Source organism: Geodermatophilus sp. SYSU D01105, from assembly GCF_054050095.1.
Window position 1 is genome coordinate 57,394 of the sequence record NZ_JBJGYR010000006.1, and the last position, 55,447, is coordinate 112,840.

58 protein-coding genes, 1 tRNA gene and 1 pseudogene (2 of these 60 running past the window's edge) are annotated in these 55,447 nt (G+C 74.8%); 37 read left to right on the forward strand and 23 right to left on the reverse strand.

The features are described 5' to 3' along the window. Window positions 1–1,452, reverse strand: partial view of a diaminopimelate decarboxylase gene (gene lysA, locus ACI79I_RS07110; RefSeq protein WP_456991599.1) — the 5' portion only. Its footprint begins 42 nt before the window's first position; only the first 1,452 of its 1,494 coding nucleotides appear in the window; its start codon is at window positions 1,450–1,452; its stop codon lies beyond the left edge, outside the window. After that, window positions 1,449–3,110, reverse strand: coding sequence for an arginine--tRNA ligase (argS, locus tag ACI79I_RS07115; RefSeq protein WP_456991600.1), 1,662 nt, complete (start codon window positions 3,108–3,110; stop codon window positions 1,449–1,451). Before argS ends, lysA begins: the two co-directional genes overlap by 4 nt. Before the next feature lie 171 nt (window positions 3,111–3,281). Here argS and ACI79I_RS07120 point away from each other — a divergent pair, with 171 nt between their 5' ends. The 3 genes from ACI79I_RS07120 to ACI79I_RS07130 all read left to right on the forward strand — a co-directional run bounded on the left by ACI79I_RS07120 (window position 3,282) and on the right by ACI79I_RS07130 (window position 4,907). Further along, window positions 3,282–4,088 (forward strand): DUF3105 domain-containing protein, encoded by an 807-nt coding sequence (locus ACI79I_RS07120; protein WP_456991601.1) that lies wholly within the window; start codon window positions 3,282–3,284, stop codon window positions 4,086–4,088. Further along, on the forward strand, window positions 4,085–4,762 hold the full coding sequence (locus ACI79I_RS07125) for a DUF305 domain-containing protein (protein WP_456991602.1): 678 nt from the start codon (window positions 4,085–4,087) through the stop codon (window positions 4,760–4,762). The genes ACI79I_RS07120 and ACI79I_RS07125 overlap by 4 nt, the downstream gene beginning before the upstream one ends. Window positions 4,763–4,835: 73 nt before the next feature. After that, a tRNA-Arg gene (locus ACI79I_RS07130) sits at window positions 4,836–4,907 on the forward strand. A gap of 106 nt (window positions 4,908–5,013) precedes the next feature. Here the strand turns inward: ACI79I_RS07130 and ACI79I_RS07135 are convergent. Beyond that, entirely contained in the window at window positions 5,014–5,775 is a 762-nt protein-coding gene (locus ACI79I_RS07135; protein WP_456991603.1) for a glycoside hydrolase family 16 protein, read from the reverse strand. A gap of 33 nt (window positions 5,776–5,808) precedes the next feature. After that, window positions 5,809–6,579 carry an SDR family NAD(P)-dependent oxidoreductase gene (locus tag ACI79I_RS07140; RefSeq protein WP_456945629.1) on the reverse strand — a complete coding sequence of 257 codons (771 nt, stop codon included), beginning with the start codon at window positions 6,577–6,579 and terminating at the stop codon, window positions 5,809–5,811. Between the two features lie 142 nt (window positions 6,580–6,721). Between ACI79I_RS07140 and ACI79I_RS07145 the strand changes: the two genes are divergently transcribed. The 7 genes from ACI79I_RS07145 (at window position 6,722) to ACI79I_RS07175 (ending at window position 13,579) form a co-directional block, all read left to right on the forward strand. Beyond that, window positions 6,722–8,221 carry a long-chain-fatty-acid--CoA ligase gene (locus ACI79I_RS07145; RefSeq protein ID WP_456991604.1) on the forward strand — a complete coding sequence of 500 codons (1,500 nt, stop codon included), beginning with the start codon at window positions 6,722–6,724 and terminating at the stop codon, window positions 8,219–8,221. Continuing rightward, a complete protein-coding gene (locus ACI79I_RS07150; protein ID WP_456991605.1) occupies window positions 8,218–9,546 on the forward strand; it encodes an acyl-CoA dehydrogenase family protein in 1,329 nt (442 codons plus the stop codon). Before ACI79I_RS07145 ends, ACI79I_RS07150 begins: the two co-directional genes overlap by 4 nt. Window positions 9,547–9,589: 43 nt before the next feature. Further along, on the forward strand, window positions 9,590–9,976 hold the full coding sequence (locus tag ACI79I_RS07155) for a hypothetical protein (RefSeq protein WP_456991606.1): 387 nt from the start codon (window positions 9,590–9,592) through the stop codon (window positions 9,974–9,976). Further along, window positions 9,897–11,006, forward strand: coding sequence for an alpha/beta fold hydrolase (locus ACI79I_RS07160; protein WP_456991607.1), 1,110 nt, complete (start codon window positions 9,897–9,899; stop codon window positions 11,004–11,006). The genes ACI79I_RS07155 and ACI79I_RS07160 overlap by 80 nt, the downstream gene beginning before the upstream one ends. After that, a complete protein-coding gene (locus ACI79I_RS07165; RefSeq protein ID WP_456991608.1) occupies window positions 11,003–11,566 on the forward strand; it encodes an N-acetyltransferase family protein in 564 nt (187 codons plus the stop codon). The genes ACI79I_RS07160 and ACI79I_RS07165 overlap by 4 nt, the downstream gene beginning before the upstream one ends. Window positions 11,567–11,598: 32 nt before the next feature. After that, window positions 11,599–12,786, forward strand: coding sequence for an MFS transporter (locus ACI79I_RS07170; RefSeq protein WP_456991609.1), 1,188 nt, complete (start codon window positions 11,599–11,601; stop codon window positions 12,784–12,786). A gap of 79 nt (window positions 12,787–12,865) precedes the next feature. Next, complete coding sequence (locus tag ACI79I_RS07175; protein ID WP_456991610.1) at window positions 12,866–13,579, forward strand: hypothetical protein; 714 nt, start codon at window positions 12,866–12,868, stop codon at window positions 13,577–13,579. Between the two features lie 7 nt (window positions 13,580–13,586). On the opposite strand, the gene ACI79I_RS07180 is transcribed toward ACI79I_RS07175, so the two are convergent. The 4 genes from ACI79I_RS07180 to ACI79I_RS07195 all read right to left on the reverse strand — a co-directional run bounded on the left by ACI79I_RS07180 (window position 13,587) and on the right by ACI79I_RS07195 (window position 17,090). Beyond that, complete coding sequence (locus ACI79I_RS07180) at window positions 13,587–13,742, reverse strand: hypothetical protein (RefSeq protein WP_456991612.1); 156 nt, start codon at window positions 13,740–13,742, stop codon at window positions 13,587–13,589. 95 nt (window positions 13,743–13,837) lie between these two features. Next, complete coding sequence (locus ACI79I_RS07185; protein WP_456991613.1) at window positions 13,838–15,472, reverse strand: ABC-F family ATP-binding cassette domain-containing protein; 1,635 nt, start codon at window positions 15,470–15,472, stop codon at window positions 13,838–13,840. Between the two features lie 4 nt (window positions 15,473–15,476). Beyond that, the gene (locus ACI79I_RS07190) at window positions 15,477–16,517 is read right to left on the reverse strand and encodes an adenylate/guanylate cyclase domain-containing protein (RefSeq protein WP_456991614.1); all 1,041 of its coding nucleotides are present in this window, start codon (window positions 16,515–16,517) and stop codon (window positions 15,477–15,479) included. 114 nt (window positions 16,518–16,631) lie between these two features. Continuing rightward, window positions 16,632–17,090, reverse strand: coding sequence for a universal stress protein (locus ACI79I_RS07195; protein ID WP_456991615.1), 459 nt, complete (start codon window positions 17,088–17,090; stop codon window positions 16,632–16,634). 186 nt (window positions 17,091–17,276) lie between these two features. Between ACI79I_RS07195 and ACI79I_RS07200 the strand changes: the two genes are divergently transcribed. The 7 genes from ACI79I_RS07200 (at window position 17,277) to ACI79I_RS07230 (ending at window position 25,510) form a co-directional block, all read left to right on the forward strand. Then, window positions 17,277–18,218 carry an ABC transporter ATP-binding protein gene (locus ACI79I_RS07200; protein ID WP_456991616.1) on the forward strand — a complete coding sequence of 314 codons (942 nt, stop codon included), beginning with the start codon at window positions 17,277–17,279 and terminating at the stop codon, window positions 18,216–18,218. Continuing rightward, complete coding sequence (locus ACI79I_RS07205) at window positions 18,215–18,970, forward strand: ABC transporter permease (protein WP_456991617.1); 756 nt, start codon at window positions 18,215–18,217, stop codon at window positions 18,968–18,970. Before ACI79I_RS07200 ends, ACI79I_RS07205 begins: the two co-directional genes overlap by 4 nt. A gap of 43 nt (window positions 18,971–19,013) precedes the next feature. Further along, window positions 19,014–19,823: an ankyrin repeat domain-containing protein gene (locus tag ACI79I_RS07210; protein ID WP_456991618.1), complete on the forward strand. Its 810-nt coding sequence runs from the start codon at window positions 19,014–19,016 to the stop codon at window positions 19,821–19,823. A gap of 148 nt (window positions 19,824–19,971) precedes the next feature. Next, complete coding sequence (locus ACI79I_RS07215) at window positions 19,972–23,832, forward strand: multifunctional oxoglutarate decarboxylase/oxoglutarate dehydrogenase thiamine pyrophosphate-binding subunit/dihydrolipoyllysine-residue succinyltransferase subunit (protein ID WP_456991620.1); 3,861 nt, start codon at window positions 19,972–19,974, stop codon at window positions 23,830–23,832. 66 nt (window positions 23,833–23,898) lie between these two features. Further along, entirely contained in the window at window positions 23,899–24,081 is a 183-nt protein-coding gene (locus ACI79I_RS07220; protein WP_456991621.1) for a DUF6104 family protein, read from the forward strand. A gap of 241 nt (window positions 24,082–24,322) precedes the next feature. Then, a complete protein-coding gene (locus ACI79I_RS07225) occupies window positions 24,323–24,748 on the forward strand; it encodes a DUF2269 family protein (protein ID WP_456991622.1) in 426 nt (141 codons plus the stop codon). A gap of 60 nt (window positions 24,749–24,808) precedes the next feature. Further along, window positions 24,809–25,510 (forward strand): metal-dependent hydrolase, encoded by a 702-nt coding sequence (locus ACI79I_RS07230; RefSeq protein ID WP_456991624.1) that lies wholly within the window; start codon window positions 24,809–24,811, stop codon window positions 25,508–25,510. A gap of 48 nt (window positions 25,511–25,558) precedes the next feature. Here the strand turns inward: ACI79I_RS07230 and ACI79I_RS07235 are convergent, their stop codons facing one another. Further along, complete coding sequence (locus ACI79I_RS07235; RefSeq protein WP_456991626.1) at window positions 25,559–26,767, reverse strand: NAD(P)-dependent malic enzyme; 1,209 nt, start codon at window positions 26,765–26,767, stop codon at window positions 25,559–25,561. A 54-nt stretch (window positions 26,768–26,821) separates the two neighbouring features. On the opposite strand from ACI79I_RS07235, the gene ACI79I_RS07240 reads away from it, so the two are divergent. Further along, complete coding sequence (locus tag ACI79I_RS07240) at window positions 26,822–27,427, forward strand: dTDP-4-dehydrorhamnose 3,5-epimerase family protein (RefSeq protein ID WP_456991628.1); 606 nt, start codon at window positions 26,822–26,824, stop codon at window positions 27,425–27,427. Here the strand turns inward: ACI79I_RS07240 and ACI79I_RS07245 are convergent. Beyond that, a complete protein-coding gene (locus ACI79I_RS07245) occupies window positions 27,410–27,799 on the reverse strand; it encodes a S26 family signal peptidase (RefSeq protein WP_456991630.1) in 390 nt (129 codons plus the stop codon). The genes ACI79I_RS07240 and ACI79I_RS07245 overlap by 18 nt on opposite strands. 50 nt (window positions 27,800–27,849) lie before the next feature. Between ACI79I_RS07245 and sodN the strand changes: the two genes are divergently transcribed. The 9 genes and pseudogenes from sodN (at window position 27,850) to ACI79I_RS07290 (ending at window position 36,302) form a co-directional block, all read left to right on the forward strand. After that, window positions 27,850–28,251: a superoxide dismutase, Ni gene (gene sodN, locus ACI79I_RS07250; RefSeq protein WP_456948408.1), complete on the forward strand. Its 402-nt coding sequence runs from the start codon at window positions 27,850–27,852 to the stop codon at window positions 28,249–28,251. A 192-nt stretch (window positions 28,252–28,443) separates the two neighbouring features. Further along, window positions 28,444–28,755 (forward strand): annotated as a pseudogene (locus ACI79I_RS07255) (ATP-binding protein); the annotation flags it as partial. Between the two features lie 19 nt (window positions 28,756–28,774). After that, entirely contained in the window at window positions 28,775–31,222 is a 2,448-nt protein-coding gene (locus tag ACI79I_RS07260; RefSeq protein WP_456991632.1) for an ATP-binding protein, read from the forward strand. 223 nt (window positions 31,223–31,445) lie between these two features. Then, complete coding sequence (locus ACI79I_RS07265) at window positions 31,446–32,846, forward strand: FAD-binding oxidoreductase (protein ID WP_456991633.1); 1,401 nt, start codon at window positions 31,446–31,448, stop codon at window positions 32,844–32,846. Between the two features lie 175 nt (window positions 32,847–33,021). Then, complete coding sequence (locus tag ACI79I_RS07270; RefSeq protein ID WP_456991634.1) at window positions 33,022–33,435, forward strand: VOC family protein; 414 nt, start codon at window positions 33,022–33,024, stop codon at window positions 33,433–33,435. Window positions 33,436–33,522: 87 nt separating this feature from the next. Continuing rightward, window positions 33,523–34,200: a phosphatidylserine decarboxylase gene (locus tag ACI79I_RS07275; RefSeq protein ID WP_456991635.1), complete on the forward strand. Its 678-nt coding sequence runs from the start codon at window positions 33,523–33,525 to the stop codon at window positions 34,198–34,200. A gap of 10 nt (window positions 34,201–34,210) precedes the next feature. After that, window positions 34,211–35,038, forward strand: coding sequence for a CDP-diacylglycerol--serine O-phosphatidyltransferase (gene pssA / locus ACI79I_RS07280; protein ID WP_456991636.1), 828 nt, complete (start codon window positions 34,211–34,213; stop codon window positions 35,036–35,038). Beyond that, window positions 35,035–35,523 carry an N-acetyltransferase family protein gene (locus ACI79I_RS07285; protein WP_456991638.1) on the forward strand — a complete coding sequence of 163 codons (489 nt, stop codon included), beginning with the start codon at window positions 35,035–35,037 and terminating at the stop codon, window positions 35,521–35,523. The genes pssA and ACI79I_RS07285 overlap by 4 nt, the downstream gene beginning before the upstream one ends. After that, the gene (locus ACI79I_RS07290) at window positions 35,520–36,302 is read left to right on the forward strand and encodes an HAD-IIA family hydrolase (RefSeq protein WP_456991639.1); all 783 of its coding nucleotides are present in this window, start codon (window positions 35,520–35,522) and stop codon (window positions 36,300–36,302) included. Before ACI79I_RS07285 ends, ACI79I_RS07290 begins: the two co-directional genes overlap by 4 nt. A 40-nt stretch (window positions 36,303–36,342) precedes the next feature. Here the strand turns inward: ACI79I_RS07290 and ACI79I_RS07295 are convergent, their stop codons facing one another. Beyond that, window positions 36,343–36,828 carry a hypothetical protein gene (locus ACI79I_RS07295; RefSeq protein WP_456991640.1) on the reverse strand — a complete coding sequence of 162 codons (486 nt, stop codon included), beginning with the start codon at window positions 36,826–36,828 and terminating at the stop codon, window positions 36,343–36,345. A gap of 88 nt (window positions 36,829–36,916) precedes the next feature. Between ACI79I_RS07295 and ACI79I_RS07300 the strand changes: the two genes are divergently transcribed. After that, window positions 36,917–37,939, forward strand: coding sequence for a diacylglycerol/lipid kinase family protein (locus ACI79I_RS07300; protein ID WP_456991641.1), 1,023 nt, complete (start codon window positions 36,917–36,919; stop codon window positions 37,937–37,939). A 483-nt stretch (window positions 37,940–38,422) separates the two neighbouring features. After that, complete coding sequence (locus ACI79I_RS07305) at window positions 38,423–38,713, forward strand: WhiB family transcriptional regulator (protein WP_456947409.1); 291 nt, start codon at window positions 38,423–38,425, stop codon at window positions 38,711–38,713. 117 nt (window positions 38,714–38,830) lie between these two features. Here the strand turns inward: ACI79I_RS07305 and ACI79I_RS07310 are convergent, their stop codons facing one another. Beyond that, a complete protein-coding gene (locus tag ACI79I_RS07310; RefSeq protein WP_456991642.1) occupies window positions 38,831–40,315 on the reverse strand; it encodes a sensor histidine kinase in 1,485 nt (494 codons plus the stop codon). An 83-nt stretch (window positions 40,316–40,398) separates the two neighbouring features. Between ACI79I_RS07310 and ACI79I_RS07315 the strand changes: the two genes are divergently transcribed. Beyond that, window positions 40,399–40,905: a GNAT family N-acetyltransferase gene (locus ACI79I_RS07315; protein WP_456991643.1), complete on the forward strand. Its 507-nt coding sequence runs from the start codon at window positions 40,399–40,401 to the stop codon at window positions 40,903–40,905. 108 nt (window positions 40,906–41,013) lie between these two features. On the opposite strand, the gene ACI79I_RS07320 is transcribed toward ACI79I_RS07315, so the two are convergent. Then, a complete protein-coding gene (locus ACI79I_RS07320; protein WP_456991644.1) occupies window positions 41,014–41,265 on the reverse strand; it encodes a biotin/lipoyl-binding carrier protein in 252 nt (83 codons plus the stop codon). A gap of 66 nt (window positions 41,266–41,331) precedes the next feature. Then, on the reverse strand, window positions 41,332–42,366 hold the full coding sequence (locus ACI79I_RS07325) for a biotin carboxylase N-terminal domain-containing protein (protein ID WP_456991645.1): 1,035 nt from the start codon (window positions 42,364–42,366) through the stop codon (window positions 41,332–41,334). 223 nt (window positions 42,367–42,589) lie between these two features. Here ACI79I_RS07325 and ACI79I_RS07330 point away from each other — a divergent pair, with 223 nt between their 5' ends. Beyond that, the gene (locus ACI79I_RS07330; protein WP_014377707.1) at window positions 42,590–42,664 is read left to right on the forward strand and encodes a 50S ribosomal protein bL37; all 75 of its coding nucleotides are present in this window, start codon (window positions 42,590–42,592) and stop codon (window positions 42,662–42,664) included. Window positions 42,665–42,823: 159 nt separating this feature from the next. On the opposite strand, the gene rsrA is transcribed toward ACI79I_RS07330, so the two are convergent. Both rsrA and ACI79I_RS07340 read right to left on the reverse strand, forming a co-directional pair. Continuing rightward, entirely contained in the window at window positions 42,824–43,165 is a 342-nt protein-coding gene (rsrA, locus tag ACI79I_RS07335; protein WP_456991646.1) for a mycothiol system anti-sigma-R factor, read from the reverse strand. Further along, window positions 43,165–43,869, reverse strand: coding sequence for a sigma-70 family RNA polymerase sigma factor (locus tag ACI79I_RS07340; RefSeq protein ID WP_456991647.1), 705 nt, complete (start codon window positions 43,867–43,869; stop codon window positions 43,165–43,167). The genes rsrA and ACI79I_RS07340 overlap by 1 nt, the downstream gene beginning before the upstream one ends. A gap of 212 nt (window positions 43,870–44,081) precedes the next feature. Between ACI79I_RS07340 and ybaK the strand changes: the two genes are divergently transcribed. Further along, on the forward strand, window positions 44,082–44,555 hold the full coding sequence (gene ybaK / locus ACI79I_RS07345) for a Cys-tRNA(Pro) deacylase (protein WP_456991649.1): 474 nt from the start codon (window positions 44,082–44,084) through the stop codon (window positions 44,553–44,555). A gap of 210 nt (window positions 44,556–44,765) precedes the next feature. On the opposite strand, the gene ACI79I_RS07350 is transcribed toward ybaK, so the two are convergent. Continuing rightward, window positions 44,766–46,319: a fused MFS/spermidine synthase gene (locus tag ACI79I_RS07350; protein WP_456991650.1), complete on the reverse strand. Its 1,554-nt coding sequence runs from the start codon at window positions 46,317–46,319 to the stop codon at window positions 44,766–44,768. Window position 46,320: 1 nt separating this feature from the next. Then, window positions 46,321–47,067, reverse strand: coding sequence for an SOS response-associated peptidase (locus tag ACI79I_RS07355; protein WP_456991651.1), 747 nt, complete (start codon window positions 47,065–47,067; stop codon window positions 46,321–46,323). Between the two features lie 167 nt (window positions 47,068–47,234). Between ACI79I_RS07355 and ACI79I_RS07360 the strand changes: the two genes are divergently transcribed. Genes ACI79I_RS07360 through rsgA form a run of 3 tightly spaced genes read left to right on the forward strand, consistent with a single transcriptional unit; the run spans window position 47,235 to window position 51,080 of the window. Further along, on the forward strand, window positions 47,235–48,695 hold the full coding sequence (locus tag ACI79I_RS07360) for an NAD-dependent succinate-semialdehyde dehydrogenase (RefSeq protein ID WP_456991652.1): 1,461 nt from the start codon (window positions 47,235–47,237) through the stop codon (window positions 48,693–48,695). Window positions 48,696–48,754: 59 nt separating this feature from the next. Further along, entirely contained in the window at window positions 48,755–50,023 is a 1,269-nt protein-coding gene (gene aroA / locus ACI79I_RS07365) for a 3-phosphoshikimate 1-carboxyvinyltransferase (RefSeq protein WP_456991653.1), read from the forward strand. Window positions 50,024–50,063: 40 nt separating this feature from the next. Further along, a complete protein-coding gene (rsgA, locus tag ACI79I_RS07370) occupies window positions 50,064–51,080 on the forward strand; it encodes a ribosome small subunit-dependent GTPase A (RefSeq protein WP_456947397.1) in 1,017 nt (338 codons plus the stop codon). A 56-nt stretch (window positions 51,081–51,136) separates the two neighbouring features. Here rsgA and ACI79I_RS07375 read toward each other — a convergent pair whose 3' ends face one another. Beyond that, window positions 51,137–51,871: a hypothetical protein gene (locus ACI79I_RS07375; protein ID WP_456991654.1), complete on the reverse strand. Its 735-nt coding sequence runs from the start codon at window positions 51,869–51,871 to the stop codon at window positions 51,137–51,139. Window positions 51,872–52,023: 152 nt separating this feature from the next. Further along, on the reverse strand, window positions 52,024–52,560 hold the full coding sequence (locus ACI79I_RS07380) for a DUF2087 domain-containing protein (protein WP_456991655.1): 537 nt from the start codon (window positions 52,558–52,560) through the stop codon (window positions 52,024–52,026). 45 nt (window positions 52,561–52,605) lie between these two features. On the opposite strand from ACI79I_RS07380, the gene ACI79I_RS07385 reads away from it, so the two are divergent. Both ACI79I_RS07385 and ACI79I_RS07390 read left to right on the forward strand, forming a co-directional pair. Beyond that, a complete protein-coding gene (locus ACI79I_RS07385; RefSeq protein WP_456991656.1) occupies window positions 52,606–52,782 on the forward strand; it encodes a DUF2795 domain-containing protein in 177 nt (58 codons plus the stop codon). Window positions 52,783–52,804: 22 nt separating this feature from the next. Then, window positions 52,805–53,602 carry an inositol monophosphatase family protein gene (locus ACI79I_RS07390; RefSeq protein WP_456991657.1) on the forward strand — a complete coding sequence of 266 codons (798 nt, stop codon included), beginning with the start codon at window positions 52,805–52,807 and terminating at the stop codon, window positions 53,600–53,602. A gap of 39 nt (window positions 53,603–53,641) precedes the next feature. Here ACI79I_RS07390 and ACI79I_RS07395 read toward each other — a convergent pair whose 3' ends face one another. From ACI79I_RS07395 to ACI79I_RS07405, 3 genes are all read right to left on the reverse strand, one after another. Continuing rightward, on the reverse strand, window positions 53,642–53,839 hold the full coding sequence (locus tag ACI79I_RS07395) for a hypothetical protein (RefSeq protein ID WP_456947392.1): 198 nt from the start codon (window positions 53,837–53,839) through the stop codon (window positions 53,642–53,644). Between the two features lie 127 nt (window positions 53,840–53,966). Beyond that, the gene (locus ACI79I_RS07400; RefSeq protein ID WP_456991658.1) at window positions 53,967–54,473 is read right to left on the reverse strand and encodes an XdhC family protein; all 507 of its coding nucleotides are present in this window, start codon (window positions 54,471–54,473) and stop codon (window positions 53,967–53,969) included. Further along, window positions 54,470–55,447, reverse strand: partial view of an aldo/keto reductase gene (locus tag ACI79I_RS07405; RefSeq protein WP_456991660.1) — the 3' portion only. It continues 63 nt past the right edge of the window; the window shows 978 of its 1,041 coding nt (coding positions 64–1,041); its start codon lies beyond the right edge, outside the window; its stop codon occupies window positions 54,470–54,472. Before ACI79I_RS07405 ends, ACI79I_RS07400 begins: the two co-directional genes overlap by 4 nt.

The window sequence follows — 55,447 nt, forward strand, 5'->3', positions numbered from 1 at the left end:
GATCGCCGGCGAGGGGGCGGGCACGTCGGCGAGGACGGCGTCGAGGGCGAACACGTCCGACAGTCTCTGACGCCGCACGATCTCCGTGGCGACGCCGTCCCGCACGGCCACGACCGGGGGCTTGAGCAGGTAGTTGTAGTTGCTCGCCATCGACCAGCAGTAGGCGCCGGTCGCCGCGACCGCGAGCAGGTCGCCGGGCTGCACGTCCGAGGGGAGCCACAGGTCCCGCACCAGGATGTCGCCGCTCTCGCAGTGCTTGCCGACGACCCGGCACAGCGCCGGCGGGGCGTCGGAGGTGCGGTTGGCCAGCACGCAGGTGTAGGCGGCGTCGTAGAGCGCGGTGCGGATGTTGTCGCTCATCCCGCCGTCGACGGAGACGTAGTTGCGCACCATCGGCGCCCCGGGGGTGCCGCTCGCGCCGAGCCGGACCGGCTTGATGGTGCCGATCTCGTAGAGGGTGACCGTGCCGGGGCCGGCGATCGCCCGGCCGGGCTCCACGGCCAGCCGCGGCACGGGCAGCCCCGCCATCGCGCACTCGGCCTCGACCACGGCGCGCAGCCGCCGGGCCACGTCGGCGGGACTCACCGGGTCGTCCTCGGCGAGGTAGGCGATGCCGAACCCGCCGCCGAGGTTGAGCTCCTCGAGCACCTGCCCGGTCGCCTGGTGCACCTGACCCATCAGCCCGACCACGCGGTGGGCGGCGGCCTCGAAGCCGGCCGTGTCGAAGATCTGCGAGCCGATGTGGCTGTGCAGCCCGGTCAGCCGCAGCGCCGGCTCCCGGATCACCCGCACCGCCGCGGTCAGCGCGTCCCCGGTGGCCAGCGAGAAGCCGAACTTCTGGTCCTCGTGGGCGGTGGCGATGAACTCGTGGGTGTGCGCCTCGATGCCGACCGTGGCCCGGATGAGCACCGGCACCGGCGCCCCGCCGGCGGCGACCCGCGCCGACGCCAGGGGCACCAGCCGCTCGATCTCGTCGAAGGAGTCCAGGACCACGTGCCCGATGCCGGCGTCGACGGCCAGCCGCAGCTCGACCAGCGACTTGTTGTTGCCGTGCAGGGCGATCCGCTCGGCCGGGAACCCCGCGGCCAGCGCGACGGCGAGCTCGTTGCCCGAGCAGGCGTCCAGGTGCAGGCCGTCCTCGGCGATCCACCGCGCCACCTGCCCGCACAGGAAGGCCTTGGAGGCGTAGTGGACGTCGGCGCCGTCGAACGCGGCGGCGAAGTCGGCGGCGCGACCGCGGAAGTCGGCCTCGTCGAGGACGAACAGCGGGGTCCCGTGCGCGCGGACCAGCTCGGTCACCGGCCGGCCACCCAGGTGCAGCTCGCCGTCGACCCGGGTCGCCGAGCGCGGCCAGACGCGCTCGTCGAGGGTGCCCAGGTCGGCCGGGGGCGGCCCGGCCGCCGGTGGCGGGGTGACGCTGCCGTGCAGCGGCCCCGCGGGGTGCGCCCTCACATCCGCTCCGGTGCGCTCACGCCCAGCACGCCCAGGCCGTTGCGGAGGACGACGGCGGTCGCGGCGCACAGCCACAGCCGGGCGGTGGTCAGCGCGGTCGGCTCCTCGTCGCCACGCGGCAGCACCCGGCAGGTGTCGTAGAAGCGGTGGTAGGTGCCGGCCAGCTCCTCGAGGTAGCGCGCCACCCGGTGCGGCGCGCGCAGCTCGGCGGCCGAGGTCAGCACCCGCGGGAACTCCCCGATCGCCCGGAGCAGGTCGTTCTCCCGCTCGTGGCCCAGCTGCGCGGCGTCGACGTCCCCGGGCTCGCCGAGGGCCAGGCCGAGGTCGGCGGCGTTGCGCAGCACCGAGGAGATCCGGGCGTGGGCGTACTGGACGTAGAAGACCGGGTTGTCGTTGGTCTGCCGGCTCCAGAGGTCGACGTCGATGTCGATCTGCTGGTCGACCGAGGCGCGCGCCAGCGCGTACCGGGCGGCGTCCACGCCGATCGCGTCGACCAGGTCGGAGAGCAGCACGATGGTGCCGGCCCGCTTGCTCATCCGGACCGGCTCACCGCCCCGGAGCAGGTTGACCAGCTGCCCGATGAGGATCTCGAGGTGGGTGTCGGGGTCGTCCCCGGCCGCGGCCACCAGCGCCTTGTACCGGCCGACGTAGCCGGAGTGGTCGGCGCCCAGCATGATCACGACCCGGTCGAAGCCGCGGGCCCGCTTGTCCAGGTAGTAGGCGCAGTCGGAGGCGAAGTACGTCGTCTCCCCGTCGGCCTTGACCAGCACGCGGTCCTTGTCGTCGCCGAAGTCGGTGGTCCGCAGCCAGACGGCGCCGTCGGCCTCGTAGACGTGCCCCTGCTCGCGCAGCCGGGCCAGCGCCTTCTCCACCGCGCCGGAGCCGTACAGCGACTCCTCGCTGAACCAGACGTCGAAGGCGACCCCGAAGTCCTCCATCGACCGGCGGATCTCGTCGAGCATCAGCGCGACCCCGCGCTCCCGGAACACCTGCACCTGCTCGGCGTCGTCCCGGCCCAGGACGTCGGGCTCGACGGCCTGCACCTGGGCGGCGATGTCGGCGATGTAGGTGCCGCCGTAGCCGTCCTGCGGGACCGGCTCCCCCTTCGCCGCGGCCTGCAGGCTCCGCGCGAAGCGGTCGATCTGCGCGCCGGCGTCGTTGATGTAGTACTCGCGCGTCACGTCCGCGCCGCTGGCCTCCAGCAGCCGGCCGATCGCGTCGCCGACCGCGGCCCACCGGCTGCCGCCGATGTGCACCGGCCCGGTCGGGTTGGCGGAGACGAACTCCAGGTTCAGCCGCTGTCCGGCGAGGGTGCCGGTCCGCCCGTACCCCTCCCCCGCGGTGACCGCCTCGACGGCGATGCGCCCGAGCGCGCCCTGCGCGAGGGTGATGTTGAGGAAGCCGGGACCGGCGACGTCGACGGCGGCGATGCCCGGCTGCGCGCGCACCTCCTCGGCCAGCACCTCGGCGACCGCCCGCGGCGGCCTCCCGGCCGGCTTGGCCAGGCGGAGGGCGACGTTGGTGGCGTAGTCGCCGTGCTCGGGGTTCTTGGGGCGCTCGACGAGCACGTCCTCGGGGACCGCGACGGGCAGCGCGCCGCGGTCGACGGCGGCGGCCACGGCGGTCCGGACGACGTCGCGCAACTGCTCCGGTGTCACCGCACGAGCGTACTGACCGCCGATCCGGCCCCCGGCGGCCCTCCGGGCGCGCGTGCCCGGGCCTGCCAGGTCGCCGACCTACAGTGGGGCCCGAGGGGGCGGCACCGGCTCGTCCCCGGGCCCGGCGCGCCCGCCCGGCCCCGAGCACCCGACGAGCACGAGGAGCAGGCCGTGGCCAAGGACCGTAAGCCCCAGGACGGCCGCGCGCGCGGCGGGTCCGGCACGCCGGGCTCCGGTTCGGGCAGCCGGCCGGCCGGCCGCACCGCCGGCAAGGGCGGGCGGACCCGCCCGCCGGTCACCAACGTCGTCAGCCCGCAGCGGCCCTGGGGCCTGATCGCCGCCGCGGTCGCCGTGGTGGTGTTCGCCGCCGCCGTGATCACCTACGCGGTGGTGCAGGTCAACGAGGCCGACGCCGCGCGCGTGGACTCCGTCGACGAGATCGCCGGCGTCCAGGCCTTCGACTACGCCGCCGGCCAGGAGCACGTGACCACTCCCGTGCAGTACGAGCAGTCCCCGCCCGTGGGCGGGCCGCACGACGGCGAGTGGGCCGACTGCACCGGCACGGTCTACGACGTCGACATCCGGCACGAGAACGCCGTCCACAGCATGGAGCACGGCGCGGTGTGGATCACCTACGACCCCGACCGGGTCTCCGGCGCGGACGTCGAGACGCTCGCCGACGTCGCCAGCGAGTCCGGCCGGATGCTGTCCCCCTACGCGGGGCTGGACTCCCCGGTCAGCCTGCAGTCCTGGAACCACCAGCTGAAGGTCGACACGGTCGACGACCCGCGGATCGAGCAGTTCGCCGACTTCCTCACCTTCAACCCCGACTTCTACCCCGAGGTCGGTGCCAGCTGCGAGAACCCGCAGTTCGTCAGCGACCCGCTGACCGTCGACGACGGCAGCCGCGGGACCAGCGCCATGACGACCGACGCGCCGTCGACGCCCACGGCCGCGGCGGAGACCGGCACGCCGTGACCCGCGGGGACGCGGCGGGAGGCGGCGGCCGCGGGCTGCGGACGGCACTGCTCGCCGTCATCGCCGTCGGGCTGCTGCTGCTCGGCGGCGGGGCGGCGGTGGCGCTGGGCATCGGCCGCGACGAGGTCCCCCCGACGCCGACCGCCGACTCCGTGGACGCCGGCTTCTCCCGCGACATGGCCACGCACCACCTGCAGGGGGTGGAGATGGCCAACGTCGCCCTGGAGCGCAGCGCCGACCCGGAGGTCCGCCAGCTGGCGTTCGACATCTCCGCCACGCAGACCAACCAGGTCGGCCGGATGCAGGGCTGGCTGTCGCTGTGGGGGCTGCCGCCGTCGGGCGGCGACCCGATGGCGTGGATGGCGGCCGAGGCCGGGCACTCGGGCCACGACGGGTCGGGGACGCCCGGCGGGCTGATGCCCGGGATGGCCACCGAGGAGGAGCTCGCCGAGCTGGGCGGGCTGTCGGGCACGGCGTTCGACGTCCGGTTCCTGCAGCTGATGATCCGCCACCACCAGGGTGGCCGGGACATGGCCGAGTACGGCGCCGCGCACGCGACCGTGCCGGCCGTCGCCACCCTCGCCCGCACGATCGCCGGGACCCAGACCGCCGAGACGACGACGATGGTCGGGATGCTGACCGCCCGCGGCGGCACCCCGCTCCCGGCTCCCTGAGAGCCGGCGCCCCGGGAGCCGCCGTCCGGGCCGCCGGGTGGGCCTGGTAGGTTTCTCCCTGCCCCACCGCAGAGCCCCCGTAGCTCAGGGGATAGAGCACCGCCCTCCGGAGGCGGGTGCGCAGGTTCGAATCCTGCCGGGGGCACCCACAGCGGCCACCGTGCCCAGCGCACCGGTCGCCCGCTCACACGAGCACCGCGCGGCGTCCACCCCGGTGAGCAGGTCCGGTGCGCTCCCCGCGTCGACCGGCGTCAGAGCGGGTGTCCCCGGACGGCGGAGACCACCAGCTCGGGCACCGGGACCTCGGAGCTGCCCGGCGTGGCGCGGCCCGGGAAGTCGAAGACGCCGAGCATCAGCTGCACCGGGTAGTCCGGAGCCTGGTCGACGCGCCGGGCGACCTCGCCGTCGACGGTGAAGACCAGCGACCCCGGCGTCCAGTCCACGGCGTAGGTGTGGAACCGCGTGAGGTCGACGGGCAGCCGCTCGGCGGTGAAGTCCTCGGCCAGGCGCGGGTCGCGGAACCGGTGCAGCCCCATCCCCACCGCCGCCGACCCGTCGCGGACGGTGTCGCCGAAGACCTCGGCCACGCAGATCTCCCCTGAGTGCTCGGGGCGGTCCTCGATGCCCGACAGCCAGAAGGCGACCATCGAGCGCCCGGTGACCGTCGCGCGCATGGTCACCTCGACGTGCCCGTAGCAGGGCGTGTAGCCCCGGAACTCCGGCTGCTCCTCGCGCACGACCAGCCCCTCGGCGAAGGGCTGCTGTCCCACGGTGCTGCCCAGCGGGCCGGCGGAGCTGCCGGTCTGCAGGCAGGACACCCGCAGCGGCTCGGCGTGCAGGTCCGGGCACCACAGCGGCTGGTCGGCGGGGACGGTCAGGCGCAGCTCGCCGTCACGCACCGTGTACGCCGCCGCGGACGCCGCCCGCGAGCTCCAGTGCGGCAGGTAGTACGGGAACCACACGTCGGTGTCGAGCGCCTCCCCGGGGAAGCGCTCGTCGAGCTCCTCGCGCACGGCGGGCAGCGTAGGGCCGGCCGTGCTCGGTCGTCAGCTGGTCAGCAGCCCGCCCTCGACCGGCAGCGTCGTCCCGGTGACGTAGCCGCCGGCGTCGCTGACGAGGAACACCAGCGCCGCGGCCAGCTCGTCCGGATCCCCCTTGCGGCCGGCCAGCACGCGGGACATCTGGCCCTCGATGTAGCCCTCCGGGTACTGGTCGGTCATCTCCGACTCGAAGAAGCCGGGCGCCAGCGCGTTGACCCGGATGCCCTTGCGGCCGGTCCACTGCTGGGCGAGGTCGCGGGTGAGGCCGATCAGCCCGGCCTTGCTGGCGGCGTACGCCGCCTGGGGCAGGCCGGCCGTGGTCAGCCCCAGGATGCTGGAGATGTTCACGATCGAGCTGCCCGGCTGCATCACCCGCGCGCAGGCCTGCGCCATCCAGTAGCAGCCGTTGAGGTTGACGTCGATGACCTGCCGGAACTGCTCCGGGGTCTCGCGGGTGGCCGGGACGGCGGTGCCGACGCCGGCGTTGTTCACCAGGACGTCGACCTTGCCGAACTCGGCCACGGCGGCGTCGACCAGCCCCTGGCAGTCCTCGGGCCGGGCGACGTCGGTGCGCACGGTGATCGCCCGGCGGCCCGTGGCCTCCACGGCCTCCCGGGTGCCGGCCAGGCGGTCCTCCCGCCGGGCACCGAGCGCGACGTCGCACCCCGCCTCGGCCAGGGCCCGGGCGAAGACCGCCCCCAGCCCGGACGACGCCCCGGTCACGATCGCCACCCGGCCGTCCAGCCGGAACATGTCGAGGATCGTCCTGCCAGCCACGTCGTCGCTCCCGTCGTCGGTGTCGGTCCCGGGGCGAGCCTGTCGCGCGACGCGCCCGGCCGCCACCGCGGCGAGGCTGTGGGGTAGACCACAGCGGCGCCGGGTAGGGGGCTGGCCCCGAGCCCGAGCACAGGGAGACACCGTGGCCAACCTCGCGCAGCACCTGCTGGACACGGCAGCCGAGCACGGTGACCGCACCGCCCTGCGCATGGACGACGCCGTCCTGACCTACGACGGGTTCCGGGACGCCGCCGCGCGCGTGGCCGCCGGCCTCCGGGCGCGCGGGGTGACCCCGGGCGACCGGGTCGGGATGGTGCTGCCCAACGTCCTGAGCTTCCCGGTGGTCTTCTACGGCGCGCTGATGGCCGGGGCGGCGGTCGTCCCGATGAACCCGCTGCTCAAGGCCCGCGAGGTCGAGTACTACCTGCGCGACTCCGGGGCCCGGCTGGTCGTGGCCCTGGACTCGGTCGGGGGGGCGGCCACCGAGGCCGCCGGCGAGGTGGGGGTCGACGCGGTGACCGTGGGGCCGACCGATGCCGGTGACGCGCTGGCCGGGGACGCGGGCGGGGACGTCGTAGAGCGGGACGACACCGACGCGGCCGTGATCCTCTACACGTCCGGCACGACCGGCCAGCCCAAGGGCGCCGAGCTCACCCACGCCAACCTGCGCGGCAACGCGCGGACCACCCAGGAGACGCTGCTCGAGGGCACGCCGGACGACGTCATCATGGGCTGCCTGCCCCTGTTCCACGTCTTCGGGCTGACCTGTGCACTGAACGCCGGCGTCCTGGCCGGGGCGTGCCTGACCCTGCTGCCGCGGTTCGACGGCGCCAAGGCGCTGGAGATCGTCCAGCGGGACCGGGTGACGGTGTTCGAGGGCGTGCCCACGATGTTCGCCGCGATGCTGCACCAGCCCGACCGCGACCGGTACGACGTGTCCAGCCTGCGGCTGTGCGTCTCCGGCGGCTCGGCCATGCCGGTCGAGGTGATGCGCGGCTTCGAGGAGGCCTTCGGCTGCATCGTGCTGGAGGGCTACGGGCTGTCGGAGACCTCCCCGGTCGCCTCGTTCAACCACCCGCACGCCGAGCGCAAGCCCGGCACGATCGGCACGCCGATCCGGGGCGTGGAGATGCGCCTGGTGGACGACGAGGGACGTGACGTGCCCGAGGGCGAGGTCGGCGAGATCGCCATCCGCGGCGAGAACGTGATGAAGGGCTACTGGCGCAAGCCGGAGGAGACGGCGAAGGCGATCCCCGACGGCTGGTTCCGCACCGGGGACCTCGCTCGGCGGGACGCCGACGGCTACTACGCGATCGTCGACCGCAAGAAGGAGATGATCATCCGCGGCGGCTACAACGTGTACCCGCGGGAGATCGAGGAGGCGCTCTACGAGCACCCGGCGGTCGCCGAGGCCGCCTGCGTCGGCGTCCCGCACGCCGACCTCGGCGAGGAGGTCGCCGCCGCGGTCGCGTTGAAGCCCGGCGCCACCGCCGACCCCGCCGAGCTGCAGGCGTGGGTGAAGGAGCGGGTCGCCGCCTACAAGTACCCGCGGCACGTCTGGCTGGTCGACGCCCTGCCCAAGGGGCCGACCGGCAAGATCCTGCGCCGCGCCGTCGAGGTCCCCCAGGAGGTCAGGGCATGAGCACCGCAGAGGTCGGCACGGAGCAGGACCCGGCTCGCGGCACCACCGGGCAGGACCCGGCTCGCCGCACCACCGGGCAGGACCTGGCCAGCGGGAGCGCGACGCAGCAGCGGCCGGCCGACACGGGGATCGGGTCGAGCTCGGTCCCGCACCTGGGCGAGGCGCTGGGCACGGACTTCTTCTCGGTGCGCGAACAGCTCACCGAGGAGCAGTGGGAGAAGTTCATCGCCGTCCGCCGGTTCGTCGACCGCGAGGTGCTGCCGGTCGCCGGTGACTACTGGGAGAAGGCCGAGGTCGCGTGGCCGCTGATCCGCCGGCTGCCCGAGCTGGGCGTCGTCGGCGGCAGCATCAAGGGCTACGGCGCGGCCGAGATGAGCCCGATGGCGGCCGGGCTGGTGCAGATGGAGCTGCACCGCGGTGACGGCAGCCTGGGCACGTTCCTCGGGGTGCACGCGGGTCTGGCGATGCAGTCGATCGACATGTGCGGCTCCGAGGAGCAGAAGGCGCGCTGGCTGCCCGCGATGGCGCGGCTGGAGAAGCTGGGGGCGTTCGCGCTCACCGAGCCGCAGCACGGGTCGGACTCCGTCGCGCTGGAGACGACCGCCCGCCGGGAGGGCGACACCTGGGTGCTCGACGGCGCCAAGCGGTGGATCGGCAACGGGTCGCTGGCCGACCTGGTGATCGTGTGGGCGCGGGACGAGGGCGACGGGCAGGTGAAGGGCTTCGTCGTGGAGACCCCGGCCGAGGGGTACGAGGCGACGGTCATCACCGGGAAGATGTCGCTGCGCTCGGTGTGGCAGGCCGAGATCGCGCTGCACGGCGTCCGGGTGCCCGAGGAGAACCGGCTGCAGGAGGCGCACAGCTTCGCCGACACCGGCCGGGTGCTGGCCACCACCCGCGGGGCCTGTGCCTGGATGGCGCTGGGCCACGCGACCGCGGGTTACGAGGCGGCGCTCACCTACGCCAAGGAGCGCCGCCAGTTCGGCAAGCCGCTGGTCAGCTTCCAGATCGTGCAGGAGCGGCTGGTGCGGATGCTCGCCGACCTCACCGGGATGCAGCTGTACTGCATGCAGATCGGCCGGCTGGCCGAGGCCGGGCGGCTGTCCCCCACCGTCGCCGGGCTGGCCAAGATGCACAACACCCGCACCGCCCGCGCGATCCTCGCCGAGGCCCGCGACCTGCTCGGTGGCAACGGGATCCTGCTGCAGAACCACGTCATCCGGCACATGGCCGACATCGAGGCGATCCACACCTTCGAGGGCACCGAGACGGTGCAGACGCTGATCGTCGGCCGGGACATCACCGGGGTCGGCGCCTTCACCTGAGCCGCCCCAGGACCGCCCGGGACCTCGTCCGGAGGGAGACCGCATGGCCGACGCCCGCCCGCCGCTGTGGCGGCAGGCCTTCGACGCCGCCGAGCGCCGCGTCACGCCGCGTGCCGAGGAGTTCGTCCGCACCGACACCTTCGCCATCGGCGCGGCGCTGGTGCGCCGGGCCACCACGCTGGCCCGCGACTCCGCGCGCGGCGCCACCACCCGCGCCTGGCACCTGCTGAACCTGCCCGCCGGCACCGACGTCAGCAGGCTGCGGGCGCAGGTCGGCGCGCTGGACCGGGAGGTCCGGCGGCTCACCCTGCAGCTGGAGGCCGAACGGCGCCGCGCTCCCGAGGAGGACCATGCCGACCGTCCCGAGCCCGCAGAGCATCCTCGACCGCGTCCGCCGCGACGTCGAGCGCAACGCCCTCCGCGCCCGTAACGGCCTCAAGCTGGTCGCCGGCGTCGACCGGCCTGGGGTGGGCCAGACCCCCAAGGACGTCGTCTGGCAGCGCGGCCGGACCCAGCTGTGGCACTACCGCAACGAGGACGTGCGGTACTCCCCGCCGCTGCTCATCGTGTTCAGCCTGGTCAGCCGCAGTTACATCCTCGACCTGACGCCGGGCAACAGCTTCGTCGAGCAGCTCCTGGACGCCGGGTTCGACGTGTACCTGCTCGACTGGGGCGAGCCCGACGCGCGGGACGCGGCCAACACCCTCGAGGACTACGTCGACGACTACATCCCGGCCGGCGTGCAGCGGGTGCTGGAGGTCGCCGGCGCCGACGAGGTCAACCTCTTCGGCTACTGCTTCGGGGGCGACCTGGCGCTGCTCCACGCCGCCCACCACCCCGACGCGCCGCTGCGCAGCCTGACCGTGCTGGCCACCCCGGTCGACTTCCGCCACATGGGCCCGCTGGCCGACCTCTTCCGGGTCGGCGGCCTCGACGTGCGCGACGTCCTCGACGCCGACGGCAACGTCCCACCGCAGGTGGTGCTGCAGGGGTTCCGGGCACTCACCCCGACCGCGGAGGTCACCCGCTACGTGACCCTGTGGGAGCGGCTCTGGAACGACGAGTACGTCGCGGCCTACCAGGCGATGACCGGGTGGTCGGACGACCACGTGCCCTTCCCGGGGGCCGCCGCCGAGGAGACGGTGCGGATGCTCGTGCGCGACAACGGGATGGTCACCGACCGGCTGAGCGTCGGCGGCGACCGGGTGCGCCTGTCCGACATCACGGTGCCGTTCCTGACCGTCCGCGCCGACCGGGACCACATCGTGCCGGCGGACGCCAGCGCGCCGCTGATCGACCTGGTCGGCTCCCCGGACAAGCACGAGCTGCGGCTCCCCGCCGGGCACATGGGCCTGGTGGTCGGCCGGACGGCGGCCCGGACGACGGTGCCGCAGATCATCGACTTCCTCCGCCGGCGCAGCGAGCCGGTGGGGCCGACCGCCGAGGAGGCCGCGCGGTGACCGACGTCCGATCCGCCGTCACCGAGCTCACCGACGCGCACTGCGACGCGCTGCTGGACTTCTTCACCGGCCTCCCCGAGGGCGACCGCACCTTCATCCGCGAGGACGTGACCGACCCCGACGTGGTGCGCGGCTGGGCGACCGGCGGCACGCCGGACGTGCGCCGCTGGGTGGCCACGGACGACGGCGGGCAGGTCACCGGCTACGTGGCCGTGCTGCGGCTGCCCGGCTGGTCCGACCACGTCGGTGAGGTGCGCCTGGTCGTCGCACCCGGCGCGCGGGGCAGCGGGCTGGGCCGCACGCTGGCCCGCCACGCGCTGGTGGCGGCCGTCGAGGACGGGCTGACCAAGCTCGTCGTCGAGGTGGTCGCCGAGCAGGGCGCGGCGCTGGCCCTGTTCACCGAGCTCGGTTTCACCGGGGAGGCGCTGCTGGTCGACCACATCCGCGACCGGGAGGGGCAGCTGCGGGACCTGATGGTGCTCGCCCACCACGTCCGGGACACCTGGTCGGGGATGAGCACCGTGGGGCTGCCCGAGGCGCTCGGCGAGGACCTCTCCTGAGCCAGCCCGCCGTCCCCCGCACCCGTGCCTGGGTGCCGGTCGCCGCGACGCTGTTCGCGATCGGCTGGGGTGCCAACCAGTTCGTCAGCCTGCTGGTCGCCTACCGCGAGCTCAGCGGGCTGTCGGTCGCCACCGTGGACGCGCTCGTCGGCGTCTACGCCCTCGGGCTGATCCCGGCGCTGCTGGTGCTCGGGCCGGTGTCCGACCGGCACGGGCGGGCTCCGGTACTCCGCGTGGCGCTGCTGGTCTCGCTGGTCGCGACACTGGTGCTGCTGCTGGAGGGGCTGCCCGCGCTCTACGCCGGCCGCTTCCTGGCCGGGCTGGCCAGCGGCGCGGCGTTCGCGGCCGGCAGCGCGTGGGTGAAGGAGCTGTCCGGCGCGCCCTGGGACCCGACCGCCCCGGAGGGCGCGGGCGCGCGCCGGGCGGCCATGGCGCTCACCGCCGGCTTCGGCCTCGGCCCGGTCGTGGCCGGCCTGCTCGGCCAGTGGGCGCCCGCGCCACTGGTCACCGCCTACCTGCCGCACGTGGCCGTCGTCCTCGCCGTCCTCGTCCCGCTGTGGCGGGCGCCGGAGACGGTCGCCGACGCGGGGCCGGAGACGGGGTCGCTGTGGTCGCGGATGCGCGTGGCCTCGGCCGCCGACCCGCGCTTCCGCCGGCACGTGGCGCCGGTCGCGCCGTGGGTGTTCGGGGTGGCCACCATCTCGATCGCCGTCCTGCCCGGGCTGGTGCGCGACTCGACGGCGGGCTGGACGGTGGCCTTCAACGCCGTCGTCGCGGGCGTGACCCTCGGCACCGGTGTCGTGGTGCAACCGCTGGCCCGCCGCCTGGCGGCCGCCGACACCCGCCGGGGATCGGCGATCGGGATGACCGCGGTCGTCGCCGGTCTGCTGGTCGCCGCGGCCGCCGCCGCGACCACCCACCCGGCGCTGGTCGGGCTGGCCGCGGTCACCCTGGGCTCGGGCTACGGGCTGTGCCTGGTCGCCGGGCTGCTCGAGACCCAGCGGGTCGCGCCGCCGCGTGAGCTGGCCGGGCTGACCGCGGTCTACTACGCGCTGACCTACCTCGGCTTCGCCGCCCCCGTCGTCCTCGCCGGGCTGGCCGCCCTGGCCCCCTACTCCGCGCTGCTGGTCGCGCTGGCCGTCCTCGCGGCCCTCACGCTGCTGCTGGCCCTCCGGTCGGCCGCGCGACCGTCCCCCGACCGTCCTCCCGTCGCTCCCTGAGCGTCATCGGCCGGTCACCTGCGCCCGCGACCCTCGCGGCACGCGGGCCCGTCCGGGCCCCGAGCGCTCCGGAGGTCCCGTGCCCCGACCCGACGTGCTCCCGCCCGACCGCTCCCGCCTGCTGCGCGCCGGCGTCGTGCTCGCCGCCGAGCGGCTCCGGCCCGGCAGTCCCCGGCACCGGGCGGTGTGCGGCGCGGCCCGACTGCTCACCGGCCTCGGCGTGCGGGTCGCCGTCCGGTCCCCGTCGGTCGCGTGGCCCCGCGCCGCCCGCGGGCGCGGCCTGCTCCTGGTGACCAACTCCGTCTCCCCGCTCGACCCGCTGGTGCTGCTGACCGCGCTGCGCGGCGTCGTCGTCGCCACTGAGGGACACGACCGGGTCGCCGGCGTGCCGTGCCCCACCGTCCCCGCGACCGTCGAGGGAGTGGCCGCCGCGCTGGCCGGCGGGGCGAAGGTCGCCGTCCGCCCCGAGCTCCCGGCGGGCGGCCCGGCGACGCTGGGCCGCTTCTCCCCCGAACTGTTCGCCGCCGCCGTCGGCACGGGCGCGGCGGTGTGCCCGGTCGCCCTCCGCTACACCGGGGACGGCGGCGCGCCACCCCCGGCGCCCGGCGGCCGGTCCCTGCGCGCGGCGCTGCGCTGGATCGGCGTCACCCGGGACGTCGTCGTCGAGGTGCGGCCGCTGCCGGCCCTCACCTGGGACGGCGCGACGCCCGCCGAGCTCGCCACGCTCGCGGAGTACGCGGTCGCCGCCGAGCTGGACGCCGCGCCGGCCGCTGCCGTGCCCGGGAGGCGCTGAGGACGCCTCAGGCCCCCACCGATGCGGCCAGCGCGGCGCGCTCCTCGGCCTCCAGGCTGGCGAACGGGTGGTCGACCACGTACAGCCAGCCGCCGTCGTCCTGGCGCCGGGCGACCTCGGCGGTGACCGCCGACACCGACTGGTCCCCACGGTCAGCGTCCACTCGTTGCTGGGGACCGCCAGGTCGCCCGCCTCGATGGCGTAGCGGCTGCGGACCGTCAGCCCGCAACGGGGCCGGGGACCGCGCCGGGCGGCCCCCTACTCCGTGACCCGCCCGCCGTCCACGGTGAGGCGGCGGGTCGTCGCCACCTGCGCCAGCATCCGCCGGTCGTGGGTGACCAGCAGCAGCGTGCCGCGGTAGGCCGCGAGGGCCTGCTCGAGCTGCTCGATCGCGGGCAGGTCGAGGTGGTTCGTGGGCTCGTCGAGCACCAGCACGTTGATCCCGCGGGCCTGGAGCAGGGCCAGCCCGGCGCGGGTGCGCTCGCCGGGCGAGAGCGTGTCGGCCGGGCGCAGCACGTGCTCGGCGGTGAGGCCGAACTTGGCCAGCAGGGTGCGCACCTCGGCGCTCGGCCAGTCGGGGACCTCGGCGGAGAAGGCGTCCAGCAGCGTCTCCGAACCCAGGAACGCCTCCCGGGCCTGGTCGATCTCCCCGATCCGGACCGACGGGCCCAGCGCCGAGCGGCCCTCGTCCAGCGGCACCCGCCCGAGGAGGGCGGCGAGCAGGGTGGACTTGCCCGCGCCGTTGGGCCCGGTGATCGCCACCCGGTCGCCCCAGTCGACCTGCAGGTCCACCGGGCCGAGCGTGAACTCGCCCCGCCGCACGACCGCCCCGGTCAGGGTGGCCACCACCGCGCCGGCCCGGGGTGCCGCCGCGATCTCCATCCGCAGCTCCCACTCCTTGCGGGGCTCCTCGACCACCTCCAGCCGCTCGATGCGCCGGTCGGTCTGCCGGGCCTTGGCCGCCTGCTTCTCCGAGGTCTGCCGCTGGAAGTTCTTCACGTGCTTGTCGGGGTCCTTCTGCTTGCGGACGGCGTTGCGCAGGCCCTTGTCCATCCAGGAGCGCTGGGTCCGCGCCCGCGCCTCCAGCCCGGCCCGGGTCTCGGCGTACTCCTCGTACTCCTCGCGGGCGTGCCGGCGGGCGACCTCCCGCTCCACCAGGTAGGCCTCGTAGCCGCCGTCGTGCACCCGCACCAGCTGCTGGGCGAGGTCGAGCTCGACCACCCGCGTCACGGTCCGGGCGAGGAACTCCCGGTCGTGGCTGACCAGCACGATGCCGCCGCGGGCGTCGCCGACGAACCGCTCCAGCTGCGCGAGCCCGGCGAGGTCGAGGTCGTTGGTGGGCTCGTCGAGGAGCAGGACGTCGTACCGGGACAGCAGCAGCGCGGCCAGCCCGACCCGCGCCGCCTGACCGCCGGAGAGCCCGGTCGTCGCGGCGTCCAGGTCGACCCCGGGCGCGACGTCGGCCACCACCTGCTCGGCGCGCTCGTCGAGGTCGGCGCCACCGAGGGCCAGCCAGCGCTCGAGCGCCTCCCCGTAGGCGTCGTCGGCGCCGTCGGCGCCGGCGGTGAGCGCCTCGGTGGCGGCGTCGAGCGCGGCCTGCGCGGCGGCCACCCCGGTGCGGCGGGCCAGCGCCTGGCGCACCGACTCCCCCGGCCGGCGGTCGTGCTCCTGCGGCAGGTAGCCGAGGGTGGCCGTCGGCGGGCTCACCGTCACGCTGCCGGACTCGGCGGGCAGCTCACCGGCGAGCGTGCGCAGCAACGTGGACTTCCCCGCGCCGTTCACCCCGACCAGGCCCACGACGTCGCCGGGGCCGACGACGAGGTCCAGGCCGGAGAACAGGACGCGGGCGCCGTGGCCGGCAGCCAGCCCGCGGGCGACGAGGGTGGCACTCACCGGCTCATCCTCCCCGAGGCGCCCCGCCGTCCCCGCCGGTGTTCCCGGACGCGCCCTCCCCGGGAGGCTCCTCGGGGGCGAGGACCTCGTCGGTCATCTCGTCGAGCATCCGCTCCAGGTCCAGCAGCGCCGCGGCGTCGTCGTCCTCCCCCTGCGGACGGCGGCGGACCAGCCACGGCTGGAGCTGGTCGTAGCCGCGCACCGACACCCGCCGCAGCGGCCGAACACGGTAGCGCGTCAGCCCCCGGAGGTGCCGTGCCAGCTCGCGGTCGACCAGCAGCGCCCCCGGGTGGGCGATCGAGGTGAGCCGGCTGGCCAGGTTCACCACCGGCGAGTAGACGTCCCCGAGGTGGGTGATCACCGTGCCGTGGGCGGCGCCGACCCGCAGCGGCGGGCGGTCCTCGGCCGCCCACGCGTCGGGCAGCTCCAGGCCGATCTCCACCGCGTCGATCGCCGAGACGGCGGTGTAGAGGACGCCGTCCCCGACCGTCTTCACGACCCGGCCGTGGTGCCGGGCGATGACCTCGGCGGCGGTGGCCTCGAAGTCCTCCACCATCTCGCCGAGCTCGCGACCCCCCATGCCGCGGCTGCGGCTGGTGTAGCCGACCAGGTCGGCGAAGCCGACGGCGAGCTCCCGCCGGTCGCCACCGGCCTCGGCGGCGAGCAGCCGGTCGGCGTTGGCGGCCAGGTGCCGCCGCCAGACGTAGTCCTGCACGGCGCGCAGCAGCGGCAGCAGCCGGCGGGTGCTCTCCGTCGCCCGCTCGGGGTCGATCGGCGCGCGCTCGGCCCCGGCGCCCTGCCCGCGGGTCAGGACGTCGGCGAGCATGTCGGTCTGCCAGTCGGCCAGGCGCGACAGGGACTGTGCCATGGCGCGGGCGATGGAGGCCTCGGCGTCCTCGTCGACGAAGCCGGTGTCGATCAGCGCGGAGAGCAGCCCGAGCGCCTGGACGTCGGCGTCGGTGAAGACGAGGTCGTCGTCGCCGGCGTCCGGGAAGCCCAGGGCCCGCCACAGCCGCTGGGTCCGGTGCGACGGCATGCCGGCCATCTGCGCGACCTGCAGCCGCGTGTAGCGCCGCGGGCCCCCGAGGAGCAGGCGCTCCAGTGCCTCCCGGGCGTCGGGTGCACCGGGGTTGTCCCCCGGTGGGGTGTCGGGCAGGGCTCAGCCCGTCGTGTGCACGACCAGCACGTCGACCGGGGAACGGCGGGTCACGTCGGAGGGGACCGAACCGAGCAGCCGGCCCTTGAGGCTGTTGAGCCCGCGGTTGCCGACCACGAGCAGGTCGGCCTTCTCGCGGCTGACGACGTCGAGCAGCGTCTCCACCGGGGAGCCGACCACGGCGATCGGCGCGACGTCGGTCGCGCCGGCCTCCCGCGCGCGCTCGCCGGCGGTGCGCACGGTGTCCTCGGCCGGCGCCGACCCGATGACCTGGTAGGCCTCGTCGCCGAAGACCTCCCGCGCCTCCTGGATCTCGCGGTCGTCGACCCGCGGGGGCAGGTAGGCGCAGACGATGACCAGCCGGGCACCGCAGGCACCGGCCAGCGCTCCGGCGCGGCGCACCGCCAAGAGGGAGGACTCCGACCCGTCGGTCCCGACGACCACCGTGCGATAGGCGCTCACGGGCGGGGAACCTACCGGGAAGGGCGCGGCGGCGCGGGCGCAGGCCAGCGACCGGGGGCCCGGAACACGCGGCCCCACCGGCCGGGACGCCGGTCCGGTCGGCCCCGTGCGCTTGGATGGACCCGCCGCCCGGCCGACGACGAGGAGACTCCCATCCACCCCGGCTCCACCGCCCACCGCGACCCCGTGCGGGTCGAGGTCCGCGGCCTCACCAAGACCTTCGGCGCGGTGCGCGCCGTCGACGACCTGACCTTCACGGTCGAGCCCGGCTCCGTGACCGGCTTCCTGGGCCCCAACGGCGCCGGGAAGACCACGACGATGCGCATGGTGCTGGGGCTGGAGCGCCCGGACTCCGGGACGGCGACCTTCAACGGCGCCCCCTATCCCGACCTCCCCTCGCCGGTCCGCACCGTCGGCGCGGTCCTCGAGACCGCCTTCCACCCGGCCCGCTCGGGTCGCAACCACCTCCGCGTGTACTGCCGGGCGGCCGGCCTTCCGCTCACCCGCGCCGACGAGACGCTCGCCCAGGTGGGCTTGACCGACGCCGCGAACCGCCGGGCCGGTGGCTACTCCCTGGGCATGCGCCAGCGGCTGGCCCTGGCCACGGCGCTGCTCGGTGACCCGGCCGTGCTGGTCCTCGACGAGCCGGCCAACGGGCTCGACCCCGAGGGCATCCAGTGGCTGCGCGGCTTCATCCGCCACCTCGCCCACGACGAGGGCCGCACCGTGCTGGTCTCCAGCCACCTGCTGTCGGAGATGGAGCACACCGCCGACCGGGTGGTCATCGTCGGCGCCGGCCGGTTGGTCCGTGAGGGGTCGATCGCCGAGCTCCGCTCCGGTGCACAGGGCGCCGGCACCGTCGTCGTCCGCAGTCCGGAGGCCCGCCGGCTGGCCGAGGTCCTCGACGGCGCCGGGTTCGCGGTGACCCCGGACGGCGACGGACTGGTGACCGTCACGGGCACGACCCCGGCCGCGGTCGGTGCCCGTGCCTTCGCGGCGGGCATCGAGCTGCACGAGCTGCGCGCCGAGACCAGCGGCCTGGAGGAGCTGTACTTCCGGCTGACCGCCGGCCAGGAGCAGTACGCCGCCTCCTCGACCGACCCGACCCCGCAGGGAGCTGCTCGATGACCCCGCTCGTCCGCGCCGAGTGGACGAAGCTGTTCACCACCCGCGTCTGGCTCGGGCTGCTGCTCGGGTCCTGTGTGATGGTGGCCGGCTTCGCGGTGCTGTTCACCTCGTTCGCCGGCGGTGCCGAGAGCGGGCTGCCGCCGGTCGGCACCGAGCAGTACGAGCAGCTGGTCCTCGCCATCACGGCGAACGTCACGGTGCTGTTCCTGATCCTGGGCATCATCGGGATGACGCAGGAGTACCGGCACCGGACCGCCACGCCGACGTTCCTGACCACACCCCGGCGCGGCCGCGTCGTGATCGCCAAGCTCCTGGGCTACGCCCTCGTGTCGGTGCCCTTCGCACTCGTCGTCATGGCCGTGAACTACCTGGTGGTGGCGCTGCACGCCGGCGCGCGGGGCGCGGTGCCGTCGCTGACCGGCGACAACCTGCGGATCCTGGCCAGCAGTGGGCTGGCGCTGGTCATCTACGCGGTCATCGGCGTCGGCCTCGGCGCGCTGCTGCGCAACCAGGTGGGCGCGATCGTCGGTGGGCTGGTCTACCTGTTCGTGATCGAGCCGATCGTCCGCTCGATCCCGGCCACGGCCCCCGCCTACAAGTGGCTGCCGGGTGGAGCGCTCGAGGCCATGACGGCGACCTTCCAGGGGCCCGACCTCCTCGCCCCCTGGCAGGGCGGCCTGCTGCTGCTCGGTTACGGTCTGGTCGCCGCCCTGCTGGGCACCCTGCTCGCCGTCCGCCGCGACGTCGTCTAGTCCGTCGCGTCGGGCGATCCCGACTCCGAACGGGGCTCTCCCGATGACCACCCGCATGACCGCGCAGCGGCTGGGCCGGCTGATCGCCGACGGTGACGTCGAGGCCGTCCGCACGGCCGTCAGCGACGCGCCCCGCCTGCTGTCCGCCACGGTGGAGCGCGCCGGCCAGGGCGGCTGGACGCCGCTGCACGTGGCCGTGGCCGAGGGCCAGGCCGAGATCGTGCGGGTGCTGGTGGCCGCCGGCGCCGACGTCTCGGCCCGCACCGAGCACGACCGGACGCCGCTGCACCTGGCCCTCGAGTCCACCCCCGGCCTGGTGCCCGTGCTCCGTGAGCTCGGCGCCCCGGTGGACGCGCCCAGTGCCGCCTACCTCGACGACGTCGACCGGCTCACCGTGGAGCTCGACGCGGGCGCCCCGCTGGCCGACCCGGTCACCGGCGTGGACCTGCTCAGCTGGGCCGCGGCCGGCGGCGCGGCGACCACCGCGCGGGCGCTGCTCGACCGCGGGGCCGACGCCGACGGCGGCGCGCTGCACGCCGCCGCGGCCGGCGCCCGGCTGGAGCTGGTCCGCCTGCTGCTGGCCGCCGGCGCCGACGTCAACCGGCGCGAACCGGACACCGGCCGCTCCGCGCTGCACGTCGCGGTCGCCTCGGGGGCCGACGGCGACGCGCCCGACGTCGTCCGCGTGCTGCTCGACGCCGGGGCCGACGTCAACGCGACCACCAACGACGGCGCCAGCGCCCTGGACATCAGCCGGGTGGCCGCCGCCCGCACCCGGCGCGACGCCGCAGGCCAGGCCGACGTCCACGACGCCCTCGCCGACCTCCTGGTCGCGCACGGCGCGACCGACTGAGGCAGCACCCCACCCCCCGCCCGACCAGGGGCCGGCCCGGCGCCGAGGCCGCTTCACGGCGTCGGCTCCCCCACGACGGGCGTAGACTCACCACCCGGTCCAGAGACGTCCACCGACGACGAAGAAGGCACTCGACCCCGTGTCAAGCGTGAGTTCATCCCGGCCGTCCTCCACCCCTTCCTCCTCAGCGGTGGCTGGCTTCGGCACCAACGAGTGGCTGGTCGAGGAGATGTACCAGCAGTACCTCGCCGACCCGTCCAGCGTGGACCAGGCGTGGCACGAGTTCTTCGCCGACTACCGGCCCGGCAGCCCGGTCTCGGCCAGCGACGACCGCGAGCAGCCGGCCGCCTCCCCCAACGGGGGCCCGGGCACGCAACCGCCGGCCACCTCCTACGCGAGCCCGGCGCCGTCGCAGGAGGCCGCCCCCACGGCCTCGGCGCCCGCCGCCCCGCAGCCCCCCGCGGCCGCGCCGCAGCAGCCGGCCGGTGACAGCGGCGCGCCGTCCCGCGCCACCCCCGTCGAGCCGAAGACCGAGGCCACCGTCGTGCACCGCGCCGCGGACACCGCCGCCGCCCAGCAGAAGGCGGCCCCCGCCGCGAAGCCGGCCGCCAAGCCCGCTGCCAAGGCCGCGCCGAAGCAGGCCGGCGAGGGCCCCAAGCAGACCCCGCTCCGCGGCGCCGCCGCCAGCATCGTCAAGAACATGAACGCGTCGCTGACCGTGCCGACGGCGACCAGCGTGCGCGCGGTGCCGGCCAAGCTGCTGGCCGACAACCGCATCGTCATCAACAACCACCTCGCGCGGGCGCGCGGCGGGAAGGTCTCCTTCACCCACCTCATCGGCTACGCGCTGGTCCGGGCGCTGGACGACTTCCCGGAGATGAACGCCTCCTACACCGAGGTCGACGGCAAGCCGACCCTGGTCCAGCCCGAGCACGTCAACTTCGGGCTGGCCATCGACCTGCCCAAGCCCGACGGCTCCCGCTCCCTCGTCGTCGCCTCGATCAAGGCCGCCGAGGAGATGGACTTCGCCCAGTTCTGGGCCGCCTACGAGGACGTCATCCGCCGCGCCCGCGCCGGCAAGCTGACCCTCGAGGACTACTCGGGCACCACGATCAGCCTGACCAACCCCGGCACCATCGGCACCAACCACTCGGTGCCGCGGCTGACCGCCGGCCAGGGCACGATCGTCGGCGTCGGGGCCATGGAGTACCCGGCCGAGTTCCAGGGGATGAACCCCGAGACGCTCACCGAGATGGCGGTCAGCAAGATCATCACGCTGACCTCCACCTACGACCACCGGATCATCCAGGGTGCCCAGTCCGGTGACTTCCTGCGCCGGCTGCACCAGCTGCTGCTCGGCGAGGACGGGTTCTACGACGACGTCTTCCGCTCGCTGCGCATCCCCTACGAGCCGGTGCGCTGGATGCCCGACGTGCGGGTGACCCGCGAGGGGCAGATCGACAAGGAAGCCCGGGTCATCGAGGTCATCGAGGCCTACCGGCGCAACGGCCACCTGATGGCCGACACCGACCCGCTCGAGTTCAAGGTCCGCAGCCACCCCGACCTGGACATCCTCCAGCACGGCCTGACGCTGTGGGACCTCGACCGGAAGTTCCCCGTCGGCGGGTTCGCCGGCGAGCGGCTGATGGCGCTGCGGGACATCCTCGGGGTGCTGCGCAACTCCTACTGCCGCACCGTCGGCGTCGAGTACATGCACATCACCGACCCCGAAGAGCGGGAGTGGATCCAGCGCCGGGTCGAGGTCAAGGCCGACCAGCCCGAGCGGGAGAAGCAGAAGCACATCCTGGGCCGGCTCAACGCCGCGGAGGCGTTCGAGACCTTCCTGCAGACCAAGTACGTCGGTCAGAAGCGGTTCAGCCTCGAGGGTGGCGAGTCGGTCATCCCGCTGCTGGACGAGGTGCTGATCGCCGGCACCGACCACGAGCTCGACGAGGTCGCGATCGGCATGGCCCACCGCGGCCGGCTCAACGTGCTGGCCAACGTGCTGGGCAAGAGCTACGCGAAGATCTTCGGCGAGTTCGAGGGCAACATCGACCCCGGCACCGTCCAGGGCTCCGGCGACGTGAAGTACCACCTGGGTGCCGAGGGGACGTTCCGCAACCCGTTCCGGCCCGACGCCGAGATCGCCGTCTCGCTGGCCAGCAACCCGTCACACCTGGAGACGGTCAACCCGGTCCTCGAGGGCGTCGTCCGCGCCAAGCAGGACATGATCGACAAGGGCGAGCAGGGCTTCACCGTCCTGCCGGTCCTGCTGCACGGTGACGCGGCCTTCGCCGGCCAGGGCGTCGTGGCCGAGACGCTCAACCTCTCGCAGCTGCGCGGCTACCGCACCGGCGGCACCGTGCACGTCGTCATCAACAACCAGGTCGGCTTCACCACGAGCCCGGCGCAGTCCCGGTCGAGCCTCTACTCGACCGACGTCGCGCGGATGATCGGCGCGCCGGTCTTCCACGTGAACGGCGACGACCCCGAGGCCTGCGTGCGCGTGGCGCGGCTGGCGGTGGAGTACCGGCAGGCGTTCAAGAAGGACGTCGTCATCGACCTGGTGTGCTACCGCCGGCGCGGCCACAACGAGGGCGACGACCCGTCGATGACCCAGCCGCTGATGTACGACATCATCGACCGCAAGCGCTCGGTCCGGAAGCTGTACACCGAGGCGCTCATCGGCCGCGGGGACATCACGCTGGCCGAGGCCGAGGAGGCGCTCAAGGACTACCGCGGCCAGCTGGAGCGGGCCTTCGCCGAGACGCACGACGCGCAGGAGACCTCCAAGCCGCAGCCGGCGATGGACCAGCCGGCGCAGGAGTCGACCTCGATCGCCACCGCCATCTCCACCGAGGTGCTCAAGGCGATCGGCGACGCGCACGTCTCGCTGCCGCAGGACTTCACCGTCCACCCGAAGCTGCAGCGGATGCTCGAGCGGCGCGCGGCGATGGTGAGCGAGGGTGGCATCGACTGGGCGATGGGCGAGCTGCTCGCCTTCGGGTCGCTGCTCATGCAGGGCGTCCCGGTCCGCCTGGCCGGGCAGGACTCGCGCCGGGGCACCTTCGTGCAGCGGCACTCGGTGCTCATCGACCGCGAGTCGGCCGCGGAGTACACGCCGCTGGCGCACCTCTCCGAGGACCAGGCGAAGTTCTTCGTCTACGACTCGCTGCTCAGCGAGTACGCGGCGCTGGGCTTCGAGTACGGCTACTCGCTGGCCAACCCCAAGGCCCTGGTGCTCTGGGAGGCGCAGTTCGGCGACTTCGTCAACGGCGCCCAGATGGTCATCGACGAGTACGTCAGCTCCGGCGAGGCCAAGTGGGGTCAGCGCTCCGGCGTCGTCCTGCTGCTGCCGCACGGCCTCGAGGGCCAGGGGCCGGACCACTCCAGCGGCCGGATCGAGCGCTTCCTGCAGCTGTCGGCGGAGAACAACATGACCGTCGCCAACTGCTCGACGCCGGGCAACTACTTCCACCTGCTGCGCCGGCAGGCGCTGTCGGACGTGCACCGGCCGCTGGTCGTGTTCACGCCCAAGTCGCTGCTGCGGGCCAAGGCCGCGGTCAGCCCGGTGGCGGACTTCACCGAGGAGACCTTCCGTCCGGTGCTGCCCGACCCGGGTGTCGGGGGCGAGCCGCTCGACGACGCCGCCGTCCGCCGGGTGCTGCTGTGCAGCGGCAAGGTCGCCTACGACCTGTTCGCCCAGCGGGAGTCCGACGGCACCGCCGACACCGCGGTGGTGCGGGTCGAGCAGCTCTACCCGCTGCCCGCCGAGCAGATCCGCCAGCAGCTGGACCGCTACCCGAACGCGCAGGACGTCGTCTGGGTGCAGGAGGAGCCGGCCAACATGGGCGCCTGGCAGTTCATGGCGGTCAACCTGCCCGAGCACCTCGGGGGCCGGACGCTGCGCCGCGTCAGCCGCCGCGCCTCGGCCAGCCCGGCCGTCGGCTCGGCCAAGGTGCACGAGGTCGAGCAGAAGCAGCTGGTCGCGCAGGCCTTCGCCGACTGAGCCCACGCGCCCCGCGACGCCCGGTTCCCGAACACCTCGGGAGCCGGGCGTCGTAGGTTCCATGCCGTGTACTTCACCGACAGGGGTCTCGAGGAGCTGGCCGAGCGGCGGGGCGACGAGCAGGTCACCCTCGCCTGGCTCGCCGACCAGATGCAGGCGTTCGTCGACCAGTTCCCGGACTTCGAGGTGCCGGTCGAGCGGCTGGCGACCTGGCTGGCCCGCGGCGGCACGGACGACGACGAGGACTGAGCCGCCGGATCACCGCGGAGGTCGGCTCGAGGAGCGGGGGGCCGGAGGCCTCCCCGACGAGGGCCGGGACGGGCTCAGCGGGGCAGGGGACGGCACCTGGCCGCGGGGGCGGCTCGAGGAGCGGGGGGCCGGAGGCCTCCCCGACGAGGGCCGGGACGGGCTCAGCGGGGCAGGGGACGGCACCTGGCCGCGGTGCGAGTCCGGAGGACGACAGAGTGCACGGGTTGCCTAGCCTCCGTGCATGGGCACCGTCCTCAACGTCCTCCACGTCGTGACCGCCGTCTTCCTCATCGGCCCGATGGCGCTGCTGCCGCACACCGCGCTGCGCGCCGTCCGGACGGGCGACGTCCCCGCGGTGGAGCTGCTGACGCGGTCCACCCGGGTCTTCACGTGGGCGTCGCTGGCGGTGGCCCTGTTCGGGTTCGGCGTCTCCGGGGTCGAGGGCATCCCGCTGTCCCGGACGTGGCTGTGGCTGTCGATCGTGCTGTACCTGGTCGCACTGGTGGTCAGCCTCGTCCTCGTCGTCCCCGCGCTCTCCCGCGCGGCGGCCGGGCTGCGGCGGGGCGACTCCTCCGCCAAGGCGCTCTACGGCCGGATCGCGGCCGGAGCCGGCGTCGTCACCCTGCTCCTGGTCGCCGTCGCGGTCCTCATGGTCTGGAAGCCCTGACCGACACGCCCGGACGGCGGCCTCCCCCGCTCCCGGGCAGGGCAGCGAGACCCTCTGTGCGTGCTCGGTCACTCCCACGCGCTCTCGGGGCTCGCCGCGGGCGCCGCGACGCTGCCCTGGGCCCCGGTGGAGGGCCCCGTCGCCCAGGTCGCGTGGATCGCCGCAGCCGGCGGGTTCGCCATGCTGCCCGACCTCGACCACAGCGGCTCCACGGTCTCCGACATGTGGGGCCCGATCACCGACGTGCCCTCCGGCGCGATCGGACGGCTCGCGCAGGGCCACCGCTGGGGCACCCACGACGCCGTCCTGGCCCCGCTCGCGTTCGGCGCGCTCGCCCTGGCCGCGGCGAACGCGTTCTGGTCGAGCCTGCTGCTGATCGCCCTGGCCATCGGGCTGGCCCTGCGGGCCCTGCACTTCGTGATCCCCGGGCGGGCGGAGAACACCGTCGTCGGCAACCTCGTGCTGTCCTGGGCGGGCGCGTGGCTGCTGCTCGAGCACATGCCCCAGCCCGCGTGGCTGCCGTACGCGGTGGCACTGGGCGTGCTGACCCACATCGCCGGCGACGCGCTGACCAAGCAGGGCGTCCCCGTGCCGGTGGTCTGGCTGCTCAAGCGCTGCCGGCTGGCGCTCACCCCGCTGCGCACCGGCACCGTGCTGGAGAAGGCGGTGCTGGCGCCCGGGTTCGTCCTGGTCACGCTGTGGTTCGTCTACGCCAACACCGGGGTGCGCTCGGCGATCGCCCCCTGGCTGCACCTGGACTGACCGGAGGGGATCGGTGCGGGTCACCCGCACCGATCCCCTCCGGCCGCGTCAGCGGGTGACGGCCTGCTCTCGGGCGCAGTCGGCCACCGCGGCCGCCACGGCCTCGGCCACGCGTCGGTCCAGCGGGCTGGGGACGACGTAGTCAGGACGCACCTCCTCGCCCACGACGTCGGCGATCGCGGCGGCCGCGGCCAGCTTCATCTCCTCGGTGATGGCGGTCGCGCCGGCGTCGATCGCCCCGCGGAACACCCCGGGGAAGGCGAGCACGTTGTTGATCTGGTTGGGCTCGCCGCTGCGCCCGGTGGCGACGACGGCCGCGTAGCGCGCCGCCATCTCCGGGTCGACCTCGGGGATGGGGTTGGCCAGCGAGAACACGATGCAGCCGGGCGCCATCGAGGCGATCACCGACTCCGGCACCGAGCCACCGGACAGCCCCAGGTAGACGTCGGCGCCTTCGAGTGCGCCGGCCATCGTGCCCGCGTAGCCGGAGCGGTTCGTGTGCTCCACGACCCAGCGCTTGACCGGGGTGAGGTCCTCGCGGCCCGGGTGCAGGACCCCCCGGGAGTCGGCCACCGCGATGTCACCGACGCCCGCGCCCAGCAGGATCTTGGTGCACGCGATCCCCGCCGCCCCGGCGCCGGAGACGACCACCCGCAGGTCGCTGATCTCCCGGCCGACCACGCGGGCCGCGTTGCGCAGGGCGGCGAGCACGACGATCGCCGTCCCGTGCTGGTCGTCGTGCATGACCGGGATGTCCAGCCGCTCGCGCAGCCGGTCCTCGATCTCGAAGCAGCGCGGAGCGCTGATGTCCTCCAGGTTGATCCCGCCGAAGGACGGCGCGATCGCCGCCACCGTCTCCACGATCGTGTCGACGTCGGTGGTGGAGAGGACCACCGGCACCGACGACAGCCCGGCGAACTCGCTGAACAGGCAGGCCTTGCCCTCCATGACCGGCAGCGCGGCGGTCGGCCCGATGTCGCCCAGCCCCAGGACGGCGGTGCCGTCGGAGACCACCGCGACCACGCGCGGCGCCCAGGTGAACCGCCGCGCGAGGCCGGGCTCGGTGGCGATGGCGCTGGAGACGCGGGCGACGCCCGGCGTGTACGTCAGCGCCAGGTCGGCCACGGAGTCGATGGAGCGGGTCGGGCGTACCGCCAGCTTGCCGCCCTCGTGGACGGCGAACGCCGGGTCGTCGGCGAAGCGGTCGGGGCTCCCCGGCCGGGTTGCGGAGGTCTCGGGATGCAGGGTTCCGCCCATGGACACGGCAGCGTAACGGTGTCCGGGACGCGCGGTCGCCTACCGTTCCGCACCGTGGAGATCCGCGAACTGGCTGTGCGCGACGCCTACGCCCTCGACCTGGTCCCCCACGGCGACGCCCGCGGCCGGTTCACCGAGTGGTACCGGGCCGACGTCCTCTCCGGCGCCCTGGGGTTCGGGCTGACGCTGGCCCAGGCCAACCACAGCGTCTCCGCCCGCGGGGTGCTGCGCGGCGTGCACTTCGCCCTGGTGCCGCCCGGACAGGCCAAGTACGTGTACTGCCCGGCGGGGCGGGTGCTCGACGTCGTCGTCGACGTCCGGGTCGGCTCACCGACCTTCGGGGTGCACGACGCGGTCGTGCTCGACAGCGAGGCGCCCCGCGCCGTGTACCTGTCCGAGGGCCTCGGCCACGCCTTCGTCTCCCTGGTCGACGGCAGCTCGGTGACCTACCTGGTCTCCAGCGGCTACGACCCCACGCGGGAGTTCGGCATCGACCCGCTGGACCCGGCGCTGGCCCTCCCCTGGCCCGGCGACGTCGAGTTCGAGCTCTCCGCCAAGGACCGGCAGGCGCCGACCCTCGAGCAGGCCCGCGAGCAGGGGCTGCTGCCGACGATGGAGCAGTGCGCGGCGCGGTACGAGCAGCTACGCGCCGGCCGCTGAGTCCGGGGGCGGCGCCAGCCGGCCCGGTCGCGGCCACAGCCGGCCCACCACCCGGCCCACCACGACGGCGGGACCGAAGGCGCGGCTGTCGTCGGCGACCAGGGGGTTGTCGCCCTCCACCCAGTGGCCGCCGGGCGCCTCCCGCCGGACGCGCTTGACCACCAGCAGCTCCGGCCGGACCGGGAACCGGGCCAGGACGACGTCGCCGGGACCGACCGCGCCGCCGCGGTCGACCCGGCGCACCAGCAGCCGGTCACCGTGCCGCACGGTCGGCGACATGGACGGCCCGGCCACCCGGGCCAGGACCCAGGGCGTGACCAGCGGCGGAACGGTCGGGGGGACCTCTTCCTCGGACCTGTGGTCACCGTTCACCGGGAGTAGGGTCGCAGACGACCACACCACGAGACCCGGAGGTCACGTCCATGCGTTTCCGCATGTTCTCCGCCGTGGAGGCCACCGCGCACTGCGACCTCCCCTGCGGCGTGTACGACCCGGCCCAGGCCCGCATCGAGGCGGAGTCCGTCAAGGCCATCCAGGAGAAGTACCAGGCCAACGAGGACCCGGTCTTCCGCATGCGCGCCGTGCTGATCAAGGAGCAGCGCTCCGACCTGGTCAAGCACCACCTGTGGGTGCTGTGGACCGACTACTTCAAGCCCCCGCACTTCGAGAAGTACCCGCAGCTGCACGAGCTGTTCAACAAGGCCACCAAGCAGGCCGGTGCGGCCGGCGGCAAGGGCAGCATGGACCCGGCCGAGGGCCAGAAGCTGCTCGACTACATCGCCGAGATCGACAAGATCTTCTGGGAGACCAAGGCCGCGGCCTGAGTCCCCCGAGGTGCGGCGACGGCCGGCGAGCACTGCGCTCGCCGGCCGTCGCCGTCTCGTCGTCGGGCGGTCCTCGACGGCCCAGCGGGGAGCGGGGAGCACATCCGCCGCGTCGCTGCTCCGGCGGTCGCGACCCGGCTCGTCCGTGAGATCCATACTCGAACGGTGCTCGGCCTCCGGTGCCCGGTCCTCGTGGGGCGGGACCGCGAGCTCGAGCAGTTGCTCGCGGCGCTGGATGCCGTCCGGTCCGGTCGCGGCGCTGCGGTGGCCCTGGTCGGATCCGCCGGGATCGGCAAGTCACGCCTCGTCGTGGAACTGGCCCGACGAGCCCGCGACACGGTGCCGACGCTGGTCGGCAGAGCGGTCGCCGGCGGCCAGCAGCCGGCGTTCCGCCCGATCGTCGAGGCCCTGCTCAGCGGGCTGCGGGCAGACCGACCCGCGCCGGCCGAGCTGGGGCCGTTCCGAGCCGTGCTCGGCCGGCTTCTGCCGCAATGGCGATCCGGCCCGCTGGACAAACTCGCTGGTGGTCCTCGGCGAGGCCGTCCTGCGGCTGCTGGGCCACCTGGGCGCCCGTCAGGGCCTGCTGCTCGTCCTCGAAGACCTGCACTGGGCCGACCCGGACACGCTCGCCGTGCTCGAGTACCTGCTCGACAACGTCGCCTCCCAGCCGGTGCTGATCGTCGTGACGAGCCGCGAGCAGGGCTCGGCCGTCCCCGTACTGCACCACGCCGCCCGGCGTGACGCCGTCCGGCTGCTCGAGCTGGAGGGGCTCGACGAGGCGGGCGTGGTGGAGATGGCGACGGCATGCCTCGGCGACGACCCGCGCCCGGAGTTGCTCGATCTGGTCCGCAGCCGGGCCGAGGGCGTCCCCCTGCTCGTCGAGGAACTGCTCGACGTCGCCCGCCGTCACCCGAGCGACCTCGTGGTGCCGGTGAGCATCGCCGAGTCCACCCGAGCTCAGCTCGCCGCGCTGGCGGAGGAGGCGCGGCGCGGCGTGACGGCTGCAGCAGTCCTCGGTGAGCAGTTCGACTGGGCTCTGCTGCCCCCGATGACCGGCCTCGACGCGGCGACAGTGCTGGACGCGCTGCGTGGGGCAGTGCGCGACGGACTGCTCGTCACCGGTGCCGATGGCAGGTTCGCGTTCCGCCACGCCCTCACCCGTGACGCCGTCCTCGCCGACATCCTGCCGCCCGAACGCGCCGCTCTGGCGGGCCGGGCGCTGGAGGCGCTGGAGCGGGCCGGCAGCGATCTCGACCGGGACCGGTGCGCCGTGGCCGCCGCCATGGCGGAGGTGGCGGGGAACCGGCGGCGTGCCGCCGAACTCCTGGTCGACGCCGGACGGAGGGACCTCGAGAGCGGGGCGCTCGCCACCGCCGAGGCGACCGTGGAGCGAGCGCGGGCGCTGGGTGGCGACGACGTGCTCACCCGCGTGCAGGCCGACGAGGTGCTGGCGGAGGTCCTGGTGCAGGCCGGGCGGCCCGAGGACGCCGCCGCCGCGACCTCGTCCCTGTTGGCCGGCCTGCAGCGACTCGACGCGGCACCGTCGCGCGTGTCGGACGCGCACCTGCGGCTGGCGCGCGCATGGACCGTGGCCGGGGCCTGGTCGGCCGCGGAGGAGCAGACGCGTCTGGCGCGTGAGGTCACGGCGGACCTGCCGCGGGCCGACCTCGTCGAGGCGCTCGTCGCGTTGGGCCGCAACCGTTTCGCGGAGGCCGAGCGTCTCGCCCGCCGCGTCCTCGACGCCCGCGTGCCCGTGCGGCCCGAGGTGACCTGCGAGGCGTTGGAGGTGCTGGGCAGGCTGGCCCGGCGGCGTGACGGAGCCGCTGCGGAGGCGTTGTTCACCCGTGCGCTCGACACGGCCGAGCGTCATCGGCTCCCCGTGTGGCGGGCGCGAGCACTGCACGAGCTGTCGACCATCGACCTGTTCGGCAGCCTGCGGACCGAACGCGCCCAGCAAGCCCGAGGAGCCGCGCTGGACACCGGTTCGATCGCGGTCGCCACAGCCGCCGACTACCACCGCGCGTCGATGCTGGCCTGGCGCGGCGAGCACGACGAGGCACTCGCGATCCTGGAGGCGGTCGAGGAGAGCGCGCGGTGGCTGCGCCTACCGATCCTGCCGATGGTGCTGATCGTCCAGGGCGAGATCCGCGCCCAGCTCGGGGAGGAGGCCGCGGCAGAGGCCCTGGCCGCCGATGCGCTCGCCCGCGCGCCGGAGGACGACCACGTCGCTGCCGCGGCCCTGCACGTGCGCGCGACCAGCCGCCTGCTGGTCGAGGACCGGGACGGTGCACTCCAGGCCCTCGATCGCGCCGCAGCGCACCTCCGTCGCGAGGTCGACACCACGTCCAGCCCGCCGCTGGCGAGATGGGCCCTGCTCGCAGCCCTCGAGCGTGGCGCGGATGCCCTCCAGCTGGCGAGGACGCAGACCGGTGCGGGGGTCGCCCGCTGGACCGTCGGACACCTCGGGCTGGCCGAGGCGGTCGTCCTCGCTCGTCGGGGCGACCGCGCCGCAGCGGCGGAGGCGTTCGCGGCGGCGGATCGAGCGCTGCTCGCACCCGTCCCGATGCCCCACTTCCGGCACCTGGCCCGGCGACTGGTCGCCGAGGCTGCGATCTCCGACGGCTGGGGTGAACCGACCCGCTGGCTCCTCGACGACCTGACCCACTTCGAGCGCATGGGCCACGACCGGGTCGCCGCGGCCTGCCGTGCGCTGCTGCGCCGTGCCGGCGCCCCTGTCCCACGCCGTACGCCAGGACCCGACGTGCCCGACGCGCTCCGCTCCCGCGGAGTCACCAGTCGGGAGGTGGAGGTCCTCGCCCTGGTCGGCCAGGGGTTGTCGAACCGCGAGATCGCGGCCCGGCTCGTGCTCTCACCCCGCACCGTGGAGAAGCACCTGGAGCGGCTGATGGCCAAGACCGGGACCCACAGCCGCAGCGCACTCGTCGCCCGGGCGGCTCGATCCGCCTGGTGAGAGCGGCTCCCGCGCCGGGCCGCGGTGCGCGCCCGGGAAGGCGACCCCGACGCCACGGAGCGGGAACGGCGCCGGGCGCAGGACGCGCCGGAACCGCCCTCGCACCCGTGGGACTACGTACGTAGCGCCCGACCGGGAGATACGTGGTCCACCCGTCGTGCAGCGGGTCGGCCCGCGGGAGGGTCGCCTCGTCCCACTCCCACCGCCTGCGCGGAGGCAAGCCATGACCGACCTGCTCGAGAAGGACCTCGACCACGACCTGCCGGGCTTCCGGGGGGAGGTCGTGAGCCCCGGCTCACCGGACTACGAGCGCGCCCGCCGGGTGTGGAACCTCGCGATCGACCGCCGGCCCCGGATGGTCGCTCGCTGCACGGGGGCCGCCGACGTGATCGCTGCCGTGCGCCACGCACGCGAGCGCGGCCTGCCGCTCGCGGTGCGCGGAGGAGGCCACAGCATCCCGGGGTTCTCGACGTGCGACGACGGGATCGTGGTCGACCTGTCGGGGATGAAGGGCATCAGGGTCGACCCGCGGTCGCGCACGGCCACCGCACAGCCCGGGCTCACCTGGGCCGAGTTCGACGCCGAGACCCAGGCGTTCGGACTGGCGACCCCCGGAGGGGAGGTGTCGGACACCGGGATCGCCGGCCTGACCCTCGGCGGCGGCATCGGCTGGCTGTCCCGCAGGTTCGGGCTGAGCTGCGACAACCTCCTGGCCGCTGATCTCGTCACGGCCGATGGCCGGCTGCTGCAGGTCGGTCCCGACGAGCACCCCGACCTGTTCTGGGCCCTGCGCGGTGGAGGCGGCAACTTCGGCATCGTGACCGAGTTCCGCTTCCGCCTGCACCCGGTCGGGCCGCTGGTGGCCGGTCCGCTGATGTACCCCGAGGACCAGGCGCCCGCGGTGCTGCGGGCGCTGCAGGACCTCGCTCTGGACACACCGCGCGAGTTCGCCCTGGTGACAGCGCTGGCGACGATGCCACCGCTGCCCGAGGTGCCGCAGCCGCTGCAGGGCCGGCGGACCCTGGTGGTCATCCCGTGCTGGGTCGGATCGCGGAGCGAGGGTGAGGCGTTCCTCCACGGGGTCCGGGGGATCGGCCGGCCGGTGGTCGACGGCGTGGGGATCACGGGCTACGTCGCGCTGCAGCGCTCCGCCGACGCGATGAACCCGCCCGGGTTGCACAACTACGTCCGATCCGACCTCCTCGGACGGCTCGACGACGCAGCGATCGACCGCCTGGTCGAGCAGTGGGCGGGCGTCAGCTCACCGCGCAGCGTCATCCTGCTGCGGCTCCTGGGTGGAGCGATCAGTGACGTCGACCCACGCGCCACCGCCTTCGCCAACCGCGGTAGCCGCTGGCTGGTCACCGTCTCCTCCTCCTGGGAAGGCGGTCCCGGCGACGCCCACCGTCGCTGGGCGCGTGACACGTGGACTGCCCTGCGTCCAGCCGCCGCCAGCACCTACGTCAACCACCTGGACGGCGACGAGGGCCGTGCTCGCATCACGGAGGCGTACGGCGGCACCGCTGGGTACCAGCGGCTCGCAGCAGTCAAGGCCGCCTACGACTCGGACAACGTCTTCCGCCTCAACCAGAACATCGAGCCGCTGACGTCCGCCTCGACCTGAGGGGTCAGCCAGACCGCCTCCACGGAGGCCGCGGCCTGGGTGCTCCCCGAGGTGCGGCGACGGCCGGCGAGCTCCCCGCTCGCCGGCCGTCGCCGTCCCCGCGCCCGGCGCGTCGATGAGTTCCGGCGCGCACGCCGGTCTGCCCGCTGACCGCACCAGGACACGAGGAGACGCCATGGCCACCCGGCTCAACCCCTACCTGGACTTCTCCGGCAACGCCCGCGAGGCGATGGAGTTCTACCGCTCCGTCCTCGGCGGCGAGCTCCAGGTGATGACCTTCGGGGACGTCGGCGGCGGCGGGGGCGAGTACCCCGACGACGGCGTGATGCACGCCTTCCTGCGCACCGCCGACGGGCTGGAGCTCATGGCCTCCGACGGCCACGACCCCGACGCCACCGGCCCGGACCGGGTGTCGCTGTCGCTCTCCGGGGACGACGCGCAGACCCTCCCCCGCTGGTTCCAGGCGCTGGCCGAGGGCGGCGTCGTCGACGTCCCGCTGGAGGAGCAGGTGTGGGGCGACACGTTCGGGCAGGTCACCGACCGCTTCGGCGTTCGGTGGCTGGTCAACGTCGCCACCCCAGCCGCCTGACCCGCCGGACCCGGCTGCCGGCCGCCCGGGCCGGCAGCCGGTGATCCGTCGGCCGACGCGAGTGCGTCCCGGTACCGTTTGGCCACGATGCGCATCGATCCGGCCGGGTGGCCGTTCATCACCGTCCCCCTGGCTCCCGCGGCCCTGTCCTCCCTCGCCGGGCGGCTGTCCGGCCGGCGAGGGCTCCGGTTCGCCGCCTGGCCGTTCCTGGCCCTGTCGGCCTACATGGCCCTGTTCTTCCGCGACCCCGATCGCCGGTGCGACGTCGAGCCGCCGGCCGAGGACGACGTCCTGTCCCCCGCCGACGGCGTGGTGATGGTCGCGGGCGAGCCCCAGGAGGGCGTCGCGCCCGAGGGGGACTGGCAGCAGGTGAGCGTCTTCCTCTCCGTGGTCGACGTGCACGTCAACCGCTCGCCGTACCACGGCGAGGTCGTGGAGAGCTCCTACCGCAAGGGCAGCTTCCTGGCCGCCTACCGCAAGGAGTCCGCGCACCTCAACGAGCGCAGCGAGCTGTGGCTGCGCGACACCACCGGCCCCAGCCCACGCACCGTGGTCTTCCGGCAGCTCGTCGGCGCCCTCGCGCGGCGCATCGTGACCCGCACCGGCGTCGGCCAGCACCTGGCCACCGGCGAGCGGATGGGGCTGATGAAGTTCGGCTCGCGGATGGACGTCTTCGTCCCCCGCGAGTGCACGATCACCGTCCGCAAGGGGCAGCGGGTGCGCGGCGGCGAGACCGTCATCGCCCGCTGGCCCGCAGCCGGCTGAGGAGGCGGCCATGCCCAGCTCCGCGTCCGGCGCGCGCCCGCCGCAGACCCGGCGCACGGCCACCGTCGAGTTCGTCCGGGGGTCGGTCCGCGGGAGCCGCCGGCGGGCCCTGGCCACCCTGCCCAGCCTGTTCACCCTGGCCAACATGATGTGCGGCTTCGCCGCGATCCTGGTGTCCATCCGGGGGCAGTACACGCTGGCCGCCGTCCTGGTGGGGCTGTCGGTGGTCTTCGACATCACCGACGGCGCGGTCGCCCGGCTGGTCGGCGCGGTCACCCCGTTCGGCCTGCAGTTCGACTCGCTGGCCGACCTGGTCTCCTTCGGGCTGGCCCCGGCACTGCTGGCGTTCACGCTGTTCTCCGAGGGCCGCGACGAGTGGGACCCCCTGGGCTGGGTCGCCTGCTTCCTCTGGGTCGCGTGCGCGGCCATCCGGCTGGCGCGGTTCAACACGACGATCGACCCCACGGCCGACAAGCGGTACTTCACCGGCATGCCCAGCCCCGGGGCCGCCGGCGTCGTGCTGGCCTCGGTGTTCGCCTTCGGCGACCAGATGCAGGGCCGCGACCGGCTGTGGGTGCTGCTCATCGTCGCCGTCCCGGCGCTGCTCATGGTGAGCACCATCCGGTTCCGCTCGTTCCGCTCGCTGGTCAGCCCGAAGAGCGGCCGGCCCTACGGGCTGGTCGTCGCGGCGCTGGCCGTCGTCGTCGGCTTCGCCCTCGTCCCGGTGATCACCGGCTGCGTGCTCGCCTACGGTTACCTGCTGGCCCCGGTGCTCGTGCCGGCGCTCTCGCCCCTCGCCCGGCTGGTGCCGGCCCGCGTCAAGGAGCTGCTCACATGAGCGTCCGCCCGATCCGCCCCGACGACGTGCCCGCCGTGGTCGGGCTGGTCCGCGAACTGGCCGAGTACGAGGAGGCCGCGCACGAGGTCCGGCTGACCGAGGAGCAGCTGACCGCCGCGCTCTTCGGCGACTCCCCGAAGCTGTTCGGCCACGTCGCGGACGTCGGCGGCGAGGTCGTCGGCATGGCCCTGTGGTTCCTGAACTTCTCGACGTGGCGCGGCACCCACGGCATCTACCTCGAGGACCTCTACGTGCAGCCGCAGCACCGGGGCAGCGGGCTGGGCCGCGAGCTGCTGCGCACGCTCGCCGAGCTGTGCGTGCAGCGCGGCCACGACCGCCTGGAGTGGTCGGTGCTGGACTGGAACACCCCCTCGATCGACTTCTACAAGGCCGCCGGAGCGGTGCCGATGGACGAGTGGACGGTCTTCCGGCTCACCGACGAGGCCCTGACCACGTTCGCCGGCGACCGCCGCGAGCGGGCATGAGCACCGACCGGAAGCCGCCGGAGTGCTGGCTCACCGACATGGACGGCGTCCTGGTGCACGAGGGCCAGGCGCTGCCCGGCGCCGCGGAGTTCCTGCAGCGGCTGGTCGAGCTGGGGCGCCGGTTCCTGGTGCTCACCAACAACTCCATCTTCACGCCGCGCGACCTCGCCGCCCGACTGGCCCGGTCGGGGCTGCAGGTGCCCGAGGAGTCGATCTGGACCTCGGCGCTGGCGACGGCGGACTTCCTCTCCAGCCAGCTGCCCGGCGGCTCGGCGTACGTCATCGGCGAGGCGGGTCTGACCACGGCGCTCTACGAGGCCGGCTACACCCTGACCGACACCGACCCCGACTACGTCGTCCTCGGTGAGACGCGCACCTACTCGTTCGAGGCGATCACCCGGGCGATCCGGCTGGTCGGCTCGGGGGCGCGGTTCATCGCGACCAACCCCGACGTCACCGGTCCCTCGCCCGAGGGGCCGCTGCCGGCGACCGGCTCGGTCGCGGCGATGATCACCCGGGCGACCGGCGCCGAGCCCTACTTCGTCGGCAAGCCCAACCCGATGATGTTCCGCAGCGCGATGAACCGGATCTCCGCGCACTCGGAGTCGACGGTGATGATCGGCGACCGGATGGACACCGACGTGGTCGCCGGCATCGAGGCGGGGCTGGACACGATCCTGGTGCTCACGGGTTCGACGCGCGCGACCGACGTGGCGCGCTTCCCGTTCCGTCCCGGCCGGGTGCTCGACTCGATCGCCGACGTCGTCGAGCTCGTCTGAGGCGCCCCGTCACGGCCCCACCCGGACGCGGGGTCCTCCCTCAGCGATCCCCGGAGAAGGCCAGGCGCGCCTCGGGGGTGGCCAGCAGGTACAGCACGACGGCGGCCAGCACCAGGACCGGGACGCCGACCAGCGGCCCGCCCCACTCGAACGCCGAGTAGTAGCCCAGCAGCGCGAACAGCAGCTGCAGCACGACCACCGGGCCGCGGGCCCAGCTCGACACCCGCCACAGCCCCACCGCGGCGGCCGCCAGGAGCGCGGCGAACAGCCCCACGTAGACGACCTCGGCGACCGCCCGCCCGACGCTGTCGGGGGTGGAGGTGAAGGTCAGCAGGAGCAGCCACACGGCGACCCCGGCCAGCAGCACGGCCTCCAGGCCGACCACCAGCGCCGCTCGCCGCACCGCGGGCGGTGCCTGCGACCGGGGCCGGGCGGGCCGCGCCGCGGACGGCTCGGCGGCACCGCCCAGCAGCCGCTCCGAGTGCCGGCGCTCCCGCGGGGGCCGGGCTCCTGGCTGCTCCGTCACGGCCGCGAGGGTACGCGCCGGACGCCTCCGGACCGGTCCGGGCCGCACCTGCCGGGCCTCGACTCCCGGCCTCGTTAGCCTGACCGTCATGCGCGCGCTCGTGGTGGCCAACCCCGCGGCGACGACGACCTCCCGCACGATGCGCGACGACGTGCTCGCCGCCCTGGCCGGCGAGCTCAAGGTGGACCTCGCCGAGACCACCCACCGCGGTCACGGCAGCGAGCTGGCCCGGGCGGCCGGGGCCGACGGCGTGGACGTCGTCGTGGCCCTCGGCGGTGACGGCACCGTCAACGAGGTCGTCAACGGGCTGCTGCACGCCGGCCCCGGCCCGGGGGTGCCGACCCTCGCGGTTGTGCCCGGCGGGTCCACGAACGTCTTCTCGCGGGCGCTGGGGCGCTCCCGCGACCCGCTCACGGCGACCACCGAGATCCTGGAGTCGCTGCGCGCGGGCCGGACCCGGCGGGTCTCCCTGGGGACGGCGAGCGCGCGCGGCACGACGACGGCGACGATCGCCCTCCCCGACCCCGGGGCCGCCCAGGCTGCCGCGGACGCCGGTGCCGCCGCCTCCCCCGGGTGGACCGACCCCCGGTGGTTCGTCTTCAGCGCCGGGCTCGGGTTCGACGCCGACGTCATCGGGCGGGTGGAGGCGCAGCGGGCGCGGGGACGGCGCTCCACCGGGGCCCTGTACGTGGTCGAGGCGACGACGGCGTTCGTGCTGGGCCACGAGCGCCGGGACCCGCCCATGACGCTCGAGCTGCCCGGGGAACCGTCGCTGGACGGGCTGTTCCTGTGCCTGGTGTCCAACGTGGCGCCGTGGACCTACCTGGGGCGGCGGCCGGTGAACCCCAGCCCGGAGGCGTCCTTCGACGCCGGGTTGGACGTCTTCGCCATGGGGCGCATGGGGGTGTTCCGGATGCTCCACCACGTGCGGCAGGTGTTCGCCCGCCGCCCCGATGCGCGCGGCCGAGGGGTGCACCGCCGGCACGACCTGCAGACCGTCATCCTCACGGCGGTGCGCCCGCAGGGCTGGCAACTGGACGGCGACCACCTCGGCACCGCGACGGGGCTGCGCGTGTGCAGCGTCCCCGCCGCCCTGCGCGTGGTGGCCTGACGCCGCCGGGAGCATCGCAGCGAGCGCCGGCGAGCGAGGAGCGGACCGGCGGCGTCAGGTCACCCATGGACGTGGTGGCCTGACCCCGGCGCAGACGGCGTCGGAGGGCGACGGCCGAGCGGCGCCACGGACCGCCGGGGCGGCCCGGTCCCGCAGCGGGGTCAGGGGCGATCCGCACCACATCGACGAGGAACTGCCCGTTCTCGCAATTGCGGTTCCGACCTGCAGCTTTGTGCACGTCGGACGGGCGATGTCAATGCCTCGCGTCGCGGGGACGTGCGGTCGAGTGGCGCACCTAGCACGCCCGTGGTGAGCTTGCTCACGAGGGGTCGACCGAAGCCTCCGATTTGCTTGACAGGCATCTTCCTCGTGAAAACATCGCGAGAGGAAAGCAACCTGTCGGTAACAAATGCACTGAGTCGCTGTGCCATGGCGCTGGCCAACCCGGTGCCGGCCTGCGGAACGGTCCGAGGCCGGCGACTGATGCACCACACCGTAGACGACATCGAGGAGATCACCGCCATGGACTGGCGCCACCGCGCGCTCTGCCGAGACGAGGACCCGGAGCTGTTCTTCCCCATCGGGACGACCGGTCCGGCTCTCGTGCAGATCGAGCAGGCCAAGGGTGTGTGCCGGCGCTGCCCGGTCGTGGAGTCCTGCCTGGACTGGGCCCTGCGCTCGGGTCAGGACTCCGGCGTCTGGGGTGGGCTGTCCGAGGACGAGCGGCGCGCGCTCAAGCGGCGCCAGGCTCGCACCCGGGTGCGCACCGCCTGAGCCCACCGCGATCCGGCTCCCGGGCCCCCCGCCCGGCACCGCCGCACTGAACCGCCACGAGGCCGGTCCGGGATGCCCGGGCCGGCCTCGTGGCGTTGTCGACGTCGTCCCCGGTGGTCACCTCCGCAGGCGGCCGGCACCGGGGAGGGTGAGCACCACCTCGGTCCCCGGTTCGCCGGTGGACGGGGCACCCATGCTCAGCCCACCGCCGAGCTCACTGGTGACCAGCGTCCGCACGATCTGCAGCCCCAGGCCCTCGCTGGCGGTCACGTCGAAGCCCTCGGGCAGGCCCTGCCCGTCGTCCCGCACGCGGACGACCAGGTCCTCCCCGTCGCGCTCGGCGACCAGCTCGATGCTGCCCGGGCTGCCGTCCGGGAAGGCGTGCTCGGCGGCGTTGTGCAGCAGCTCGGTGACCGCCAGGACCAGCGGGGTGGCCGCGACGGCCGGCAGCTCGCCGAACTGGCCCAGCCTGCGGGTCCGCGCCGCGGGGCCCACCGAGGTCAGGTCGCCCAGCATCGGCAGCACCTGGTCGAGGACGTCGTCGACGTCCACGACGTCCTCACGGCTGCCGGCCAGGGTCTCGTGCACCACCGCGATCGACGCCACCCGCCGCACCGACTCCTCCAGCGCTTCCCGGGCGGCCGGCTCGGTCATCCGCCGCGCCTGCAGCCGCAGCAGCGCTGCGACCGTCTGCAGGTTGTTCTTCACCCGGTGGTGGATCTCGCGGATGGTGGCGTCCTTGGTGAGCAGCGCCCGGTCCCGGCGGCGGACGTCGGTCACGTCGCGCACCAGCACCAGCGCCCCCTCCTCGCCGCCGGGGGCCTGCAGCGGGAGCGCCCGCACCAGCAGGGTGGCCGCCAGCCCCTCGACGTCCATCGGGTCGGGGAACCGGCCACCCACCGCGGCCCGGATCCCCGCGGCCACCGCCTCGCCGGCCACCCGGTCGGCCGCCGCGTCGCGCGTCAGCCGCGCGAGGTCGGCGCCGACGACGTCCCCGGTCACCCCCATGCGCCGGTAGGCCGACAGCGCGTTGGGGCTGGCGTAGGCGGCGCGCCCGGCCCCGTCGAGCCGCACCAGGCCGTCACCGACCCGGGGGCTCATCTCGGCGTCCAGGATCTTCTGCGGGGGGAACGTACCGGCCGAGACCATCAGGCAGAGGTCGGCGGCGATGTCGAGGTAGGTCAGCTCCAGGGTGGACGGCGACCGGGTGACGGCCAGGTTGGTGTCACGGGCCAGGACGGCGACGACGACGCCGTCGTGCCGCACCGGGATCACCTCCCGCCGCCGCGGCGTGGAGCCCGACCAGTCCGGTTCCCCCTCGGTGACCGGGCGGCCCTCGCGGTGGGCCACCTCGAACGGCTCCGCGGCCGGCCCCTGCACCTCCGAGCCCACCAGGTCCTCGGGCTGGCTGGTCGGCGCGGTCAGCGGCCGCACCTGGGCGACGCACCACCAGGCGCCGGTGGGCAGCGGCACCCACAGTGTGAGGTCGGCGAAGGAGAGGTCGGCCAGGAGCTGCCAGTCGGCCACCAGCCGGCGCGCGTGGTCGACCTGGGCGGGGGCGGACGCCGAGCCCCGGGTGAGGCGTTCGGAGAGGCTGTTCATGGTGTCCCCGAGCGTAGAGACAGGCCCGCCCACCCCACCGTGGAAGGGACGCCTGCTCGAGGGCCGCACCTAGGCTCGGGGGCGTGGTCTCCCCCGCCGACGCGTCGTCCCTGTCCATCGAGCCGGCGCGTCCCGAGGACTTCCCCCGCATCGCCGAGCTGACCGTGCGCGTGTACGTCGACGGCGACCTGGCGCCGCCGGAGTACGTGCCGACCCTGGCCGACGTCGAGGGGCGGGCGTCGCACGCGGAGCTGCTCGTGGCCCGCGACCCGGGCGGGCGGGTGCTGGGCAGCGTGGCGCTGGTGCTCTCCGGCGACTTCGGCGAGGTGGTCGAGTCCGACGACGAGGCCGCGTTCCGCATGCTCGTCGTCGACCCGGCCGAGCGGGGACGGGGCATCGGCGCACGGCTGGTGACCGGCTGCCTGGAGCGGGCTCGAGCGGCCGGCAAGCGACGGATGGTGCTCTCCACGGACCCGCGGATGACCGCGGCCCACCGGCTCTACGAACGGCTGGGCTTCACCCGGCTCCCGGAGCGGGACTGGTCGCCCCTCCCGGGGGTCGACCTGAGGGTCTACGCCCGCGATGTCTGACGGGGGACGCTCTCGCAGGGCCCCGCTCAGCGGCTGACGGCACCGGACGGCCTCCGCCCCCGGTCCGCTCCTCGGTCGCCGGCGCTCCCTGCGATGCTCCCGGCGGCGTCAGCCGTCGACGGTGGCGATGAGGTCGCCCTCCTGGAGCACCTCGCCCTCCACGACGTGCAGCTCGCGCACCGTGCCCCCGCGCTCGGCGAGGACGGGGATCTCCATCTTCATCGACTCGAGGATCACCAGGGTGTCGCCGGCCGCGACCTGGCTGCCGGGTTGGACGAGCACCTTCCAGACGCTCGACACCATCTCGGCGTGGATCTCCTCGACCGCCACCTGCACCTCCCGCGCTGACCTGCGGACCATCCAAGCACGGAGCCGGAGGGGCATCGGCGCCGTCCTCGGCGCCCCGGGACGCGGGGAGGTCGCCGGTCAGGCCCCGGGGCGGGGGTGGCCGGTGGCCAGCCGGTCCAGCACCGGGCAGATCTCGGCGCCGTCGTGCGGCACGCCGGTCTCCGGCAGCCCGGTGAGCAGGTCACTCGCGGCCCGGGCGGCGGTCGCGGTGTCGGGCGCGCCGGCGCTGACGGTGGCCAGCAGCGCGTCGTACCAGCCGTCGAGCCGGTCACCGGGCTCGTAGCCGCTGACCGCCACCACCTCGACGTCCGCGCCGCGCCGGCGCGGGCCGGACTGCGGCAACCGGCCGGTGACCCGGCCGGCCGTGCCCGGCGGCAGGGTCGACCGCAGCTGGACGGCGACCGCCTTGCGCGGTGCCCGTCCCGGGGGCGGGTCGGAGGCGGCCCGGCCTCCGGCGGCGCTGCGCAGCGCGAGCTCGACGGCGTCCACCCCGTGCGCGCGCTCCAGCACGGCCATGTCGAGGGAGAACCCGGCGGCCACCTCGGCGAGCTCGCCGTCGGGTGCGATCCCGACGGTCACCAGGCCGCGCCAGCCCACCTCGGCCAGCCGCTTGGCGGCGGCGGGCAGCTCGACCGGCTCGTCCGGCGTCCAGGAGACGCGGGCGATGCCGGCGGCCCGGTCGCGGCAGACCGGCGTGGTGACGTGCAGCCCCCCGTCGGTGACCCAGGCGAGGAAGCCGCGCTCGCTGGCCGGCTCGACCCCGTCACCGCCCAGCCGCTCCAGCACCGCGGCCGACGGCCCCACCCAGGTGAGACCGGCGGCGACGACCGCCCCGGCGAGCCGGGCGTTGCCGGCCAGCGCCGGAGGCACCGGCAGGACGGCGGTGACCCCGCTGCGCCGGGCCGCCTCCACGATCCGGTCGACGGCCAGGTAGGACTCCGCGGCGGGCGCCGGTCCGAGCAGGATCGCGTCGTCGGCCAGCCGGACGTGCCGGGCCGAGCGGTCGGCCTCGGAGTGGACGGCGACCGTCTTGACGTCCAGGCGCGAGCAGGCAGCCATCACCGCACAGGCCGCAGGGCCCCGCCCCGCCACGAGGACGCTCTCGATACCCACCTGTGCCACCGTGCCGACCCTTCCCAGTGCGCGCTGCTGCCCTGCCCCAGCCTGACCCGCGACGGGGCTGCCCCGCCACAGGGGGGTGGCGGGCGGCGTCGTGAGAGGCTGGAGGGGTCAGCTTGACGGGTCTGCCGGTCCGCGTTCCCGCGGCCCCGGCGCCCGCAGGGATCCAGGGGCCCGCGACCGGGCCCGCAGCAGCGACGAGGAGAGGAGGGCAGCGATGTCCAAGCGTGGACGCAAGCGGCGCTCCCGCAAGGGGAACAAGGCCAACCACGGCAAGCGGCCCAACGCGTGACGACCGCCCCGGGAGCACCGAACGAGCGCCAGCGAGTGAGGACCGGACCGGGGCGCCGAGTCACGCCGATGGACACCGCCTGAGCCAGGCCCCGGGACGGGCCGGCACAGACGACGACAGCGCCCCACCGCCCGGAGGCGGTGGGGCGCTGTCGTGACGTCAGGCGGTGGGGTGCTCCTGCGTCCGCTCCACGGTCAGCTTCTCGACGCTGACCTGGGTGCCGTCCTCCTCGAAGGAGACGGTCGTCAGCTGGAACTTGATCCGGTCCCGCAGCCCCGGCGGCGGGGCGTCGCCCCCGCACCGGCGGCGGACCAGCGCCTTGAACTCCTGCTCGATGCCGAACTGGCGCAGGCAGGGCGAACAGTCCTCGAGGTGCTCGGCGATGACGTCACGCCGCGCCTCGTCGGTCTCGTGGTCGAGGAACTCGAACACGTGGGACAGGACGTCGTCGCACGAGTTGATCTCGATCGGCTCGCCGGCCTGCGGGGCGTCGTTGCCCATCAGTGGCTCGCCTCCTCACCGGCTCCGGCGCGGACGAAGCCGCGCTCGCGTGCGTAGTCGGCCAGCAGCTTCTGCAGCCCGCGTCGACCGCGGTGCAGGCGGGACATCACCGTGCCGATGGGCGTGCCCATGATCTCGGCGATCTCCTTGTAGGCGAAGCCCTCGACGTCGGCGAGGTACACCGCCAGCCGGAAGTCCTCGGGCAGCTGCTGCAGGGCCTCCTTGATGTCGGAGTCCGGCAGGTGGTCCAGTGCCTCGATCTCGGCCGACCGCAGGCCGCTGGAGCTGTGCTCCTCGGCGGCGTAGAGCTGCCAGTCCTGCACCTGGTCGGTGGGATACTGCTGCGGCTGGCGCTGCTTCTTGCGGTAGCTGTTGATGTAGGTGTTCGTCAGGATCCGGTACAGCCAGGCCTTGAGGTTGGTGCCCTCGGCGAACTGGTGGAACGCCGAGTAGGCCTTGACGAAGGTCTCCTGGACGAGGTCCTCGGCGTCGGCCGGGTTGCGGGTCATCCGCAGGGCCGCCGGGTAGAGCTGGTCGAGGTAGGGCAGGGCGTCGCGCTCGAACCGGGCGTCACGTTCGGCGCGGGTCTCGGCCACCTCGGTCCGGCTGCCGCCCTCCCGGGCCTCGGGCACCTCCACGGGCGCGGTGGCGGCGTGCTCGTCCGACTCCACCTGGGGCGTCTGGTCCGCGGACTCCTCGGGCACCGACCGTCCTCTCTGCGGTCCCCGGATGCGGGTTGCCGCCTCGGCCGATCCTAGCCGCGTGGCGTCGGGGCGGCCCGGGGGGCGCCGGTGCGCGACCCGCTGGCGGGCGCTGGTGGAGAGGGTGCTGCTCACGGCCTGTCCAACCGCACCGGAGCGGGGCTCCATTCCCTCCGCGGCCGGGATCACGGTCGACCTGGCTAGGCTGCGGCGCCGTGGCGGCGACCCCCGCGGTGCGGGCCCTGGAGAAGGCCCGCGTGGCACACACCCTGCACCCCTACGACCCCGAGCACCCCTCCGACCAGGGGCACGGCGAGGCGGCGGTCGCCGCACTCGGCGCCGACCCGCGGCAGGTGTTCAAGACTCTGGTCACCCGCGTCGACGGCACGCTCACCGTCGCCGTCGTCCCGGTGAGCGGCAGCCTGGACCTCAAGGCCCTGGCCGCCGCCGCCGGTGGCCGCAAGGCGGCCATGGCCGAGCCCGCCGACGCCGAGCGGACGACGGGCTACGTGCTGGGCGGGATCAGCCCGCTGGGCCAGCGCAAGGCCCTGCCCACGGTCGTGGACGAGTCCGCGCTGGAGTTCCCGACGGTGATGGTCAGCGCCGGCCGCCGCGGGCTGCAGGTGGAGCTGGCCCCGGCCGACCTCGTCCGGCTGACCCGGGCGCGCACGGCGCGCATCGGCCGCTGACCTGCACGCGGAGGCCCCGACCGGCACCCCGGTCGGCACTCGGCCGACGATCAGCCGACACCCGGCCGACGATCATGGAACTGCGGCACCGACACGCCGGCCGTCAGCGGCGTGTCGGCTCCGCAGTTCCATGATCACCGCCGGCAGGGGCGCCCCGTCGTCTGCGGAGGACGTCGTCCGAGCTCGCGGCGGCGAACTGCGCGGGGCCGGCTACGAGCCCGGGCTCGTGTAGGTGGTGAGCAGCTGGTCGACCGGCGCGTGGTCGTCGGTGAGCACGTCGGCGCCCCCGATGAAGGCCGTCAGCTGCTCTCCCCCGGCAACCTCCCATGCGAGGTCCTGCTCGCGCAGCGCGGCGTCGATCGCGTCGGCCGGCAGCGGACGCCGGGAGGCGACCGCGACGACGTTGCCGCCGTCGTCCCCGGCCAGCACGGGCGCGCGGGCGAGCAGGAGCACGTGCGGGAAGACCTCGCGCAGCGTGGCCAGCTCGGCCTTGACGAAGCCCAGAGGCGGACGGTCGATGAGGTTGGCGACGTACACGCCGTCGTCGGTGAGGGCGTCGTCCACCAGCTGCAGGGCCTCGACGGTGGTCAACTGCCACGGCACCGACAGGCCGCCGAAGGCATCGCCGACGACGACGTCGCGCTCCCCCGGCGTCTCGTCGGCCAGGCCGACGCGGGCGTCGGCCACGCGCACCCGCAGCGCGTCGGACTCCTGCAGACCCAGCTGCTCGCGGTCCATGTCGACCACGCCGGGGTCGACCTCGAGCACCAGGCTCTCGGTGCCCGGCCGCGTCTCGGCCAGGTACCGCGGCAGGGTCAGGCCGCCGCCGCCGAGGTGCAGCGCGGACAGCGGCCGGCCCTCGGGCGAGGCCCCCTCGATAACCGCGGCGATCGCCCGCACGTACGCGAACTCCAGGTGGGTCGGGTCGGCGACGTCGACGTAGGAGTGCCGCAGCGTGTCCAGCACCAGCACGCGGCCGGTCTCCCGTTCCGGATCGGCGACCACGCGCGCGCAGTGGTACGCGGTCTCGGACTGGCAGGGCGACGGTGCCACGGCGGCCAGCAGCGACCCGACGACGGCGAGCAGCAGCAGCGCGACAGGCACCCGCCCCGCCCCTCCGGAGGACCGCCGGCGCAGCAGGACCCCGACGGCCACGCCGACCGCCACCGTGACCAGGCCGGTGCCGACGAGGATGCCGCTGGTCGGGAACACCGCGACCAGCAGGAACCCGGTGACGAACGTGGCCGCGATGCCGCCGAGCGTGCCGATGCCCGACAGCCGGCCGACCACCGAGCCGGTCTCCTCCAGGCTGGCCAGCTGCAGCTTGACCACCATGGGCGGCACCGCGGACAGCAGCGCCGCCGGCACGACGACGGCGACCGCGGCCAGCAGCAGCACGCTGCCCGCCTCCGGCCCGGTCAGCCACGACCCGGCGAAGCGCACCAGCGGCAGGACGGCGACGACGAGCGCGCCCCCGGCGACCAGGAGCGGGGCGATCATCCGGCGCGGGTCGGTGCGGTCGGCGGCCGCGCCGCCCGACCACGCGCCGAGGGCGATCGCGGCCAGCGCGAAGCCGATGACGGCGGTGTTGGTCTGCAGGGTGATCCCGACGTAGGGCGCGATCAGCCGGAGCCCGGCGATCTCCAGCACCAGCACGGCGCCGGAGCTCAGGAACGTGACGACCGCGGCCACCCACGTGGGCAGCGCACCCGCCGGGGCCGCGCGCTCCACCGGCGGCGGCAGGGTCTCCTCGGTGCCCGCCACCTCAGAAGAGGGCGGGCTGGTCGGCCGGCGGGCTGACCGTGTCCACCCGGGCCTCGAGCTCCGGGCCGTTGTTGTGCACGTTGTTCACGGCCGTGCCGACCGGCCGCAGCTCCAGGCCCTCGACCAGCTCCGGCGGGGTCGGCGCGGCCAGGGCGTCGACGTCGTCCCGCGCGGGGTCGAGCCAGTCGGCCCAGCGCTCCCGCGGCAGGACCAGGGGCATCCGCTCGTGGATCTCGGTCAGCGCCCCGACGGCGGGCTCGGTGACGATCGTGCAGGTGTAGAGGCGGTCCTCGCCCTTCCCCCACACCTCCCACAGCCCGGCGAAGGCGAGCACCGAGCCGTCCTGCGGGGTGATGTAGTACGGCTGCTTGCCCGGCTTGTCCAGCCGCTTGGCCCACTCGTACCAGCCGTCGGCGGGCACCAGGCAGCGGCGGGAGCGGGCCGCGGAGCGGAACGCCGGCTTCTCGGTCAGCGACTCCACGCGCGCGTTGAGCATCCGGTTGCCGACCGAGACGTCCTTGGCCCAGGAGGGCACCAGCCCCCAGCGGACGGCGCGCAGCTCGCGGTGCCCCTCCCCGGTGGGCCGGCCCTCGGGGTCGCGCTCCTTCTTGTGCCGCACGACGTAGACGTCCTTGGTCGGGGCGACGTTGTAGTCGGCCGGCAGCGCGGACTGCCCCTCGGCGCGGACCGCCTCGAACTCGAGGACGAGGTCCTCGGGACGGCGGCTGGCGGCGTAGCGGCCACACACGGCGGCACTCCTCCCTGCGGGCGGACGGCGGGCGGCGGCCCGGCGGACCGTGATCACGAGCCTAGAGCGCCCCTCCGACATCCGCCGTCCCCTGCGCGTGCCCCGGGGGGCGAGGGGTAGGACGGGGAGCGGACACAACCGGACACCGCGACGGAGGACACAGGGCAGTGACCACCACCGAGACCGCCCCGGCCGGCAAGACCGCCAGCAGCACCGGCGACCGGCCGTACGCGACCGTCAACCCGGCCACCGGGCAGACCGAGAAGGAGTTCCCCTTCCTCGACAGCACCGAGGTCGACGGGGTCGTCGAGCGGGCCCACGCCGCCTTCCAGGAGTGGCGCCGCCGGCCCGTCGAGGAGCGCGCCGCCGTCGTCGGCCGGATCGGCGAGCTGGTGCGCGAGCGCCGCGACGAGCTCGGCGCCCTCGTCACCCGCGAGATGGGCAAGCCCGTCCGCGAGGCCACCGGGGAGGCCATGCTGGTCGCCGGCATCTTCGGCTACTACGCCGAGAACGGCCCGCGCTTCCTGGAGCCCCGGCCGATCGACGTCATGGACGGCGAGGCGATCGTCGTCAACGAGCCGACCGGCGTCCTGCTGGCCATCGAGCCGTGGAACTTCCCGCTGTACCAGGTGGCCCGCGTCGCGGCGCCCAACCTGGTGCTGGGCAACGCGATCCTGCTCAAGCACGCGGAGAACAACCCGCAGACCGCGCTCGCCCTCGAGCAGCTGTTCCACGACGCCGGCGTCCCCGAGGGCGTCTACACCAACCTGTTCCTGCGCATCTCCGACGTCGAGAAGGTCATCGCGCACCCGCACGTGGCCGGCGTGACGCTGACCGGCAGCGACCGGGCCGGTAGCGCCGTGGCCTCGCTCGCGGGCAAGTACCTGAAGAAGTCGGTGCTCGAGCTCGGCGGCAGCGACCCGTTCATCGTGCTCGACGCCCCCGAGGTGCAGCAGACGGTGAAGGCCGCGGCGATGTCGCGGACGATGAACGCCGGCCAGGCGTGCATCGCCGCCAAGCGGTTCATCGTCATGGACGACGTCTACGACGAGTTCGTCAGCGGCCTCGCCGAGGTCTTCCGGGGCCTGCAGCCGGGCGACCCGAACGAGCCCTCCACCCGGCTGGGCCCGCTGTCCTCCGAGCGCGCCGCCGCCGACCTCACCGCGCAGGTGCAGGACGCCGTCGACAAGGGCGCGACGGTGCTCGCCGGCGGCGGCCGCCCCGACCGCGAGGGGGCGTACGTGCACGCCACCCTGCTGGCCGACGTCACCCCGGAGATGCGGGCCTACCGCGAGGAGCTGTTCGGCCCGGTGGGTGTGGTGTACCGGGTCTCCAGCGAGGAGGAGGCGGTGCGGCTGGCCAACGACACCCCGTACGGGCTGTCGGCCACCGTCTTCAGCAGCGACGTCGAGCGCGCCCGGGAGGTCGCCGACCAGGTCGAGTCCGGCATGGTCTGGATCAACTCGCCGTCGGGCACCTCGCCGGAGCTGCCCTTCGGCGGTGTGAAGAACTCCGGTTACGGCCGGGAGCTCTCCGAGCTGGGCATGTTCGAGTTCGCCAACCGCCGCCTGGTGCGTGTGGCGGGGGCGAAGAAGGCCAAGCCGGCGGACGCGGCCGCCGCCGGCTGAGCACTCCCCTCCCCTGTCGCGCCGGCCGGAGGGTCGGCGCGACAGGGCAGGATGGACCCATGAGCCAGGTCTGGACGACGCCGCACCGCAGCACGCCGGTGGACGCCGTCGTGGCCCTGCCCGGCTCCAAGTCGCTGACCGCCCGCGCGCTCGTGCTCGCGGCGCTGGCCGACGGGCCCAGCCGCCTGGTGCGCCCGCTGCGGGCCCGTGACACCGACCTCATGGCCGCGGCACTGCGGTCGCTCGGCGTCGGGGTGACGCCCGACGGCGACGACTGGCTGGTCACCCCCGGGGAGCTGCGCGGCCCGGCCGAGGTCGACGCCGGACTGGCCGGGACGGTGCTGCGGTTCCTGCCCCCGGTCGCCGCCCTGGCCTCCGGTCCCGTGCAGCTCGACGGCGACCCCCGGCTGCGCGAGCGCCCCAACGCCGGGCTCGTCACCGCGCTGCGCGACCTGGGTGTCGAGGTGGACGACGGTGGCCGCGGCCGGGCCCCGTTCACGGTGCACGGCACCGGGCGGGTGCGCGGCGGCGCGGTGACCGTGGACGCGAGCGAGTCCTCGCAGATCGTCTCGGGTCTGCTGCTGGCCGCCGCCCGCTTCGACGAGGGCATCGACCTCGCCCTGGCCGGCGGGGTGCCCTCGATGCCGCACGTGGAGATGACCGTCGAGTCGCTGCGGGAGCACGGCGTCGGGGTGACCGCCACCGACCGGGGCTGGCGGGTGGCCCCCGGCCCGATCGCCGCCCGCGACGAGGTGCTGGAGCCCGACCTGTCCAACGCCGCCCCCTTCCTCGCGGCGGCGCTGGTGACCGGCGGTCGGGTCACCGTCCGCGACTGGCCCTCGGCGACCACGCAGCCCGGCGGGCAGCTGGACCGCCTGCTGACCTCGATGGGCGCGTCGGTCGCGCGGGTCGACGACGGGCTGCAGGTCACCGGTTCGGGCACGGTGCGGCCGCTGGTCGCCGACCTGGGTGCGGTCGGCGAGCTGACCCCGGTGCTGGCCGCGCTGTGCGCGCTCGCCGACGGGCCCTCACGGTTGACCGGTGTCGCGCACCTGCGCGGTCACGAGACGGACCGGTTGCAGGCCCTCGACGAGGTGCTCACCGCCGTGGGGGCGACCGTTGAGCAGCTGCCCGACGGGCTGGCCATCACCCCCGGTCCCCGTCGTCCGGCCCGGCTGGACTCCTACGCCGACCACCGCATGGTCATGGCCGCCGCCGTCCTCGGGTTGGCGATCGAGGGCGTCGCGGTCGCCGACCCGGGTGCGGTGACCAAGACGCTGCCCGACTTCGTGCAGCGGTGGACGTCGATGCTGGAGGTCGAGCGCTGAGCCGCCGGAGCGGGGGGCGGCGCCGGCCCGGGGTCGCGCCGTGAGCCGCCGCAACGACCGCCGGATGGACGAGGACGACGTCCGGGTCCGGCCCAACCGGCGCGGGTCCCGGCCACGTACCCGCACCCGCCCGGCGCACTCCGACGCCGTCCCGGGCCTGGTGGTCGCGGTCGACCGCGGCCGCATGACGGTGCGCGTCGAGGGGCCCGACGGCGCGCCGGTCGAGGTCACCGCGATGCGGGCCCGCGAGCTCGGCCGGCACGGGGTGGTCGTCGGCGACCGGGTCCGGGTCGTCGGCGACACCAGCGGCCGGCCCGACACCCTCGCCCGCATCGTCGTCATCGAGGAGCGGACGACGTCGCTGCGGCGCACCGCCGACGACACCGACCCGACCGAGCGGGTGGTGGTGGCCAACGCCGACCAGCTGGTGATCGTGACCGCGGTCGCCGACCCCGACCCCGCGCTGGGCTTCCTCGACCGGTGCGTGGTCGCGGCGTACGCGGGCGGCCTCGAGCCGCTGCTGTGCCTGACCAAGACCGACCTGGCCAGCCCCCAGCCGCTGCTCGACCGCTATGCCGGTCTGGAGGTGGACGCCGTCCCGATGTCGCGGGAGACGCCGCTGGACGAGCTGCTCGCCCGCCTGGAGGGCCGGATGAGCGTGCTGGTGGGCCAGTCCGGTGTCGGCAAGTCGACCCTGGTCAACCGCCTCGTGCCCGACGCCGACCGGGCGACCGGCGAGGTCACCAAGGTGGGCAAGGGCCGGCACACCTCGTCGTCTGCGGTGCTGCTGGACCTGCCCGGTGGCGGCACGGTCATCGACACCCCGGGCATCCGCTCGTTCGGCCTGGCGCACGTCACCGCGGAGGACGTGGTCGCCGCGTTCGACGACGTCGCCGAGGCCGCCGTCGACTGCCCGCCGGGGTGCGGGCACACCGCCGACGACCCCGACTGCGCGCTGGACGCCTGGGCCGACGCCGGCCCCCCGGCCCGCCGCGAGCGGCTGGAGAGCCTGCGCCGGCTGCTCGACGCCGTCGGCCAGCTCGGCCCCGGCTACTGAGAGGACGCGCTGCCCCCACCGCTCGCAGGCTCGCCGCGGGACCCTGCAGGGGGCCGTCAGGGGAACAGCGCGTCGTCCATCGGCTCGTCGACGGCCTCGATCCGCAGGTCCAGCCCGGGGGCCAGGCTCTCCGGGTCGTCGATCCACACGCAGACACCGGTGCCCACGTCGAGCCGCACGCGGTACCGCTCGGGGTACTCGGCCAGAACCGCGTCCACACCGCCTGCAGCGGCCTCCCCCTCGTCGACGTGCCGCGAGCGGAGCAGCGTGCAGCAGGTGCAGCGCGGGTCGTACGCCGGCGTCGTCGCGACCAGCGCCTCCCACGCCGGCCGGCCGCCGTGCTCGACCTCGGTCACGGCGTCGATCTCGGTGCCGGGGAGGTCCGCCGTCCCGCTGTCGGGATCGCGGCCGTCGGCGAGCTCGACCGGGTCGAGCATCGCGACCCAGTCGTAGCTCTGGTACATCGGCGCGTCGTAGGAGAGGTCCTCGGGGCGGCGCGCGACCAGCCCGTCGGGCCGGTACACCGGCGGTGGACCGTCGGCCGGCCAGGGCAGCGTGACGGTGCGGCCGCCGTCCGACATGAGGACGCCGACCCGCTGGGGCTGCTCCCGCACCACCTGCAGGAGCCGCCCGTCGAGGGTCTCCACCCGGACGACGTCGGGGCGGCGCACCCGGGCCCGCAGGGTCTCCGGCCGCCACGGGTTGCCCGGCCACCGCACGGTGAACCGCAGCGTCGACCAGCGCCACGGCGAGGACCGGGCGAGGGCGCGGAAGGCGTCGGCGTCGGGCACCGGGCGAGTCTGCGCGCCGACCACCCGCGCCGACCAGCGAGTTCTCCCGCCCCCCGACCGCCCGGCAACGATCATGAAGCCCGGGAACCGACCCGCCGTCCCTGGGCGGCGCGCACCGTCCCGGACTTCATGATCGTCGGGGTGAGGGGATCTCAGACGTCGACCCAGCCGCCGGTGCGCCAGTAGAGGCCCGCCTCGCGGGAGAGCAGCCCCTCGTCGACCAGGTACCGGCGCAGCGCGGCGGTGTCGGGGTGCCAGACCGCCAGCAGCGCGTTCACCTCGCGCTCGGGGTAGCGGACGCCGACCTCGAACACCCGCACCAGGTGCTCGAGCACGATCCGGCGCTTGCTCTGCTGGGCGGGGACGGAGACCAGCCGGCCGTCGCGGACGAACGCGGACAGGACGGCGTCCTCGGCCGGGTCGTCGGAGAGCGGCGCGGGCGGCGGCGCGGCCTCCGCGGCGGCGCGCGCGGCGGCCCCGAACCGGTCGGTCAGCAGCTCCAGCTCGTGCCGGTCGCGGCGCACCAGGCCGGTGCGGGCCAGCCGGCGGGCGGCGAGGGCGACGTCCTTGAGCGGGAGCCCGGAGGCCTGCGCGACCTCCTCGATCGTGCCGGCGCCGAGGGCGAGGGCGGCGACCACCTTGAGGCGGGCCGGGTCGGCCAGCAGCCCGGCGATCGTCGCGGCGTCCACACCTGCGACGGTATGCCGCGGCCCGGCCGTGGGTAGGCCCGGGACATGGTGAGCCCCATCGACATCCAGAAGGCCCTCAAGGGCATGGACTACCCGGCGACGAAGGACCAGATCCTCGAGCACGCCAAGGGCGGCGACAAGGACGTGCTGGACGCGCTCTCGAAGATCGAGGACCGCGAGTACGAGGGCCCCAGCGGCGTCAGCTCCGCGGTGTTCGACTGAGCGCCCGCTAGGTTCGGTGCCCATGACACCGGGCCGGGACTACACGGGGGACATGCACCTCGCGCACGTGCTCGCCGACCAGGCCGACTCGATCAGCATGGACCGGTTCCGCGCGCTGGACCTGCAGGTCGACACCAAGCCGGACCTGACGCCGGTCACCGACGCCGACCGCGCGGTCGAGGAGCAGCTGCGGATCACGCTGGCCCGGGCGCGCACCCGCGACGCCGTCCTCGGCGAGGAGATGGGCGTGACCGGCCACGGGCCGCGCCGCTGGGTGCTCGACCCGATCGACGGGACGAAGAACTTCGTCCGCGGCGTGCCGGTGTGGGCCACCCTCATCGCGCTGTTCGACGGCGACGAGCCGGTGGTGGGGCTGGTGTCGGCCCCGGCGCTGAACCGCCGCTGGTGGGCGGCCAAGGGCGTGGGCGCCTGGACCGGCCGGCGGCTGGAGTCGGCGACGCGCTGCACCGTGTCCCAGGTGGGCGCGCTGGGCGACGCGAGCCTGAGCTACTCGAGCCTGTCGGGCTGGGAGGAGCGCGGGCTGCTCGACGGCTTCCTCGGCCTGAGCCGGGCGATGTGGCGGACCCGCGCCTACGGCGACTTCTGGAGCTACGTGCTGCTCGCCGAGGGAGCGGTCGACGTCGCCTGTGAGCCGGAGGTCTCGCTGTGGGACCTCGCCGCGCTCGACGTCATCGTGCGGGAGGCCGGTGGCCGGTTCACCGACCTCTCGGGCGCCCCCGGTCCGGCCGGTGGCAGCGCCCTGGCCACCAACGGCGTGCTGCACGACGCGGCGCTGCACCTGCTCCAGCCGCGCACCTGAGCCCCCGGCCGGCCCCGCGGGGCCGGCCGGCGACCTTCGTCAGTGGCCGGTGCCCCAGCCGCGGTCCTCGGTGCCGCGTCCCCGGCCGCTCTGGAAGCGGCGGCGGGCCTCGTCGATCTTCGCCCGGGTCCTCGGGTCCTTGGCGAACTGCTGCGCCTTCGCGGTCGCCTGCGCGATGACCTGCCGGCCCTGGGGGGTGTTGGCGAACTGGGTGAGCTTGGTGAACAGCGACGCCATGTCGCGATCTCCTCCTCGTGATCGGCGCGGGACTCGCCACCTCAACGACCTCCGTGCGGGAGCCGTTCCCTCCGCTCCTTCCCCCGCGTCGCCGGGACGACACCGGAGGTGACCGGCGGGACGCCGGTCACCTCGGGCCGTGTGCGAAGCCGCCGGTGCGGCCGTTGCGGTCGGCCAGCAGCCCGGCCAGGGTGCTGACCGCGATCTCGGCGGGCGTGCGGGAGCCGATGTCGAGCCCGATCGGCCGGTGCACGCGGGCGCCCTCCTCCGGCGGGACGCCGAGGGCGGCCAGCGCCGCGACGTGCGGGCCCTCGTGCCGGGGGTTGCCCATCACGCCGACCCACCGCACCGGCCGGGCCAGCGCGTCGCGCAGCACCTCGCCGAGCTCGGGGCGGTGGTGGTCGGTCACGACGACGTCCGCGCCGGCCAGGTCGCCGTCCAGCTCGGCGAGGGTCGTGACGGCACCCCCGCGGGCCGGGTCGGGGTCGAGGACCACGGTGCGGAAGCCCAGCTCCGGCGCCCACCGCGCGAGGACCTCGGCCACCGGCGAGGCGAAGACGGCGACGAGGGTGCGACCGGTGACCTCCGGGGACGGCGCCCCGTGGGCCACGCCGCAGTTCGGGTCCACGCTCATCGCGCACGCTCGGGGCTGTCGCCGTAGGTGTAGGACGCGTCGGCGTACCGGCCGCCCTGGGCCACCCCGGGTGGGGCGATCGCTGACAACCGGGCCAGCTCGTCGGCGGACAGCTCGACGGCGGCCGCGCCGGCGTTCTCCTCCAGGTGGGCCCGCCGCTTCGTGCCGGGGATCGGGACGACGTCCTCGCCCTGGGCCAGCACCCACGCCAGCGCCAGCTGTCCCGCGGTGCAGCCCTTCTCCTCCGCCAGTTCTCGCACGGCGTCGACCAGCCGCAGGTTGGCGGCGAAGGCGTCCCCGGTGAAGCGCGGGTGGCCGCGCCGGAAGTCGTCCTCGGCGAAGTCCTCGGGGCTGGTGATCGCCCCGGTGAGGAAGCCCCGGCCGAGCGGGCTGAACGGCACGAGCCCGATCCCGTGCTCGCGGGCGACGGCGAGCACCGTGTCCTCACCCGCCCCACCACCCCCGGCCACCTCGAGGTCGCGGGTCCACAGCGACCACTCGCTCTGCAGCGCGGCGATCGGGTGGACGGCGACCGCGCGACGGATCGACGCGGCCGACGCCTCCGACAGCCCCAGGTACCGGACCGTGCCCTGCTGCACCAGCTCGGCCATGGCGCCGACGGTGTCCTCGATGGGCACCCGCGGGTCGACCCGGTGCTGGTAGTAGAGGTCGATCACGTCGACCCCGAGCCGGCGCAGGCTCGCCTCGGCGCACGCCCGCACGTTCTCCGGCCGCCCGTCGATCTCCATCCCGCCGTCCCGGCGGCGCAGCGAGAACTTGGTCGCCAGCTGCACCTCGGCGCGTCGGCCGGCGATCGCCTCACCGACCAGCTCCTCGTTGTGCCCGTCGCCGTACACGTCGGAGGTGTCGAGGAAGGTGACGCCGAGGTCGAGCGCGCGGTGGATGGTCGCGAGGGACTCGCCGCGGTCGGCGGCGCCGTAGCTCTGGCTCATCCCCATGCAGCCGAGGCCGAG

Coding starts and splice junctions, on each gene's coding strand:
- ACI79I_RS07150 (WP_456991605.1), top strand. CDS start 8,218: ATGAGCACCGCAGAGGTCGGCACGGAGCAGGACCCGGCTCGCGGCACC.
- ACI79I_RS07155 (WP_456991606.1), top strand. CDS start 9,590: ATGGCCGACGCCCGCCCGCCGCTGTGGCGGCAGGCCTTCGACGCCGCC.
- ACI79I_RS07160 (WP_456991607.1), top strand. CDS start 9,897: ATGCCGACCGTCCCGAGCCCGCAGAGCATCCTCGACCGCGTCCGCCGC.
- ACI79I_RS07190 (WP_456991614.1), bottom strand. CDS start 16,517: ATGGCCGGCATGCCGTCGCACCGGACCCAGCGGCTGTGGCGGGCCCTG.
- ACI79I_RS07205 (WP_456991617.1), top strand. CDS start 18,215: ATGACCCCGCTCGTCCGCGCCGAGTGGACGAAGCTGTTCACCACCCGC.
- ACI79I_RS07210 (WP_456991618.1), top strand. CDS start 19,014: ATGACCACCCGCATGACCGCGCAGCGGCTGGGCCGGCTGATCGCCGAC.
- ACI79I_RS07225 (WP_456991622.1), top strand. CDS start 24,323: ATGGGCACCGTCCTCAACGTCCTCCACGTCGTGACCGCCGTCTTCCTC.
- ACI79I_RS07235 (WP_456991626.1), bottom strand. CDS start 26,767: ATGGGCGGAACCCTGCATCCCGAGACCTCCGCAACCCGGCCGGGGAGC.
- sodN (WP_456948408.1), top strand. CDS start 27,850: ATGCGTTTCCGCATGTTCTCCGCCGTGGAGGCCACCGCGCACTGCGAC.
- ACI79I_RS07265 (WP_456991633.1), top strand. CDS start 31,446: ATGACCGACCTGCTCGAGAAGGACCTCGACCACGACCTGCCGGGCTTC.
- ACI79I_RS07270 (WP_456991634.1), top strand. CDS start 33,022: ATGGCCACCCGGCTCAACCCCTACCTGGACTTCTCCGGCAACGCCCGC.
- ACI79I_RS07275 (WP_456991635.1), top strand. CDS start 33,523: ATGCGCATCGATCCGGCCGGGTGGCCGTTCATCACCGTCCCCCTGGCT.
- pssA (WP_456991636.1), top strand. CDS start 34,211: ATGCCCAGCTCCGCGTCCGGCGCGCGCCCGCCGCAGACCCGGCGCACG.
- ACI79I_RS07285 (WP_456991638.1), top strand. CDS start 35,035: ATGAGCGTCCGCCCGATCCGCCCCGACGACGTGCCCGCCGTGGTCGGG.
- ACI79I_RS07290 (WP_456991639.1), top strand. CDS start 35,520: ATGAGCACCGACCGGAAGCCGCCGGAGTGCTGGCTCACCGACATGGAC.
- ACI79I_RS07300 (WP_456991641.1), top strand. CDS start 36,917: ATGCGCGCGCTCGTGGTGGCCAACCCCGCGGCGACGACGACCTCCCGC.
- ACI79I_RS07305 (WP_456947409.1), top strand. CDS start 38,423: ATGCACCACACCGTAGACGACATCGAGGAGATCACCGCCATGGACTGG.
- ACI79I_RS07310 (WP_456991642.1), bottom strand. CDS start 40,315: ATGAACAGCCTCTCCGAACGCCTCACCCGGGGCTCGGCGTCCGCCCCC.
- ACI79I_RS07320 (WP_456991644.1), bottom strand. CDS start 41,265: ATGGTCCGCAGGTCAGCGCGGGAGGTGCAGGTGGCGGTCGAGGAGATC.
- rsrA (WP_456991646.1), bottom strand. CDS start 43,165: ATGGGCAACGACGCCCCGCAGGCCGGCGAGCCGATCGAGATCAACTCG.
- aroA (WP_456991653.1), top strand. CDS start 48,755: ATGAGCCAGGTCTGGACGACGCCGCACCGCAGCACGCCGGTGGACGCC.
- ACI79I_RS07385 (WP_456991656.1), top strand. CDS start 52,606: ATGGTGAGCCCCATCGACATCCAGAAGGCCCTCAAGGGCATGGACTAC.
- ACI79I_RS07390 (WP_456991657.1), top strand. CDS start 52,805: ATGACACCGGGCCGGGACTACACGGGGGACATGCACCTCGCGCACGTG.
- ACI79I_RS07395 (WP_456947392.1), bottom strand. CDS start 53,839: ATGGCGTCGCTGTTCACCAAGCTCACCCAGTTCGCCAACACCCCCCAG.
- ACI79I_RS07400 (WP_456991658.1), bottom strand. CDS start 54,473: ATGAGCGTGGACCCGAACTGCGGCGTGGCCCACGGGGCGCCGTCCCCG.